A 55,851-nucleotide genomic window follows, 5' to 3' on the forward strand; every position below is an offset into this window, starting at 1 on the left:
CGGCCCGACCACCCACGGAAGTGTATCCTGAATGGGTGGTCGGGCCGGGGGAGCGGGCCGGCCAGGCCAAGCTGATCGCGGAGGCGATCAGCGCACCCGGCAATGCTCCTGCCGGATGGCTTTTCCGCACCGCGGCAAGCCTGAGGAAACTTCCCCTCAATTCGCCTGGTGAAAGAATTCCTCGCCGTCGCGCATGACGGTCAGGTCTTTCTGAGTGCTCGTCCTGAGCCGCCAGGCGCCGTCGATCTGCACCCAGGTGTCGTCGGTCAGCACGATCATTTCCATCTTGTGCGGCGCTCCGTCCGGCCCGATCCGCGTCATCCGGGTATTCACCTTCTGCCTGACCTGGGCGGTGGGGCCGGTCACTGCGGCGGCCAGCACTTCGGCTTCGGTCGTGCGGTCGGCCGCGCCGCCCTGCATCCGTTCGGCCAGCATTGCCAGGCTGGCGGCGTCATGGGTTTCGCCGCGAATGTCGGTCATCGCATAGTCCGGCGTCACGACCTTGCCGATTGCCGCGGCATCCTTGGCCTGCATCGCCGCGCGCAGCTCGGCATAGCGCGCGGTGAACAGCGCCCTGGGATCGTCCTGGGCCGGGGCGGCCGAAGCGATCGCCGCGACGGCGAATCCTGTGGCCAGCCAATGGTTGAAACGCATGCACGGTCTCCTTCGCACGCCTTCAAGCATGGCGGGCGGGCAGACGTAAGCGCGGATCGATGAACGGCAAATGGCCGCCCGTGCGGGGGCGGATCAGTGGCTGTGGTTCAGCGTGCAATCCTCTTGTCGCTGTTCGATCTGGATCGTGGCGTGGTGGATGCCGAAGCGCTGTTCCAGCGCCTGCATCACGCCGTGCAGGAAATTGTCGCCGGGGTGCCCCTGCGGCATGACCAGGTGGACGGTGAAGGCCACTTCGGTGGTGCTCATCGGCCAGATGTGCAAATCGTGCACCGCGCTCACCCCGGGCTGGGCGGCCAGCCATTCGCGCACCGCGGCCTCGTCGATGTGGCCGGGCACGGCCAGCAGCCCCATCCGCACCGCATCGCGCAGCAGGTCCCAGCTGCCCCAGGCCAGCCCGACGGTGATGACCAGGCTGGCGACCGGATCGATCCAGTTCTGGCCGGTCAGCATGATCGCCAGGCCCGCGAAGACCACGCTGGCGCTGACCACCGCATCGGCCATCAGGTGCTGGAACGCGGCGCGCAGGTTAAGGTCGCTCTTGCTGCCGCGCGCGAACAGCAGCGCCGACAGCAGGTTGATGCCGATCCCGACTGTGGCCACCGCCATCATCATCCCGCTAGCCACTTCGCGCGGTTCGAACAGATGGCGCAGCGTTTCGACCAGCACTGCGCCCAGCGCCACCCACAGCAGCGCGGCATTGGCGATCGTGGCGAGGATCGAGGTGCTTTTCAGACCCCAGGTATAGCGCGCCGAGGCCGGCCGCGCGGCCAGCACGCTGGCCCCCCAGGCCAGCAGCAGCGAGAGTACGTCGCCCAGGTTGTGCCCGGCATCGGCCAGCAGCGCGGTCGATCCCGAGACGAACCCGGCGGCAACCTCCGCCACCACGAACAGCGCGTTGAGCACGACCGCGACCGCAAAGGCGAAGCCGTGGCTGCCCGGGGCAGGGTGGTGATGGTGGCCATGGCCATGGCCATGGCTGTGCCCATGGCTATGGTCGTGGTCATGGTGATCCGCGTGATGATGATGCCCACCCATGCCCGGTCCATAGCACGGCGCGCCCGGCCTGGGGCAAGCGTTGCACAAATGCCGCAGTGCAGCAAGAATCGACAGGCTGGGCAGTGCGCTCAAAGGCGCGAAAACAGGGCCAAATCCGGCCGTTGTGCATTAATGTTGCGCGACCTGCCGGGCTGGTGAAATCTACTAACAAGATCGTCAGCTTGTAGCCTGCGACGGGGCCATGAGGGTCACAACTTTGCAACATAGGCCTGTTTAGCGGGCGGCGCGGCGCTTGTATGAGCGGCGCCAGTCAGCGCTCCACGGCGATTCGCCGCGCGCCAGCACTGCATTTTCACGGGCCCGCATTGGCCGGACCGCCACAACAGGGAAACTCTCCATCATGCGTTTCACGACCGCCCTGACCACCGCCAGCACCATCGCCGTCGGCGTTGCGCTGCTTCCCGCCGTTGCCCATGCGCAATCGGCCGGTTCGGTTGACTTCGAAAAGGAAATCGTCGTCACCGGCGCCAGCAACAAGACCCAGTCGGTCGGCGGCGTCGCGGCTCCGGATTCGGCCAAGGCCAAGGCGGTGCTGACCGCCGAGAACATCCAGCGCCAGTCGGCCGGCCAGACCGTGCTCGACACGATCAACCAGGTCCCGGGCGTCAGCTTCCAGAACAACGACGCCTATGGTTCGTCGGGCGGCACCCTGTCGATCCGCGGCTTTGACGCGACCCGCATCAGCCTGACCGTCGACGGTATCCCGCTGAACGATTCGGGCAACTACGCGGTCTATTCGAACCAGCAGATCGACCCCGAAGTGATCGACGAGGTCAACGTCAACCTCGGCACCACCGACGTCGACAGCCCGACCGCTTCGGCCGTGGGCGGCACCGTCAACATCCGCAGCAAGGTTCCGGACAAGGACTTCGGCGTGATGCTGTCGGGTTCGGCCGGCCAGTTCGACATGATGCGCATCTCCGCCAAGATCGAAACCGGCGAGCTGACCAGCAGCGGCACCCGCGCCTGGTTCCAGGCCAGCCGTTCGACCAACAACCTGCCCTACAACCAGTACGGCAAGGTCAACAAGCAGCAGTACAACGCGAAGATCTACCAGCCGCTGGGCGGGACCGATTTCATCGCGATCCGCGCGCACTACAACCAGAACCGCAACAACTTCTTCGGCTCGCTGCCGCTGCGCACCGACCTGACGCAGAGCCTGACCAACTCGGCCGTGCGCCCGGTGGGTCCGAACTCGTCGAACCGCTTCCCGCGCAATGCCGATGAGCGCTTCTACCTGATCAACTTCCCCTGCCAGGTTGACACCGCGCAGGCGGGTGTTGCCGATGCGCCTGCTCCGGCGCCGACCAACAGCGCCAGCTGCGGCACCGAATTCGACCGTCGCTATAACCCGTCGAACACCGGCAACATTGCCGCGCAGGTGCGCCTGCACCTGGCTGACGACCTAGTCTGGAACTTCGAACCCAGCTACCAGTACGTCAAGGCCAACGGCGGCGGCACGGTCACCGGCAACGAAGGTCTGCGCGACATCAACTCGGCCGGCGGCACTGCCAGCACCGTGCTGTGCGCCGCGACCCCGGTCAGCGCCACCAACACCTGCGTTCCGGGCTACATCGGCGGCACGCCGTACTTCGGCCGTGACGTGAACGGCGATGGCGACAAGCTCGACACCGTCACCGTGATGGCCCCCAGCCAGACCCAGACCCACCGCATCGCGATGACCACCGGCCTGCGCTGGAACATTGACGATGCCCACACCCTGCGCATCGGCTACACCTATGACCGCGCGCAGCACCGCCAGACCGGCGAAGTCGGCCTGCTGGCCAGCAATGGCGAGCCGCTCGACGTGTTCCCGGTCAACCAGGGCGAACTGGATGCCGGCGGCTCGCTGCTCGAAAAGCGCGACCGTCTGTCCTACGCGATCCTGCACCAGGCCTTCACCGAATATCGCGGTGAATACATGGACGGCGCGCTGGTTGTCACCGCGGGCGTGACCGGCAAGTTCTTCCGCCGCAACCTGAAGCAGAACTGCTTCACCACCTCGGCCGGCGGCTTTGTCGACTGCTTCAGCGAAGGCAGCGCCACCAACGCGACCTACGCCGCGCTGAACCCCACCGCCGTGACGCCGCAGCGCCGGATCTTCAACTACAACAAGTTCGTGCCGAACGTCGGGTTCGTCTATCACGCCACCGACCTGGTCGATGTCTTCGCGAACTACTCGCAGGGCCTCTCGGTCCCGGGCACCGACAGCCTGTACAACTCGTTCTTCTTCGCCGCGAACACCGCTGGCACCAAGCCGAAGCCGGAAACCACCGACAACTTCGACCTGGGCGTCCGCTTCCGTTCGGGCAAGATCCAGGGCGCGGCTTCGGCCTATTACAACCAGTTCCACAACCGCCTCGCCAGCGCCTATGATCCGACGCTGGACCAGAACGTGTACCGGAACCTGGGCAACGTGAAGAAGTATGGCTTCGACGGCTTCATCTACTACCAGCCGAACGACATCCTGACGGTCGGCCTCAACGGCAGCTGGACCAAGTCGAAGATCCGCGACAACATCGCGGTTGGCGAAAACCAGGACGGCACGCCGATCTATGCGCTGACCGCCGGCAAGCGCGAATCGGGCATGCCGAAGTGGACCTGGGGCTTCCTGGTGCGCGCCAACGTCGGCCCGGCCGAAATCGGCCTGACCGCGAAGCGCACCGGCCCGCGCTACATCTACGACACCAATGAAGCGACGTTCCAGGGCACGCTGATCCCCAATGGCGCCAAGACCAGCACGGGCGGTGCCCCGGCGCTGACCGCGGCCCAGCTGGCGGCCACCGGCGGCATCTATGGCGCGACCGCGCACTCGTACTGGATGCTCAACCTCGACGCCCGCCTCAAGCTGGGCTTCCTGGGCCTGAACGACGACACCTACCTGCAGCTGAACGTCTACAACCTGACCAACAGCTTCTACATCGGTGGCTTTGGTGGCGGCCTCAGCCAGATCGGGACCTACAACAAGACCTCCGGGACCGCGGCCTATGCTTCGCCGCAGTTCGTCCAGATCGGCGCCCCGCGCACGATCTCGGGTTCGGTGGTGTTCAAGTTCTGATTCAGCCGGATCGGACCTGACCGAAACGCGAAGGGGGCGCCGCAAGGCGCCCCCTTTTCGTTTTTGCGTTGTGCGAACAACCGGGCGGCTGCCCTTTGGCCTGCTCGGTCCCTTAACGGTAGACGCAGCCGTCCAGCGCTTCGTTGCGGACCACGCCGCTGCGCGCGGCGATGACGTTGCCGTGGCGGCGGGTGAAGCCCGAGGGATCGTTGACCTCGCGGCGCTTGGGGGCGGGCAGGGCGGCGGCGATCCGCGCCGCCTCGATCTTCGACAGGCGCGCGGCGGAATGGTTGAAATAGCGCTGTGTCCCGGCTTCTACACCATAAGTGCCGATCCCGGTTTCCGCGACGTTGAGGTAGACTTCCATGATCCGGCGCTTGCCCCAGATGTGTTCGATCAGGAAAGTGAACCACACTTCCAGCCCCTTGCGGGCATAGCGGGTCCAGCCGGCGCCCTGCCACAGGAACACGTTCTTGGCGGTCTGCTGGCTGATCGTCGATCCGCCGCGCAGGCGGCTGGACCGGGCGTTGCGCTCGATCGCCTTCTCGATCGCCTCGCGGTCAAACCCGGCGTGGCTGCAGAACTTCGCATCCTCGCCCGCGATTACGGCGGACACCATGTTGCGGTCGATCCGGCTGAGCGGGGTCCAGCTCTTGTCGAAGCCGTTGGGGTCCATCACCATGGTCAGCGTGACCGGGACCGGCACCCATTTGTACAGCACCGTCAGCCCGACGCTGATCGCCAGGAACCAGATGATCAGGCGGCCCAGCCACCAGCCAAGACGAAAGGCCAGCCCGGCATCGCTGCGCGGGCGGGACGGCGTGAAGAAGCGTCGCATCGGCGGATAGGTAACGCGCCGCCCGGCGCGCGTGAAGAGCCTTAATCCGGGCGTGCCGCCCCGTGCAGCTTCATCAGCAGTTCCAGCAACAGCCGCCGTTCGATTGGCGACAGCACGGCCACGGTTTCGGTTTCATGCCGGGCGATGATGGTGCGCGCTTCGGCCAGCTTGGCCTTGCCCAGCGCGGTCGGGCGCAGGGTGGTGGCGCGCCGGTCACTCGGGTGGGGGACGATCTCGATCATCCCGTTCTTGACCAGGCTGCGGGTGAACTGGTGGATCGTGGCGCGTTCGATTTCGAGGAAACGCGACAGTTCGATCTGGGTCAGGTCCGGGTTGGCTTCGGCCAGCCACAGGATCGTCACCTGCTTGGCGGTCAGCCCCAGCGGCTTGAGTTGCGGTTCCAGCTTGTTGACCAGCAGCGAATGGCCGATCCCCAGGTGCAGCCCGACGATGCTTTCCAGCCCGGCCAGCTTCAGCGAAATCTGCTTTTGGCCGCCGCGCGCCAGCCGGGGGGCGCGCGCTTCGTCCGCGGGCGGCTGGCCCGGTTCAAGGCGTTCGGTCAGAGGCTGGGGCACGGGCGCGATCCTGCGGGGGAAGGGGAAACTGCGCCTCCCTTGGCGCAATTCCCCCCGTTTCGCAAGTCGGCCTCAGGCCGCGGTCAGCAGGCGGCGGTCATTGGCGACGCGCAGCATCGCCTTCTGCAGCTTTTCAAACGCGCGCACTTCGATCTGGCGAACGCGTTCGCGGCTGACCTGGTATTCCTGGCTCAGCTCTTCCAGCGTCTTGGGATCGTCGATCAGGCGGCGCTGGGTCAGGATGTGGCGTTCACGCTCGTTCAGGCTTTCCATCGCTTCGGCCAGCAGGGCGTGGCGCAGGCCCGCTTCCTCGGCTTCGGCGACCATTTCGTCCTGCAGCGGGCCCTGGTCTTCGAGCAGGTCCTGCCACTGGCCTTCGCCCTCGTCGTTGAACGAGACGTTGAGGCTGGCATCGCCGCCCATCATCATCCGGCGGTTCATGTTGACCACTTCGGTCTCGGACACGCCCAGCTTGGTGGCGATGGCCTTGACCTGGTCGGGCCGCAGATCCGAATCCTCGTAAGCGTCGAGGTTCTTCTTCATCCGGCGCAGGTTGAAGAACAGCTTCTTCTGCGCGGCGGTGGTGCCCATCTTGACCAGCGACCAGCTGCGCAGGATGAATTCCTGCATCGACGCCTTGATCCACCACATCGCATAGGTGGCGAGGCGGAAGCCGCGATCGGGCTCGAACTTCTTCACGCCCTGCATCAGGCCGATGTTGCCTTCGCTGATCAGCTCGGACACCGGCAGGCCATAGCCGCGATAGCCCATCGCGATCTTGGCGACGAGCCGCAGGTGGCTGGTGACCAGCTGGCGGGCGGCTTCGGGATCCTGGTGTTCGGCATAGCGCTTGGCGAGCATGTATTCCTGCTCGGCCGTCAGCACCGGGAACTTCTTGATCTCGGCCAGATAGCGGTTGAGGCTCTGCTCACCGTTCAGCGACGGCAGGGTGCTGCCGCTGCGGCTCGGGAGCTTGGATTCGTTGTCCGACATCGACGTTACTGTCCTTTCATCGTCGGCCCACCCTCAAGGGACCCTATAGAGGCATCCCGGCGCGGTGGCCACATAGACACGTGTTATACCAGTATAGGTCAGCTTGACCCCCTCAATTCGACCAACAGTGCCGCCATGTCGGCGGGCAGCTTGCTTTCAAAGCGCAGGCTGGCCCCGGTGACGGGATGGAGGAAACCCAGCACTGCAGCGTGCAGCGCCTGCCGGGCGAAGTGAAGTTCGTGAAGGATCGGCCGGAGCCGCGGGGGTGTGCGTCCATAGACAGGATCGCCCAATAGCGGATGACCGATTGACGCCATATGAACGCGCACTTGGTGGGTGCGTCCGGTTTCCAGCCGGCATTCGACCAGCGCGGCGCCGGGCAGGGCCTCGACCAGGCGGTAATGGGTCACCGCGTGCTTGCCGCGCTTGTTCAGCTCGTGCAGCACGGCCATCTTCTTGCGGTCGTGGTCCGAACGCCCGATCTGGCCGCGCACCGTGCCCGCCGGGGGCACCGGCAGGCCGGCGACAATCGCGAAATAGGCGCGCTCGATCGAATGGTCGGCGAACTGCTTGGCCAGCCCCTCGTGCGCCGCGTCGCTCTTGGCGACGACCAGCAGGCCGGAGGTGTCCTTGTCGATCCGGTGGACGATGCCCGGCCGCGCCACCCCGCCGATGCCCGAAAGCTGGCCATGGCAGTGGTGCAGCAGCGCATTGACCAGCGTGCCGTCGAGGTTGCCCGCCGCCGGGTGAACGACCAGCCCGGCGGGCTTGTCGATCACGATCAGGTCGGCATCCTCGTAAACCACGTTCAGCGGGATGTCCTGCGCCTGGGCCTCGGCCGGGGCAGTAGCGGGAACGCGGATTTCGAAAGGGGTGCCTTCGGCGCATTTCAGGCTGGCCTGGCTCGCCGCCTTGCCGCCCAGCAGCACGCGGCCTTCGCCCAGCAGCGCCTTGATCCGTTCGCGTGACAGGCCGCTCGCTTCGGCCAGGGCCTTGTCGAGCCGCTGTCCGTCCGCGCCGGTCACGCCGGAAATGATGGATTCTCCCCCGTTCATTGCTAGCAACATGGGCATGGACCCCGTGCTGACAAGTGGCGCTTTGGCCACACTCCTGAAAGAAGCGACCGCGGCCCACCCGCGCGAGTGTTGCGGGCTGCTGCTGGGGCAGGGCGCGACGATTGCCGAGGCGCGTCCCGCCGCCAACATTCACCCCCAGCCGGACCGCCAGTTCGAGATCGACCCGGCCGCGCTGATCGCCGCGCACCGCGCCGCGCGCGGCGGCGGGCCGCAGGTGCTCGGCTATTACCATTCGCACCCGAGCGGGCGGGGCGAACCCAGCGAAACCGACCGCGCCATGGCCAGCGGCGATGGGCGGATCTGGGCGATTGTCGCTGGCGGCGCGGTGCAGCTGTGGCGCGATTGCCCGCACGGCTTCGAGGCGCTTCCCCTGCGAGTCGCGGCGGGTTAAAGGGTGGTCAGCCTGGAAGGATTTTGATGACCGACACTTCGATTGATCTTGCCGCCCTGCTGTGTTCGCGTCTGTGCCACGACCTGCTCAGCCCGGTCGGCGCGCTCAGCAACGGGCTCGAACTCCTCGCCGAGGAGCGGGATCCGGAAATGCGCAAGCGCTGTATGGAACTGCTTGAGCAGTCCGCCCGGATCAGCGCCGACAAGCTCAAGTTCTTCCGTCTCGCCTTTGGCGCGGCGGGCGGGTTCGGCGAACAGGTGCCGGTGCAGGAACCGCGCGCGCTGATCGATGCGCTGGTGGCGAATAACGACCGGATCAGCATCAACTGGGCGCTGGGCGTGGCCAGCCTGCCCAAGCCGGCGGTCAAGGTGTTGCTCAACCTCGCGTCGATCGCGATCGACGCGCTGGTGCGCGGCGGCACGCTGGATATCGGCGCGGAAAGCCGCGACGGGGCGAGCGAGATCGTCGTTCGCGCCGCCGGTCCGCGCATCGCCTTCGACAAGGAAGTGGGCAAGGCGCTGTCGCTGGAAATGCCCACCGACGGCCTGTCCAGCCGCACCGCGCCGGCCTGGATGATCGCCCAGATCGCCAGCGGGCAGGGCGGCGGCCTGCAGTATGCGTTGACCGAGGACGCGCTGGTGATGGGCGCGGTGCTGCCGGAGGCTTGATGGATGAACTGATCGACTTCGAGTCGCCTTCCCCCAACTGGAACGAGCGCAAGCTGCCGATCTCGATGGTCGTGCTGCACTATACCGGGATGGAAAGCGCCGAGGCGGCCCTGGCGCAGCTGTGCGATCCGGCGAGGGAAGTATCGGCGCACTACCTGATCGAGGAGGACGGCGCAGTCCACCGCCTGGTGCGCGAGGATCGCCGCGCCTGGCACGCCGGGCGCAGTTACTGGCGCGGCGTCACCGATGTGAATTCGGCCAGCGTGGGGATCGAACTGGTCAATCCGGGGCACGAATTCGGCTATCGTCCGTTCCCCGACGCGCAGATGGAAGCGCTGCTGCCGCTGCTCTCCGGCATCGTCCAGCGCCACGACATTCCCCGCGCCAACGTAGTGGCCCATTCCGACATTGCCCCGGCGCGCAAGCAGGATCCGGGCGAACTGTTCGACTGGGACCTGCTGGCCGCCCACCGCCTGGCGCTGCGCACCCCGCGCGCGCAGATGCCCAGCCCTTACGAGAACGACGGCGCCTTCTTCCTCGCGCTCGAACGCTTCGGCTATGACATTTCCGACCAGCCGGCCGCGGTGCGCGCCTTCCAGCGCCGCTGGCGCCCGCATATCATCGACGGCGTGGTCGATGGCGAATGTTCTGCGATCCTGTTCGCTTTGTTGTTGGATCGCGACACGGGAAGGACTAGATGACCCCTTGCCAGGGGGCCGGGCAGCCGCGTCACTTACGTGCCGAGGAAAGTCCGGGCTCCACGAAACAAGGGTGGCGGGTAACGCCCGCCGGACGAGTGGCTTGCCGCGAAGTCCAGGGAAAGTGCCACAGAGAGCAGACCGCCTGCCTTCGGGCAGGTAAGGGTGAAAGGGTGCGGTAAGAGCGCACCGGGTGCCTGGTAACAGGGACCGCATGGCAAACCCCACCCGGAGCAAGACCGAATAGGGGCGGCGCGCTCGCAAGAGCAGGCTGGTTTCGAGCCAGTCGCCCGGGTTGGTTGCTTGAGCCGCGCCGCAAGGTCCGGCCTAGAGGAATGGCTGCCAGCGGGGATACGGTCCCATTTGGGATACCGTCCACGCTACAAAACCCGGCTTACAGGCCCCCTGGCGATTTGTTCCTGTTCAAGCCTGTCCCGGATCGACCAGCAGCTTGATCTGCGCGCCGCCGCCCGACAGTGCCTTGAATGCGTCCGCCACGCCCGAACGGCCGACCGTGCCGGACATCAGCGGGGTCACATCGCGCGTGCCATGGGCAATGTCGTGCAGGGTGGCGGCGAATTCCTCCGGGCTGTATCCGAACACGAAGTTGAGGCTGAGCTGCTTGTTGATCGCCAGCGAGGGTTCGATCGTGTCGCTTTCCATGCACACGCCCACCACGATGATCTTGGCCGTCGGCGGGCTCTTTTCGATCAGCTGCTGGAGCATGCCCGGCACCCCGACGCATTCGAACACCACCGCATCGCGGATCGCGCGGCCCATCAGCTGCGCGGCGGAATAGGAGGCGAGGGTGGCCGGCACGTCCAGCGCTTCCCAGCGCTCGTGCGGGCTGTGCTGGCCGGGATCGAGCACCACGTCCGCGCCCAGTGCCTCGGCGGCCTGGCGGCGATGCGGGTTGAAATCGGCGGCGATCACCGGGCCGATGCCGCGCGCTTTCAGCGCCGCGATCACCGACAGGCCAACCGGGCCGCAGCCGATCACCAGCGCCACCGTCTGCGGCGTCAGCGGGGCCTGGGCCACGGCATGTTCGCCCACCGCCATCGGCTCGGTCAGCGCGGCGCGCTCGGCATCGAGGCCGTTGGGCACTTCGAGCAGCAGGGCTTCCTGCAGGACCATGCGTTCGGCAAAGCCGCCGGGAAACAGGTTGGAATAACCGACCAGCTCGCTCCCCGCCGGGCCGAAGGCGGCCGGAACCGAGACGACGCGCGTGCCGGGCTTGAGTGTGCCCGCGCAGCCCGGGCCATAGTCCAGCACTTCGGCGCAGAATTCGTGGCCGAACACCACGTCCTTCGTCGGGTCGAGCGTTTCCATGCCCCCGGCGCGGCGGGTCAGCCCGATCATGTGGTCCAGGTAGTGCAGCGCGTGCAGGTCCGATCCGCAGATACCGCAGACCAGCGTTTTCACCAGCGCCTGACCTTCGCCGGGCACGGGTTCGGCCAGTTCGTCCTCGACCAGCTGCGTGCCCCGCCGGATCACTGCCTTCATGCCATGCCTCCCATCACCCGGGGCAGGTTGGGCTGGCCGGTGTGCGCGGTCAAGCCGCCGTCCACCGCGACCGATACCCCGGTGACATAGCTGGCCGCCGGGCTGGCAAGGAAGGCTACGACCTCGGCGATTTCCTCGGGCCGGGCAAAGCGGCCCATCGGCACGCAGTCCTCCCACTGGCTGCGCAGGCCCGGCACGGCCTGCACGCCGGCCAGGATCGGGGTATCGACCGGGCCGGGGCAGACCGCGTTGACGCGGATATTGTCGCGGGCATGGTCGATCGCGGCGGTTCGGGTGAAGTTGATTACCCCGGCCTTGGCCGCGTTGTAGGCGGCAAAGCCATAGTCCCCGGCCAGCCCACTGGCCGATGCGGTGTTGACGATTGCCCCGCCGCCCTGGCGCTGCATCACCGGGATCGCCGCCTTGCAGCCGAAGAACACCCCATCAAGGTTGATTGCAAGCACCCGCTTCCAGTCTTCCACCGGCAGGTCGGCAATGGCCGACACACTGCCGATCCCGGCATTGTTGAACAGCACGTCCAGCCGCCCGAAGCGTTCAACCGCGCAGTCCACCGCGGCCCGGACCTGGGCGAAATCGGAGACGTCGGTGGGCTGGAATACGGCGCGGCCTGCGCCCAGTTCTCCGGCCAGCGCCTGTCCGCCCGCCGCGTCCAGATCGGCGATGACCACGCTGGCCCCTTCGCCGTGCAGCAGCCGCACCGCCGCCGCGCCAATCCCCGATGCGCCGCCGGTGACCAGCGCCACCTTGCCGCCAAACCGTGCCATCCTCTTGCCCTCCGATATTTATAGCATACTATAAACATGGCGACGGAAGAGTCGCAACAAGGAGTTTGGCGGGATGGGGCAGCGGGTGAATGGCGGGCAATTGCTGGCCCGGACACTGAAGGCAGCCGGGGTAAAGCGCGCCTTCGCGCTGCACGGCGGGCATCTGGAAGCGCTGCTGAAAGGCTGCGTCGAAGAAGGCATTGCACTGACCGATTTTCGCCACGAAAGCGCCGCTGGCCACGCCGCCGACGCCTATGCCCGCGCGACTGGCGAACTGGGCGTGTGCATCATCACCGCCGGGCCAGGCTTTACCAACGGGATCACCGCCATGGCCAATGCCCGGCTGGATGGATCGCCGGTGCTGTTCATCGTCGGCGCCCCGCCGCTGCGCGAGGTGGAGACGAACCCGCTGCAGGGCGGGATCGATCAGGTCGCCATGGCCCGCCCGGCGACCAAGTGGGCCTTTTCGATCCCTGCGACCGAGCGGATTGCCGACCTGACCGCGATGGCCGTGCGCAAGGCGATGACTCTGCCGAGGGGCTCGGTCCTGCTCGAAGTGCCGATCGATGTGCTGCACATGAGCGTTGATGAAACCCGCGCCCAGCCGCCGGCCGGGGTGAACGTCCGGCCCTGTCCCGCGCCCGCGCCGGCGGAAACGGCGGCACTGGCCGACTTGCTGCTGGCCGCCAGGCGCCCGGTGCTGATCGCGGGGAGCGAGGCGGCGACGCCCGCCTGCGCGGCAGCGCTGGCCGCGCTGACTAACAGATTGCCGCTGCCGGTGTTCACCAAGGGGCTGGCAACCGGCGTGCTGCCAGACGGACACCCTTGCGATGGCGGGGCCGCCAGCAATCTCGCCATGCTGCCGCTGATCGGAGTGGAAGCGCCCGACCTGGTGATCCTGCTGGGCGGCAAGCTGGGACTGCTGCTGGGCGGCCGTTCGGGCGCGATCGTGCCGCACGCCGCAAAGCTGGCGCAGATCCACGGCGATGCCGCCGAAATCGGCCGGATCCGCGACGTCGACCTGGCGATTGCGGCGGATTGCACCGAGACGGTGCGGGCGCTGGACGCCGCGCTGGCCGGGCGCGCGCCGCAGGGGCTGGCCGAATGGCGCGCGCAGGCGCTGTCTGCATCCGGCCTGTTCGCGACCATGTTCCCCGATGCCGAAACCGCGCAGGGCATCCATCCCTGGCACGCCGCCCGCGCCGTGGCTGAAGCGGCCGGGCCGGACGCGGTCTATGTGTTCGACGGAGGCGAGGCGGCCAGCTGGGGCGGAGCGGCGGCGCGGGTGAATGCCCCGGCGCGCGTGCTCAGCCACGGCTACCTCGGCTGCCTCGGGATCGGTCCCGGCTTTGCCATCGGCGCGCAGCTGGCCCACCCGGACCGGCGCGTGGTCCACCTGACCGGCGATGGCGCGCTGGGCTTTCACATCCAGGAATTCGACACCATGGTCCGCCACCGCCTGCCGGTGGTCAATGTGGTGCTGAACAACCAGGTCTGGGGCATGTCGATCCACGGTCAGCAGATCATGTTCGGCGGCAATTACAACGTGATCTCGAAGCTGGAGGGCACCTGCTATGCCGACATCGCCCGCGCCTTTGGCCTCCACAGCGAACGGGTGGCGCGCTTTGCCGATCTCGCCCCGGCGCTGGAACGGGCCTTGGCCTGCGGCGGTCCGGCTTTCATCGAAGTGATGACCGATGCCGATGTGGTCCACCCGGTCACCGTGTCGATGCTGGGTCAGGTCGAGGAAGGCAGCCGCGACGTGCTGATCCCCTATTACGAGAATATCCCGGCAGACTGAGCACCATGGCACTGTCCCAGGAACTGCGCGAGACGCGCCGCCGCAACGTGATCGACGCGGCCCACGCGCTGATCCGCGAAACCGGCGGCACCGGCTTTTCGATGGCCCAGCTGGCGCAGCGCGCCGGGGTCAGCCCGGCAACGCCCTATAACCTGCTGGGTTCCAAGGCCGAAGTGCTGCGGCGGGTGGTGGACGATGAATATGCCAGCTTCGCGGCGCGGCTGGCGGAGCTACCGCCGCTTGCCCCGCTGCCGCGCCTGCTGCGCGCGATTGACCTTGTCGCGGTGCATTACCTCGCCGAACCGCAGTTCTATCGCGGCCTCTATGGCGCGATGGTCGGGGTCGAGGGCAACCCCCTGCGCGAAACGATGCATGACCAGGGCCAGCTGCTGTGGAGCGGCATGGTCCAGGCGGGCCAGGACGCGGGCGCGCTCGCCCCGCTGCTGGGCGCGGACGAACTGACCGAGTTGCTGCTGCGGATGATGGCCGCCACGGTCGAGGCCTGGCTGGCCGAACAGTGGGACGATGCCCGCTTCACACGCGAGCTGGCGCGCTCTGTCCGCTTGCTGCTGCTGGGGCTGGTCGGCGCGGAGGACGCCGCGGAACTGAAACGGGGGATCTAGCCGCTAGCGCTCCGTCATCCCGGGCTTGACCCGGGATTCAGCTTGCCCTTCGCTTGCTGCCAGCGTGGACAAGGCAGCCGGCCCCCGGGTCAAGCCCGGGGTGACGCCTGCAAATGCTAGCTAGCCGAAACCCGGATCAGCCGGCCCGCTGGGCGAGCCAATCCTCCAGCCACTTGATCGTATAGTCGCCGTGGATGAAATCCGGTTCGTTCATCAGCGCCTGATGCAGCGGGATCGAGGTCTTGACGCCCCCGATCACCATTTCCTCCAGCGCGCGCTTCAGGCGCATGATGCAGCCTTCGCGGCTGCGGCCCGAAACGATCAGCTTGGCGATCATCGAATCGTAATAGGGCGGAATCTTGTAGCCCGCGTAGAGCCCGCTATCGACCCGCACGTGCATCCCGCCCGCTGCGTGATAGTTTTGCACCAGGCCGGGCGAGGGGGCGAACGTCCACGGATCTTCCGCATTGATGCGGCATTCGATCGCGTGGCCCTTGAACTCGATGTCTTCCTGCGCGACCGACAGCGGCTTGCCATCGGCAATGCGGATCTGTTCGCGCACCAGGTCCATGCCGGTGATCGCTTCGGTCACCGGGTGTTCGACCTGCAGGCGGGTGTTCATTTCGATGAAATAGAACTCGCCGTTTTCCCACAGGAACTCGATCGTCCCGGCGCCGCGATAGCCCATGTCGGCCATCGCCTTGGCCACGATCCCGCCCATGCGGTCGCGCTCCTCGGGGCTGATGACCGGCGAGGGGGCTTCTTCCAACACCTTCTGGTGGCGGCGCTGGAGCGAGCAGTCGCGCTCACCCAGGTGGATCGCGTTACCGTTGCCATCGCCGAACACCTGGAATTCGATGTGGCGCGGATTGCCCAGGTACTTTTCGATATAGACCGTGGCGTCGCCGAAGGCGGCCTTCGCCTCGCTCCCGGCCTGGGCAATCAGCGTTTCAAGCTCGTCCGGGCCGTTGCAGACCTTCATGCCGCGCCCGCCGCCACCGCTGGCGGCCTTGATGATCACCGGATAGCCGGCCTTTTCGGCAATTTCCCGCGCTTCGGCAAGATCGCTGACCGCGCCGTCCGATCCCGGCACCAGCGGCAGACCCAGCGCGCCGGCGGTGCGCTTTGCCTCGATCTTGTCACCCATGGTGCGGATGTGTTCGGGCTTGGGGCCGATGAAGGTGATCCCGTGGGCTTCGACGATGTCGGCGAACTGGGCGTTTTCCGAGAGGAAGCCATAGCCCGGATGGATCGCGTCGGCGTGGCTGATTTCCGCCGCCGAAATGATCGCGGCGACGTTCAGGTAGCTGTCCTTGGCCGCCGGCGGGCCGATGCAGACCGCATGGTCGGCCAGCCGGACATGCATGGCATCGGCATCGGCGGTGGAGTGCACCGCAACCGTTTCGATGCCCATTTCGTGCGCGGCGCGGTGGATGCGCAGCGCGATCTCGCCGCGGTTGGCGATCAGGATCCGCGAGATGGCCACTGGTGGCGCGCCCTTACGCGACGACGATCAGCGGCTGGTCGTATTCGACCGGCTGCGCATTGTCGACGAGGATGGCCTTGACCGTGCCGCCATTGGGCGCGGTGATCGGGTTCATCACCTTCATCGCTTCGACGATGACCAGCGTTTCGCCGGCCTTGACCTGCTGGCCAACGGTGACGAACGGCGCGGCGCCGGGTTCGGGCGAGAGATAGACCGTGCCGACCATCGGCGACTTGACCGCGTTGGGATCATCGGCGGGGGCCGGGGCAGCAGCCGGCGCGGCGGCTGGCGCGGCCAGCGGCGCGGCGACCGGCGCGGGCGCGGCCACGGCGTGGACCGGCGCGGCGGCGGTCAGCTGGCGCGCGACCTTGATCTTGCGATCGCCGTCTTCCACCTCGATTTCCGACAGGCCGGTTTCGGCCAGCAGTTCGGCCAGTTCGCGAACCAGCTTGCTGTCGATGTTCATGCCGCTGCTGCGGCTGGCGCCCTTCACGTCGCTCATGCGCGTCCTCGTTGTTGCGATTTCCCCCCGCCTATGCGCGGGGGCGCGGGCAGAGGCAAGGCCCCAATGGCGGTTTTACGCTGCGAAATGGCCAGTCACAGCAAGGCGGCGGCGTGCAGCGCGACGACATAGCTGTTTGCGCCGAAACCGCTGACAGTGCCCTTGGCTGCCATGCCGATCAGACTCTTGTGGCGGAATTCCTCGCGCAGAAGGGGATTGGACAGGTGTACTTCGATCACCGGCACCTTGATCGCGCGGATCGCGTCGTGCAGCGCCACGCTGGTATGGGTATAGGCCCCGGCGTTGAGCAGCACCGCGCGTGCACCTTCGGCCTGTGCCAGGTGCAACCAGTCGACCAGGTCGCCTTCGTGATTGCTTTGCCGACAGGTCACCGCCAGCCCCAGCTGTTCGCCCAGCGCGGCAACGCGCGCGGTGATGTCATCCAGCGTATCGGCACCATAGACCCCTGGCTCGCGCATGCCGAGCAGGTTGAGGTTCGGGCCGTTGAGCACGTGGATCTGGGCGGCTGGGCTGGACATGGCTGGTTCCCTGAATGGCGATCAGCGATCCCATAGGCCCGTGGCGCGGCGGGACAAGCCCCCGGCGTGCAAATCAGTCGGTGGAATCCGCCGGGGCATCGCCGGCATCCTCGGCCGGGGCGGGAGCTTCGGCATCTTCGGTGAAGGTCGGGGCCGGGCTGGGCGCGGCACCCAGCTTGGCGGCGGCCTTCTCGGCCCGGTCGGCTGCGGCTTCAGCGCGGGCGGCGGCGGCGTTCATCGCGGCCAGCCGTTCCGCCGAGACCGTATCGCGGCCTGAGCAGCCCGCCAGCAGCGAGACGGCCAGGCAGCTTGCGGCCAGCGCGACCTTCGTTCCAACCTTGTAACCCTGCTTCAGCGACACACCATGGCTCCCCGGCGCGCGATCCGGATCTGCGCGCCCGGGGAGGGTCATAGCGGCAAAAGATTACCTGAAACTAACCAAGCGGATCTGGCGCGGCGGCGCTACTTGTCGCTGCCCGCGATCTTGCCCCACTGGCGCGCGGCGGTGTAGCCAAGATAACCGGTGCCGAACAAGGCATAGAGCGGCTCGGGCAGGCCCGCCAGATAGGCGTTCATGCTCTGGGCGATGGCATGGGCCTTGTCCGGGCTGAACGCGCCGATCAGGCCCATCGGCAGCGCCCACAGCAGCAGCGCGTAGATCACATAGAGGAAGCTGGGGCGGGCCCGGCTGGTCCAGGGATCGTGCGAATTGGCTTCCGCGATAATTGCGGACAGCCGCGCCTGGATTGCCGCCAGTTCCTGCGAACCCTGCAATTGCAGCAGTTCCAGCTTGGCCTTGTCGCGCGCGGACTTGTCGGGAATGACCTTGTCGATGATCGCCACCAGCGGGCCGACCAGAGCGTCGAGAATCGGCATCAAATGCGCCTTTTGGTAAAAAAGAAGCAATTTAGATAACCAAAATGGCGTATGTAGGAAAATGCCTTGCCCGCCTGCCGCGCGCCCCTATCGCTTGGGGCAAAAGGGAGCAAGCCATGGACCATATTCGAATCGCGGTGGCAGATGGCATCCGCCGCATCACGCTGAACCGCCCGGAATCGCTCAACGCGCTGACGCCCGACATGCATTACGCGCTGGAGGAGGCCTTCAACGCCTTCGCCGCCGCCAATGACGAGCATGTCTGCGTGCTGACCGGCACCGGGCGGGCGTTCTGCGCCGGGACCGATCTCAAGGCGGTGGTCGCCTCGGGCGGGCACCGCGCCTATCCGCCGCACGGCTATGGCGGGATCGCGCAGCGCTTCGATTGCGTGAAGCCGATCATTGCGGCGGTGAACGGCCTGGCGCTGGGCGGCGGGTTCGAACTGGCGCTGGCCTGCGACCTCATCATCGCCAGCGACGCGGCCAGCTTCGGCCTGCCCGAACCGCTTGTCGGCGCGGTGGCGCTGGGCGGGGGGATCCACCGCCTGGCGCGGCAGATCGGGCACAAGCAGGCGCTCGGAATGATCCTGACCTCGCGCCGGGTTGCGGCAGAGGACGGGCTGCGGCTCGGCTTCGTCAACGAAGTGGTTCCGGCGGCTGACCTCGATGCGACAGCGGCGCGCTGGTGCGCGGAAATCCTCGCCGCCTCGCCGATGTCGATCCGCGCGTCGAAGGATGCGTTCTATCGCGGGCTGGATGAAGCCAGCCTGGCCGATGCCATGGCCAACCAGGGCGAATACCCCGCCTATGCCGCCTGGCGGCAAAGCGAGGACGCGCGCGAAGGTCCGCGCGCTTTCGCGGAAAAGCGCAAGCCCGTGTGGCAAGGCAAATAAGAAGAAAATGGTCGGGACGAGAGGATTCGAACCTCCGACCCCCACACCCCCAGTGTGATGCGCTACCAGGCTGCGCTACGTCCCGACCGGTTCTGCCTTGACGCCGAGGCGCTAAGGCGGGGAAGCGCGCCTATAGGCAGGGTGCGGCCCCTTTGCAAGCGTGCAGAACTTTTCTTCGGTGCGGGCTTGAAGCGGCCTGCATGTGCCCCACTTAGCCCCAGCGCCGATGGGGGGCTTGCGTTGCGAAAGCCTGCCCAAGCTGCTAGGCGCGCGCAATTCTGCCCGGTACTGTCCGGTGCACAGCCATTCTAGAGAAGGTTTCGACTGGCCATGAACAGCTCCGTGCTCCTTACCCTCGCCGCCGCTGGTTCGGCCGAAGCGCCCCCGGCGTGGATGCAGTTCCTGCCGCTGGTGGCGATGGTTTTTGTCTTCTGGTTCCTGATCCTGCGTCCGCAGATGAAGCGGCAGAAGGAACTGCAGAACAAGATCGGCGGCATCAAGAAGGGCGACCAGGTGCTGACCGGCGGCGGTTTCCTGGCCAAGGTGATCAAGGTCGACGAACACTACGCCGAACTGGAACTGGGTCAGGGCGTCAAGGTCAAGGCGCTGAAGTCCACCATCGCCGATGTCATTCCGCCCAGCGGCGGCGCCCCGGCGAACGATTGATCCAATCCCCTTTGCTGCACGGCGGATAGACCCCTATGCTCGATTTTCCTCGCTGGAAGCAGGCCTGGTTGTGGTTCATCACCGCCGCCTGCGCGCTGGCCGCGCTGCCCTCGATCTTCTCGGTTGCGGGGCTGGACTGGCCCAAGGCGCTGCCCGATCCCCGGATCAACCTGGGTCTCGACCTTGCCGGGGGCAGCCACATCCTGCTTGAAGCGAACGCCGACCAGGTGCGGCGCCAGCGACTGGAAACGATGGAGGAGGACGTCCGCGCCCGCCTGCGCCAAGCCCAGCCGCAGATCCGCATCGGTGACATTTCAACCAAGGACGGCGCGGTTTCGTTCATGGTGGCCGATCCGGCCCAGGTCGATGCCGCGCGCGAACAGCTCCAGACGCTGACCAGCGGCGCGCAGCTGACCGGCCAGCGCGACTGGGATCTGCAGGTGCTGGACGGCAACCGCATCGTCATGACCCCGACCGAGGCCGGGGTTCGCCAGGCGATCAACCAGGCGATGGAAACCGCGACCGAAGTGGTGCGCAAGCGTATCGACGCGCTGGGCACCCGCGAGCCGACCATCATCCGCCAGGGCAGCGACCGCATCGTGGTGCAGGTGCCCGGCCTGAAGGACCCGACCGCGCTCAAAAACCTGCTGGGGCAGACCGCCAAGCTGGAATTCAAGATGGTCGACCAGACCGCGCTGCCCAGCGACCTGGCCCAGGGCATTGTCCCCCCGGGTGACGAACTGGTGCCCTATGCCGATGCCCAGCGCGGCTCCGCGCCGCTCGCGGTCAAGCGCCTCGGCGGAATCAAGGGCGACCAGTTGACCAATGCTCAGGCCAGCAACGATACCCAGACCAATGCCGCCGTGGTCAACATCACGTTCGACCAGCAGGGCGGGGCCAAGTTCGCCCGGCTGACCACCGAAAATGTCGGGAAGCCGTTTGCCATCATCCTGGATGGCAAGGTGCTGTCCGCCCCGGTGATCGAGGAGCCGATCCTGGGCGGCACGGCGCGGATTTCGGGCAGCTTCACGATGGAAAGCGCGAACCAACTGGCCATTGCGCTGCGGTCGGGTGCGCTGCCGGTCGATCTGAAAGTGGTCGAGGAACGCACTGTCGGGCCGGACCTTGGCGCGGATTCGATCAAGAAGGGGATGATCGCCTTTGGCATCGGCACCCTCGCGCTGATGCTGTTCATGCTGGCCACCTATGGCCGCTTTGGCGTCTACACGAACCTTGCGCTGGTGCTGAACACACTGATGATCCTGGGGATCATGGCCGGGATCAACACCACGTTGACCCTGCCGGGGATCGCCGGCTTCGTGCTGACGATCGGCGCGGCGGTGGACGCCAACGTGCTGATCAACGAACGCATCCGCGAAGAACGCGCGCGTGGCCGCAAGGTCGTGCAGGCGGTGGAAATGGGCTACAAGGAAGCCAGCCGCGCGATCTTCGATGCCAATATCACCAATGTCATCGCCGCCGCGCTGATGTTCTTCTTCGGCTCCGGCCCGGTGAAGGGCTTTGCCGTGGTGCTGGTGATCGGCATCGCCACTTCGGTGTTCACCGCCGTCACGCTGACCCGCATGTGGGTGGCCCTGTGGCTGCGCCGCGCGCGCCCGGCCGACCTCGTGCTGTAAGGGAATTGGCGAAATGAAACTGCTCAAGCTTATCCCCGACAACACCGACATCAAGTTCCTGCGCTGGCGGGTGCCGTTCTATGTCGTCAGCCTGCTGCTGATCGCCGCGTCGATGACGCTGGTATTCACGCGCGGGCTGAACCTGGGGGTCGATTTCGTCGGCGGTCAGATGATCCGCGTCACTTTCGTCCAGACGGCAGAAGCGCCGGTCGCCGAACTGCGCGAAACGGTCGGCAAGCTGGGCTATGGCGAACCGATCATCCAACAGTTCGGCAAGCCGAACGAAATCTCGATCCGCATGAAGCTGCCGGAAGGTTCGGACCACGATGCCGGTCTGGCCGACCAGATGGCGCGCAAGATCACCGCTGCGGTCAAGGCCGACCATCCCGACGCGCGGATCGACGGGGTCGATTCGGTATCGGGCAAGGTTTCGGGCGAACTGTTCAAGACCGGGATGATGGCCCTGGGCCTCGCCATGGTGGCGATCTCGATCTACATCTGGGTGCGGTTCGAATGGCAGTTCGGAATCGGGGCGCTGTTCGCGCTGGTCCACGACGTTACGCTGACGCTGGGGATGTTCGCCATCACCCAGATGGAATTCGACCTGAACATCGTTGCCGCGCTGCTGACACTGATCGGCTATTCGCTCAACGATACGATCGTGGTCTATGACCGCATCCGTGAAAATCTGAAGAAGTATCGCCGCATGCCGGTGCCCGAGCTGCTGGACCTGTCGGTCAACGAAACGCTCAGCCGTACCATCGTCACCTCGCTGTCGGTGCTGATCACGCTGGTCGCGCTGCTGCTGCTGGGGCCGGACGTGATCTTCGGCTTTACCGCCGCGATCACGCTGGGGATCTTCGTCGGCACTTACAGTTCGGTCTACATGGCTGCGCCGATCCTGATCTGGCTGAAGGTTACCCCGGCCAGCTTCGTGCCGACCGAAAGCGCGGTTGACCGCCAGGAACGGCTTGCTCGCGAAGGCAGCTGAACCGGGCCGGGCGCGCTCAGCGTCCCGCCAGCCTTTGCCAATAGTCGACCAGCGCTGCCGCGTTGGCTTCCCAGCTGAACGGTTCCGCGCCGCGCAGCACATCGGCACGCGCGGGCGGATTCGCCAGCACTTCCCGGATCGCCTTGGCAAAAGCCGGGCCGCTGCGCTCGGCCGTGCGGCCCCAGGCGGGGTCGGTCAAAAGTTCGAGCGCGCCGGGGATCGGCGTGGTCACCACCGGGGTGCCGCAGGCCAGCGCCTCGACCCAGGCATTGGCCAGCCCCTCGCTCGCGGTCGGCAGCACGAAGACATCGGCGGCGCTGAGCTCGCGGGGCAGCTCGCCATGCGGCACCGCACCCAGGAAGTGGACCCGGTCTGTCAGCCCCAGTGCCGCCGCGCGGGCGCGCAGCATCGCCTCGTCCGGGCCGCTCCCGGCCAGCAGCAGTTCGGCTTGCGGCAGCTCTGCCAGCGCCTCGATCGCAAAGACCTGGCCTTTGCGCGGGATCAGCGCGCCGACGCAGGCGAGCAAGGGCCGGTCCTGATGCAGGCCCAGCGCGGCGCGCGCCTCGGCCTGGTCGTGTGGGCGGAATACTGAACGGTCGAGGCCGGTGCGGTGGATGGTGATCTTGCCGCGCGGGATGCCCAGCGCGGCCATGTCATCGGCGATCCCGCCCGCCACGGCGAGCAGGCCCTGCGCTTTCAGTCCGGCGTCCAGCACCTGTGCGGCTGTGCCCGGTGCCTTGCCCCAGTGGTGAATATCCGCGCCGCGCGCCTTGATCGACACCGGCAGCCCCAGTGCCGCGCCGATCCGCACCGCCGCCACGCCATCGGGATGGAAGAACTGCGCGTCGACCAGATCGAACGGCGCTTCGGCGTGCAGGCGGTGCGCCAGCGGCAGCACCGCACGGGTAACGGCAGCGGCGTTGAACCGGCCCCCGATCCCCGGCAGCAGGCGAAAGCGCGGGCGCAGCACGCTCACCCCGCCGCGCTCCTCGCGCGCGGCCACGGCGCGCAAAGGCGCGTAGCGTGGGTGAAGCGAGAGCGGGAAGGGCGGTAGTCCGATCGGGTTGACCAGGACCAGCTCCACATCGCCGCGCCGCATCACCGCCTGCATCTGGCGTTCAACGAACACGCCGAAATTGGGCGTGTGATCGTTGGGGTACAGCGTGCTGAGCGACAGCACGCGCAAGCGCCGCGTCACAGCTTGCGCACCAGCATTTCCGCACCCGCCAGCCAGGCCGGGTTGTCGATCACCACCTGGCGCGTGCCCTGGCCCGGGGGCAGCAGGGCAACGCGGGTCTCGTCGCGGTCGATCATCCGGCCAAAGGCGAAGCGCCCGCCCGGGCGCGGGGCAAGGACATCGCGGTTGAGCAGCCGGGCATAGTGTTCCGGGCCGACCTGGCGGCACCACACCTGGTCCCCGGCGCGGTATTCGCCCGCGCTGGCTTCCACCGCCAGCGCCACCAATGCGCCATCGCCGCCCAGCGCCGTGGGCAGGATCGCATCGCGCGGCTCGGCCAGGGCTTCGCAGCCGGCCTCGGTCATCCGCGCGACGTAGCGCGGCTGCTCCTCGACCTCGCCCTTGACCAGCAGTTCCGGTTCGACGTCGAGCGCGTGGGCGATGCGGTTCATCCAGGTCAGCGACAGCTGGCGCATCCCCGTTTCCAGCCGGCCGATGGTCTGCGCCGTGGTTGGCGGATCGCAGCGTTCGGCCACGTCGGCCAGAGTCCAACCCTTCTGGCGGCGGATGTCACGGATGCGGTTGATCATGGCTCAGCTCTAATAACCAATATGGTTTTTCCGCTTTCCTACAATGCGGCGTATTTGGCAAGCCGTCATGGCGAATCGACTGGCGAAAAAGGGGAATGCGATGAAGCCGATCCTGCGGGACGTGGAACTGGCCAGCACCGGGCCGACCCGGCGCGCGCCCCGGCGCGGGCGGCGCAGCGTGACGGTGAACCTGGCGGAAAGCCCGCTCGGCTGGCTGCACGCGCGCGGGCACCTGTCCGATCGGCAACTGGCGGCGGGGGAATGCCTGCGCCGCGACTGGGAACTGGCCCAGCTGGCCCCCGGCGTGACCATGCGCTGGGACGAAGTGCGCAGTTCTGGCGGGGGAGAGCGGCGGCTCAACCCGACCGAACGGCAGTTGGCCGCACGCCAGCGCTTTGACGGGGCGGTCGCGGCAGCAGGCCCCGGACTGGCGGATGTGCTATGGCGGGTGGTCTGCGCGGGCGAGGGACTGCCGGATGCCGAACGCGCGCTGCAATGGCCGGCGCGCAGCGGCAAGCTGGTCCTGCGGCTGGCGCTGGACCGGGTCGCGGCGTTCTATCGCATTCCCGGCTGACCTTTCATCGGTCCAGCGGAGCCATTCGTCGATTAGCCCGCCCGCTGCCTGCCAGCCGCGCCACTAGGGCAGCAAGCAGACAATGGAGGCAGGCATGATCGATCGGCGGCAATTCATGGCATCGGGCAGCGCGGCGGCCCTGGCGCTGGCGGCAGAGCCGGTGCTGGCCAAGGGCAAGTCGATGGGCGGCGATGCGCGGCTCAATGCCGTGCTCGACGCGGTGTTCCAGGACGGCATCGCCCGCTCGCCCGAAGCCGCGACCTCGCTCGGGCTGGACAAAGGCAAGCTGGCGCACCTGCGCGGGCAGCTGTCGCCCGCCACCGCTGCCGAACGCCAGGCCGATCTGGCGCGCGACCGGCGCTGGCGCGCCCGGGTCGAAGCGGTCAATCCCGCCGGGCTGACCGCTGCCGGCAAGCGCAACCGCGCGCTGGCGCTGTACATGATGGACCAGCGGATCACCGCCCCGGCGCGGTTCGAGCTTGATTCCGTGCAGCGCCCCTATCGGATTTTCCAGCAGGGCGGGGCCTATTTCCGGGTGCCGGATTTCCTCAATTCGCAGCACCCCGTCACCACGGTGGACGATGCCGAGGCCTACCTGTCGCGCCTGTCCGCCTTTGCCGGGCGGCTGGACGAGGACACCGCCGAACAGCGGGCCCAGTCGGAGCGCGGGTTTACCGCGCCGGGCTGGTCGCTCGACCTGACGCTGGGGCAGATGGCCAAGCTGCGCGGCCCGGCTGCGGCGGACAGCGGGCTGGTCAAATCGCTGGCCGACCGGGCGCGGGCCAAGGGCCTGCCGGGTGACTGGGCGGCGCGCGCGGCGAAGATCGTCGAAAGCGCGGTTTATCCCGCGCTCGACCGCCAGATCGCGCTGCTGACCGAGCTGCGCCGCACCACCCCGGCAGGCGATGGCGCCTGGCGCCTGCCGCGCGGCGAGGAAATCTACGCCGCTGCGCTGCAGCAGGCGACGACCACCAGCATGACCCCCGAACAGGTCCACCAGGCCGGGCTGGACCAGGTGGCCGATATCAGCGCCCAGCTGGACGAGATCCTGAAGGGCGCGGGGCTGACCCAGGGCGGGGTGGGTGAACGGCTGACCGCGCTGAACCAGCGACCCGAACAGCTCTATGCCAACACCGCTGCCGGGCGGAAGGAGCTGATCGACAGCCTCAACGCCGGGATGGCCGCGATGTGGGAACGGCTGCCCAAGGCGTTCGCCGATATTCCGCGCCAGCCGCTGGAAATTCGCGCGGTGCCGGCGGAAATCCAGGACGGGGCCAGCAACGGCTATTACAACCGCGCCTCGCTGGATGGCAGCCGCCCGGCGATATACTGGATCAACCTCAAGGACGTGGGCGACTGGCCGAAGTATTCGCTGCCGGCGCTTACCTATCACGAAGGGGTGCCGGGGCATCACCTGCAGGGTTCCTATTCCCAGCTGTCGGGCGATCTGCCGATGCTGCTGCGCAACATGTTCCTGTCTGCCTATGGCGAGGGCTGGGCGCTTTATGCCGAACAGGTGGCCGAGGAACTGGGCGCCTATCAGGGGATCGAGCGCGCGGGCTATCTGCAAAGCTTCCTGTTCCGCGCATCGCGGCTGGTGATCGACACCGGGCTGCACCACAAGCGCTGGAGCCGCGAGCAGGCGACCGACTACATGGTCCAGGTCACCGGCTTTGCCCGCCCGCGCTGCCAGCGCGAGGTGGAACGGTATTGCACCCAGATCGGCCAGGCCTGTTCCTACAAGATCGGGCACATGACCTGGGCCAGCCAGCGCAAGAAGGCCGAAGCCGCGCTTGGCAGCAAGTTCAGCCTGCCGTGGTTCCACGAGGTGCTGAAGGACGGCGTGATGCCGCTGTCGATGCTGGAAGCGCGGATCGACGAGCGGATCAGGGAGCGGCTGGCGCAGGGGTAATTACCCCTCGACCAGCTCCGCCAGTTCCAGCCAGCGTTCCTCGGCCGCGTCCTTTTCGGCGCGGGCGGCCTCGATTGCCTTGCTCAGCGCGGCGAATTTCGCCGGGTCGCGGGTGTAGAGGTTCGCGTCTGACAGCGCAGCCTCGTCGCGGGCGATCTGGGCGAGCAATTCCTCGATCCGGCTGGGCAGCAGATCGTAGTCGCGCTGGTCCTTGTAGGACAGCTTGGCCTTTTTGGGCGGCGGCGGGGGCAGCGGCGCGGCCACGTCGGCAGCGGCCTTCGCGGCTTTCGGCGCGTTGGCGGTGCGGCGCTGCTGGCGCTGCTTTTCCCAGTCGGCATAGCCGCCCGCGACGACATCGACCTTGCCGCTGCCGTCCAGCCCCAGCGTGACGGTAACCGTGCGGTCAAGGAAGTCGCGGTCGTGGCTGACGATCAGGACGGTGCCGTCGTAATCGGCGATCACTTCCTGCAGCAGGTCGAGCGTTTCGAGATCGAGATCGTTGGTCGGCTCGTCCAGCACCAGCAGGTTCGATTTGCGGGCAAATTCGCGCGCCAGCAGCAGGCGGCTGCGCTCCCCGCCCGACAGAGTGCCGACGCGGGCTTCGACCAGGCCGGGGTCAAACAGGAAGTCCTTGAGATAACCCTGGATGTGCTTGCGCACCCCGCGCACGTCGATCCAGTCGCCGCCTTCGGCCAGCACGTCGCGGATGCGCTTTTCCGGCGCCATCAGGCTGCGCTGCTGGTCGATCATCACCCCTTGCAGCGTCTTGGCGAGCGTAACGGTGCCGCTATCGGGCGCGAGTTCGCCGGTCAGCAGCTTGAGCAGGGTGGTCTTGCCCGCGCCGTTCGCGCCGACCAGGCCGATCCGGTCGCCCCGGGTGATGCGCAGCGAGAAGTCCTTGATGATCGTGCGGTCACCGAAGTGCTTGGTGACCTTGTCGGCGACGATCACCGCCTTGCTCTTGGCATCGTCGGTGGCGATGGCGAGCTTTGCCGCGCCTTGCGGGGTCAGCATGGCGGCGCGCTGGGCGCGCATCTCCCACAGTTTTTCCAGCCGGCCCTGGTTGCGCTTGCGCCGCGCGGTGACGCCGCGTTCCAGCCAGTGCGCCTCAAGCTTCAGCTTGGCGTCGAGCTTGTCGGCAGCGCGGGCTTCCTCGGCGTAGATCTGTTCCATCCAGGCTTCGTAGCCACCAAAGCCCACTTCCTTGCGGCGCAGCGAACCGCGGTCGAGCCACAGCGTTGCCTTGGTCAGCCGGGTCAGGAAGGTGCGGTCGTGGCTGATGACCACGAAAGCGCCCTTGTAGCGGTTCAGCCAGTCTTCCAGCCAGTCGATCGCGGCCAGGTCGAGGTGGTTGGTCGGTTCGTCCAGCAGCAGCAGATCAGGCTCGCTGGCGAGTGCACGGCACAGCGCGGCGCGGCGGCGTTCGCCCCCGCTGGCGCTGTTGGCATCACGCGACAGGTCGATGCCAAGCTGGCCGGCGATGGCCTCCACCTCGTGCCGGGGTGGGGCGTCCGGGCCGGACAGGGTGAAATCCAGCAGCGTATCGAACCCGGTGAAGAACGGGTCCTGTTCCAGCATGACCACGCGGGTGCCCGGCTGGATCGAGCGCTTGCCCTTGTCCGCCTCGATCTCGCCGCCGATCAGCTTGAGCAGGGTGGTCTTGCCCGCGCCGTTGCGCCCGATCAGCGCCAGCCGGTCACGCGGGGCGATGTGCAGGTCAAGGTCGCGGAAGAGCCAGCCAGAGCCTTGTTGCAGGCCCAGGCCTTCCCAGGAAAGTATCGGTGCGGCAGCCATGGTGGCAGGCCCCTAGCGGAACTGCGCGGCGAATGCGAGGGGAAGGGGGATGGGGGTTTGACACGCCGCCCCGCTTGGGGAAGGGAACGCCCATGCGCACAGTCTGGATCAATGGCGAATTCGTTCCCGAAACCGAAGCCAAGGTGTCGATCTTCGATCGCGGGCTGAATTTCGGGCAGGCGGTCTATGAAGTATCCCCGGTGCTGGACGGCCATTTCTGCAACTGGCCCCATCACCAGGCGCGGCTGGTGCGCTCGCTGGCGACGGTCGGGATCAGCGACGATACGCAGTGGCCGGAAATTCTGCGCGAATTGATCGCGCGCAATAACCTCGTCGAAGGGCGGGTCTACCTCCAGATCACCGGCGGCGCGCCGGCTGACCGCGATTTCCTCTCTCCATCGCCGCCCGCGCCGCCGACCCGCTTTGCCTTTACCCAGGCCGCGCAGATGGTGGACAGCCCGCTGGCCACGCGCGGGCTGCGGGTGATGCTGCACCCGGAAGGCCGCTGGACGGTGCGCAGCGCCAAGACCACCCAGCTGTTATACGCCGTCATGGCCAAGGAAACCGCGCGCGCGGCCGGGGTGGACGATGCCTGGTTCGTCGAAGATGGCCTGATCACCGAACAGACCAGCGCCAATGCCCACATCATCGACGCGCGCGGCGTGCTGGTCTCGCACCCGGTGGACTACGGCGTGCTGCCCGGAGTGACGCGGATCTGCACCTTGCAGATCGCCCGCGAGATGGGCCTTACGGTCGAGGAGCGACCCTTTACCCCTGACGAATTGTTCGCCGCGCGCGAGGCGTTTGTCTCCGCCGCCGGATCGCTGGTGCTGCCGGTGGTCGAAGTGGACGGCAAGCCGATCGGCAATGGCGGCCCCGGCACGCTGACCGCCGAGATCCGCGCCCGCTACATTGCCTTGCTCAAAGCCCAATGAACCATTCACCGCTTGTTCAAGGCCGCATGGCTAGGTCTGCCGGTATGTTTCGCAAATGCGCCATCCTGACCGCCGCGCTGCTGGCCCTGCCGATCACCGCGGCCCACGCTGGCCCGGCGGGTGAGCAATCGCAGGCCCGGCGGGAACTGCGCGCGGGCAAGATCCTGTCGGTCCGCGACATCGAAGCCACGGTGCTGCCGGCGATGAAGGGCTGGGAATACTTGGGCTTCGAATATGACCCCACGGCGCTGGCCTATCGGCTCAAGTTCCTGCGGCAGGGCAACGTGATGTTCATCGATGTCGATGCGAGAACCGGGGCTATCCTGCGCCAGACGCGTTGAGCCTTGCGGCGGACCGGCCTATAGCACTCGCAACAGACCCATTTCCCAGCACAAGGGACACCTGACATGCGCATCCTGATCGTCGAGGACGAACCGACCCTTGGCAAGCAGCTCAAGTCCACGCTGGAAGCCACCGGCTATGCCGTGGACCTGTCCACCGATGGCGAGGACGGCCATTTCATGGGCTCGACCGAGGATTACGACGCGGTGATCCTGGACCTTGGCCTGCCCGAGATTGACGGGCTGACCGTGCTGGGCATGTGGCGCAAGGAAGGCCGCAAGTTCCCCGTGCTGGTGCTGACCGCGCGTGACAGCTGGTCGGACAAGGTCGCCGGGCTGGATGCCGGGGCCGACGATTACCTGGCCAAGCCGTTCCAGACCGAGGAACTGATCGCCCGTCTGCGCGCGCTGATCCGCCGCGCTTCGGGCAATACCAGCAGCGAGCTGATCGCGGGCGACGTGCGACTGGACACCCGTTCGGGCCGCGTCACGCTGAACGGCGAGCCGGTGAAGCTGACCGCGCAGGAATACAAGCTCTTGTCCTACCTGCTGCATCACAAGGGCAAGGTCGTCAGCCGGACCGAGCTGATCGAACACATCTACGACCAGGATTTCGACCGGGATTCGAACACGATCGAAGTGTTCGTTACCCGGATCCGCAAGAAGCTGGGCGCCGATGTGATCACCACGATCCGCGGGTTGGGCTACAGCCTCGACGATCCGGCGCAGGCGCGCGGCTGACCCACGGATGAGCGAGACGGACCAGCCGCCTCGCAGCGAGACGGGGCCTGCGCACACCGGTTCGCTGGCGCGGCGCATGATGCTGATCGCGGCGGGCTGGATCACGGTCCTGCTGCTGGGCGGCGGGCTGGCGCTGGATCGCACGCTGGTCAGCCTGGTTACGCGCAATTTCGACAACCAGTTGGGCTACATGCTGACCGCGATGATCGGTTCGGCCGAAGTCGGTCCCGATGGCGAAGTGTTCTTCAACCGCCCGCTCGGCGACCAGCGCTTCCTCGAACCGAACAGCGGCCTCTACTGGCAGATCAGCGGCGATGGGCACGAGGATTTCCCCTCGCGCTCGCTGTGGGATCGCAGCCTGAAGGTCCACGGCGGCCACGTCGACAACGCGCCGCACACCTATGACAGCAACCAGTTCGCGGGCGAACCGCTGCGGATCATGGAACGCTCGATCAAGCTGCCGGGCAGCGATACGCGCTGGTGGTTCACCGTGGCCGAAAGCCGCAAGGAACTGGATGAACAGATCCGGCGGATCCGTTCGATCCTGGCCTGGTCGTTCGTGGTGCTGGGGCTGGGGCTGTTCCTGATGGCCATGGCGCAGACCTGGTATGGCCTTGGCCCGCTGCGCCGCGTGCGGCTGGCGATCCAGCGGATGCGCGCCGCCGGGGCCAACCGGGTGACCGAGCCGCTGCCGCTGGAAGTCCAGCCGCTGGTGCAGGAGCTCAACGCGCTGCTGGCCCATTCGCAGCGCCAGGCCGAAGAAGCCCGGACCCATGCCGGCAACCTGGCCCATGCGCTGAAGACCCCGCTGACGGTGGTGATGAACGCCGCCACCGCCAAGGCCCCGGACCTTTCGGAAACCGTGATCCGCGAAGCGGCGGTGATGCGCCGCCAGGTCGATCACCACCTGGCCCGCGCCCGCGCCGTCGGCCGCCGCGCGGTGGGCCAGGCGCGCGCCAGCGTGGGCGAAAGCGTGGAAGCGGTGCTGCGCGCAGTGACCCGCCTGTACGAGCGCACCCGCTTCGACCTTGACGGCAACCGCGATGCGATGATCGCGATCGAGCGGCAGGACCTTGACGAGATCCTCGGCAACCTGATCGAGAACGCGGCCAAGTATGGCGGCGGGTCGGTATTCGTCACGATGGACCCGACCGCCGAGACGGAGTGGTGCGAAGTCTGGGTCGAGGATGACGGCATGGGTATTCCCGAGGCGGAGCGCACCCGCATCTTCGATCGCGGCGCGCGGCTCGATACGGGCAAGCCGGGCACGGGGCTGGGTCTGGCGATCGTGCGCGACGTGGCGGAAATCTATGGTGGATCGGTCACGCTCGATGAAAGCGAGGACCTGGGCGGCCTCTTGGTCAAGCTGCGCTTGCCGCGGGCACGGGGGAACAAGTGATGCGCAAGGTGATGGCGGCGCTGGCGGGTCTGGCGCTGGGCGGGTGCAACATGGTCGTGTCCGAAAAGCCGTGGTTCGCCGCCGCCGATGCGTTGCAGCCGGGGCTGAAGGACGGGCTGTGGGTCAACCTCAAGGATGCGAAGTGCCGGTTCGATCCGGCCGAAGCGATCCAGGACTGGCCCGATTGCGCCCAGCCGATGCTGGTGCAGGGCGGATACTATCGCGGGCCAGGGCCGGGGCAGGACGATCCCGGGCAATTGCCGGACGTGGAAAAGTGGGAAAAGCTGGGGCATGTGCTGGCGGCGGGCGAACCGGCGATCGACCAGATCGACCTCTCATCCGCGGACGAGCCGGACGCGGCGAAGCCGACCAAGGGCTACCTCTACCTCGCCACCCGGATCACTGCCCGTGACGCGCAGGACCGCGTGGTCGAGGTGGTGCGCTGGCCGGTAGCCTGCGGGCCGCTGCCCAAGCGCAAGAACAAGGGCGCGGCGCGCGGTGCCGACTATGTCACGGCCACGCCATTCCCGGGTCTGGCGGTGAAGGATTCGATCTGCACCGCCAGCGACATCGCCGCGCTGCGCCGCGCTGCCGCCTTGAGCGAAAAGGTTGCCGTGCCCAATGGCACGCCGCCGATCACCAGCCGCTGGGTGCTCGATACGGCGCCCTGAGCGGGCGCGCGGCGCGGCGGTTTATTTCCCGCCCTGCGCCTGTTCGTGGTGGCGGATCACTTCATCGATAATGAAGCGGATGAACTTTTCCCCGAAGTCCGGATCAAGCTGGGCATCGGCGGCCAACCGGCGCAGCCGCTCGATCTGCCGTTCCTCGCGCCCCGGATCGGACGGGGGCAGGGTCTTTTCCGCCTTGTAGGCGCCCACCGCCTTGGTGATGCGGAAGCGTTCGGCCAGCATGTGGATCAGCGCCGCATCGATATTGTCGATCGAGGCGCGGAAATTGGCGAGGACGGGGTCGACAGAGGTTCCAGACATGGATGCTGCGCTAGCACGGCATTTCGAGCAATTCCATTGCTCCGTTTCAGGTTGATTCGAGCTTGCCTTCGCCCTGTCATGGGAGCAAGGGCACCCCGATGAGCGCCGATGTGATCCCCCTGCGCCCGCGCGCGGCCGAACCCTCGCTGCAACCGATGCTGTCGCTGACGGCGGACGGGATGAATTCGGTCAACGCCGTGATCCTCGACCGGATGCAAAGCCGCATTCCGCTGATTCCCGCCCTGGCCGGCCACCTGATCGCCGGCGGCGGCAAGCGGATGCGCCCGATGCTGACTCTCGCCGGGGCGGCGCTGTGCGGCTACGAAGGCTCGCGTCATTACAAGCTCGCCGCTGCGGTCGAATTCATCCACACCGCCACCTTGCTGCACGACGATGTGGTCGATGGCAGCGAACTGCGCCGGGGCAAGGCCACCGCCAATATCATCTTCGGCAATCCCGCGACCGTGCTGGTCGGCGATTTCCTGTTCACCCGCAGCTTCGAATTGATGGTCGAGGATGGCAGCCTGAAAGTGCTGAAGATCCTCTCGAACGCTAGTTCGGTGATCTCGGAAGGCGAGGTTGACCAGTTGACCGCCGCGCGCCAGATCGAAACGAGCGAGGATCGCTATCTCTCGATCATCGGCGCGAAGACCGCCGCGCTGTTCGCCGCCGCCACCCGCATCGCCGCCGTCGTCGCTGAAAAGAGCGAGGCGGAGGAACGCGCGCTGGAAGATTACGGCCGCAACCTGGGCATCGCCTTCCAGCTGGTCGACGATGCGATGGATTACGATTCCGAAGCCAGCGAAATGGGCAAGGGCAAGGGCGACGATTTCCGCGAAGGCAAGATGACCCTGCCGGTGATCCTCGCCTATGCCCGCGGCAGCGAGGACGAACGCGCGTTCTGGCGCGATGCCATCGCCGGGCACCGCACCAGCGATGCCGATCTGGCCCATGCCGTGGAACTGATCGCCCGCCAGGATACCGTCAGCGCCACGCGCGAGCGTGCCCGCCACTATGCCAGCCGCGCGATCGACGCGATCGCCATGTTCCCGGCCAGCGAAGCCAAGGCGGCCATGACCGAAGCGGCCGAATTCGCGGTTCATCGCCGCTTCTGATCCAGCCTTAGCTTCCCGTCGCCCACCGGCCACGTTCCGGCGTGAGCCGCGCCGTGCGTGCGGCGAATGGCGGTGCGGATTCACTGCGATTTAACCACGTAAATCCCACAGTAGCCGTGCTTGGGGGCCATCGTTTCGAACTACGACGAGGGCCATGAACATGATCGAATATCGCAATTCCCGCCCCGCAACAGTGATCGGCCCGATGGGCCGGTTGCTGACCGCCGACACTCTGCCACCAACCGATACGAGCCGCTGGGTCGCCAGCCGCAAGGCCCAGGTGGTGGTGGCGGTGGAAAGCGGCCTGCTGACGCTGGAACAGGTGCTGGCGCGCTACAATCTCAGTCACGAGGAATTCGCCAGCTGGCAGCGCGCGATGGACCGCGCCGGGGTATCCGGCCTGCGCGTCGCATCGGTCCGCCGCGAACGGGCGGCGCGGCGCCGGTCTGGTCCGGCGCACTTGCGGCTGATTCCGGGCTGACCGGACCGCCAGCGCGGGGCGGCTTGCAGCGCGCGCGCTTTCGCCTAATCAGGCGGGCGTGAGTGACCTGCCGATCCATGCCGTCCTGCCCCAGTTGCTGGCCGCCCTGCACGCGGGCAGCGGTGCCGTGCTGATCGCCTCGCCGGGCGCGGGCAAGACCACCTCGGTCGCGCCAGCGTTGCTGGACCAGCCGTGGTGCAGCGGCAGCGTGATCCTGCTCAGCCCGCGCCGGGTCGCGGCGCGCGCGGCGGCGGAACGCATGGCCGAACTGCTGGGCGAAGCACCGGGCGAAACCATCGGCTACCTGACCCGGCTCGACAGCAAGCGTTCGGCCCGCACCCGCGTGCTGGTGATGACCGAGGCGATCTTCGTTTCGACCATCACCAGCGATCCGGAACTGGCGGGCGTGTCCGCCGTCCTGTTCGACGAAGCGCACGAACGCCATCTCGATTCCGATCTTGGCCTCGCGCTCGCGATTGAAAGCCAGCAGGTGCTGCGCCCCGACCTGCGGCTGGTGGTGATGAGCGCGACGATCGACGGTGCGCGCTTTGCCAGCCTGCTCGGCGATGCCCCGGTGGTTGAAAGCGAAGGCAAGGCCCATCCGCTGGCGATCCGCTGGCTGGGCGCGCGCCCGGACCTCAGGACCGAGGACGCGATGACGAGCGCGGTGCTGACCGCCTGGCGCGAGGAGAGCGGCGACGTGCTCGCCTTCCTGCCCGGCGTGGGCGAGATCGAACGCGTGCGCGAACGGCTGGCGGAAAAGCTGCCCCAGGCGCTGCTCCTGCCCTTGCACGGCCAATGCGAACCCGCCGCCCAGCGCGCCGCGATCCGGCGCGATCCGCAAGGGCGGCGGCGGATCGTGCTGGCCACGGCGATTGCCGAAACCTCGCTCACCCTGGATGGCGTGTCGGTGGTGGTCGATGCCGGGCTGTCGCGCGGGGCCGAGTTCGACAAGGCCGCCGGTGTAACCCGGCTGGTCACCCACCGCGCCAGCCAGGCCGCCGCCGCGCAGCGCGCTGGCCGGGCCGCGCGGCAGGGGCCGGGCGTGGCCTACCGCTTGTGGGAAGAAGCCGCGCATCCGGGCCGCGCGCCATTCGATCCGCCGGAAATCCTGACGTCTGATCTTGCCCCGCTTCTGCTGACCCTGGCCGGCTGGGGCGCGGGCGATCCCGCTGCCCTGCCGTGGCTCGATCAGCCGCCACCTGCAGCATTGGCTGCAGCAAAGGCGCTGCTGCAATCGCTCGGCGCGCTCGACCAGGCGGGGCGGATCACGCAGCACGGGCGGGCGATGGCCAGCCTGCCGATGGAGCCGCGCCAGGCGCATATGCTGCTTTATGCTGCGCAGCATGGGGCCGAGCGCGATGCGGCGCGGCTGGCGCTGCTGCTCCAGGAACGCGGGCTTGGCGGGCGGGGTGAAGACCTGGCCGCGCGGCTCGACCGCTGGAATGCTGACCGTTCGGCGCGCGCCGATGCCTCGCGCAAATTGGCCGAGCGTTGGGCCAAGGCGGCGCGCGGGCTGGTCCAGGGGGCAGGGGGCGAGGCGCCGCCGCTGGGCGTGCTGCTGGCCGAAGGATTTCCCGACAACCTGGCCCGCCGCCGCTCTGCCACGGGCGAGGAATGGCTGGCTGCTGGCGGGCGGGGGCTGCGGCTCGATCCTGCATCCTCCCTGGCGCGCGCGCAGTGGCTGGCAGTCGGTGAAGCGCAGGGCGAGGCCAGGGGCGCACGGATCACCGGGGCGATCGCGCTCGACGAAGCCGAAGTCACCCGCTGGCTCGCCCACCGGATCGAGCGCCGCAGCACGTTGCGCTGGGTGGCGGACGAACACCGGGTTGAAGCCTTGCTGGAAAGCCGGCTGGGCGCGGTCACCCTGGCGCGCGGCCCCGATCCCTCGCCCGATCCCGATGCGCTGCGCCTGTTCCTGTGCGAACGCGTCCGCACCGAGGGGCTGGACCTGCTGCCGCTGTCCGGCGCCAGCCGCAGCCTGCTGCGCCGCGCCCGCTTTGCCGGGGTGGAGGTGCTGTTCGAAGAGAGCCTGCTCGCCGATCTCGAACAGTGGCTCGCTCCGCTGCTGGATCGGCGGCTGGATGCCGCGGCGCCCGGCAAGCTGCACGAGGCGCTGCGCGCGCGGCTGGACTATGCCGGGCAGCAGCAGCTTGAACGGCTGGCCCCGGGGCAGTTCACCAGCCCGGCGGGCAGCAGCCACGCCATTGACTATGACGATCCCGGCGGGCCTTCGGTGGAAGTGCGGGTCCAGGCGCTGTTCGGGCTCGACCGCCACCCCATGTTCGGCCAGCCGCCGCAGCCGCTGCTGCTCAAGCTGACCTCGCCGGGCGGCAAGCCGGTGCAGACCACCCGCGACCTGCCGGGTTTCTGGCGCGGATCGTGGAAGGACGTGCAGCGCGACATGAAGGGGCGCTATCCCAAGCACCGCTGGCCCGATGCGCCGTGGCAGGAGGACCCCAGCCTCAAGACAAAGAATGCGTTCGAAGCATCCCGTCGCTCTTGATTTCCGGCGCGATTCGGCAGAAAGCGCCGCCATGCCCGCACGTATCTATCAGCGCCCGAAGAACGCCATGCAGTCCGGCAAGGCTCTGCTTGGCCAGTGGATCCTCGAATTCGCGCCGGCGGAGGCGCGCAAGGCCGACCCGCTGATGGGTTGGACCGGATCGGGTGACACGCAAAGCCAGGTGGTGCTGAAGTTCGATTCCGCCGACGCGGCCAAGGCCTATGCCGAAAAGTACGGCATCCCGGCCGAAATGCACGCCACTCCGCCGCGCCGTCTCAAGCTGCAAAGCTACGCCGACAACTTTCGCTGAGCGAACCGCCGCGCCTGCTGCCTGACCTGTAGGGAGGGGTTGAGGCGGGCGCGTCGATTGCCTGGGTCGCGCTGTGAAGCAACCGGCGACGCCCGCCTCGCCCATCCCAGGGGAGGGAAGGGCTGGATGAACCGCCAGAACGGCGAGTCGAGACAATGATTAACCCGATTCGCCTCGAACGGACTTGCGCAAACGCGACATGCCCGCCATATGCCCGCCCGGGAGTCGGTCGGACGCTTGCGTCCGCCAACCTGGTCAGGTCCGGAAGGAAGCAGCCACAACGGGTTGCGGCGGGTCGGCCGGCTCCTTTTCCCCATTCGACAAGCGCGCGCTGAAACCCTACCTAGGGACCATGGACGATTCCCCCGACATCTTCGGTGCAGAGCCGGAAGACGAGGCCCCTTCGGCTGCCGAGCTTGAGGCGGCGGGCCAGTCTTCGATGTTCGGTGGTCCGGCCCCCGCAACACCGCCGGTGGCTTCGGCCGCGCCTGCGCAGCAGCCGGTGGTCGCCGCTGCTCCGGCGCAGCCTTACCGCGTGCTGGCGCGCAAGTACCGTTCTCAGACCTTTGCCGAGTTGATCGGGCAGGACGCGATGGTCCAGACCCTGGCCAACGCGATCAAGCGTGACCGGCTGGCCCATGCCTTCCTGATGACCGGCATTCGCGGGGTCGGCAAGACCAGCACCGCGCGGCTGATCGCCAAGGCGCTGAACTGCATCGGCCCGGACGGGCAGGGCGGGCCGACGATCGATCCGTGCGGTCAGTGCGAACCCTGCGTGGCGATTGCCGAAGGCCGGCATATCGACGTGATCGAGATGGACGCCGCCAGCCATACCGGCGTCGACGACGTGCGCGAGATCATCGAGGCGGTGCGCTATGCGGCCGTTTCCGCGCGTTACAAGATCTACATTATCGACGAAGTCCACATGCTGTCGCGCAACGCGTTCAACGCGCTGCTCAAGACGCTGGAGGAACCGCCGCCGCACGTGAAGTTCCTGTTCGCCACGACCGAGGTGGACAAGCTGCCGGTCACGGTCCTGTCGCGCTGCCAGCGCTTCGACCTGCGGCGCATTCCGGCGGAGCTGCTGGCGCAGCATTTCGCCGCGATCTGCGACAAGGAAGGCGTCACCGCCGATGCGGAAGCGCTGGCGATGATCGCGGCCGCCGCCGAAGGTTCGGTGCGCGACGGATTGTCGATCCTCGACCAGGCGATTGCCCATGCGGACCTGGGCGGCGATGGCCGGGTTTCTGCCGCGCAGGTGCGCGAGATGCTGGGCCTGGCCGACAAGTCGGTCCAGCGCCGCCTTTACGCCGCGCTGCTGGCCGGGGACGGGGCGCAGCTGCTCGACCTGATCGACCAGCAATTCGCGCTGGGCGTGGAACCGCTGGCGCTGCTGCGCGGGGCCATGGACCTGACCCACCGCGTCACCGTTGCCCAACTTGGCAAGGGCGATGACAGCGCCATCGCGCCCGAGGAAAAGGCCGCGATCGAGGAGTGGGCCGGGGCGCTGACCCCAGGCCAGCTGCACCGCCTGTGGCAATTGCTGCTGAAAGGCCATGACGAGGTGCGCACCGCGCCCGATCCGCTGGTCGCGGCGAAAATGGCGCTGCTGCGCGTGCTGCATGCCGCCGACATGCCCGATCCGGGCGCGCTGGTGAAAAAGCTGGAAGACCTGGCTGCCCAGGGCGGCGCGACCTTTGCCGCGCCAGCGGGCGCACCGCCTGCCGGGCAAGGTGCGCCTGCCGCCGCCGCGCCGCCGCCGGCGCTCGCCGGGCAGGACTGGAAGGCGCTGGTCGAACGGGTTGACCAGTCCGGCCAGCTGCGCGTTGCCCAGGTCATGCATGACTGGGTGCGGGTGATCGACCTGAAGCCCGGCGAGCTGCTTTACACGCTGGCGCCGGGCTTTTCCGGCGATGTCGGCGCAGACCTGCGCGATGCGCTGCTGCGCGCGACGGGCGAACGCTGGCAGGTGACGCGGGGCGAAGGCGATGCCCGCCCGACCTTGCGCGAACTGGCCGAGCAGGCCCGCGAGGCCGACCGCGAGGCACTGCTGCGCTCGCCGCTGGTCGAAGCTACCATGGCCGCCTTTCCGGGGGCCGAAATCGTTGATGAAAAAGCCGAAGCCCGCGTTGTCGGGCAACAAGGCCAGAACTGGAGAAACCGCGCGTGAAGTCGATGGAAGAGATGATCAAGGCCGCCCAGGCTGCCGCCGAGACCATCCAGAAGCAGATGACCGAAAGCCAGTCGAAGCTCGACGGGATCGAGGTCGAGGGCAAGGCGGGTGGCGGCCTGGTGACCATTCGCGCTTCGGCCAAGGGGCGGATCATCGGCGTGGCGATCGACGACAGCCTGCTGGTTCCGGCTGACAAGGGCATCCTCGAAGACCTGGTCGCCGCTGCCTTCAACGATGCCCGCGCCAAGGCGGACGAAGTGGCCGGGCAGGAAATGGCCCGTATGCAACAGGGCATGGGCCTGCCGCCGGGCTTCAAGCTGCCGGGCATGTAAGCCGGAGCGGGGGGAACCGGGCCATCTGGCCCGGTCCGCCCAGCTGTGTTTCTACCGGGCTCGCTCGATCACGACGCCGCCCTTGATCACCCCGTCGACGCTTTCCAGCTCGCGCACATTGGCCAGCGGATCTCCGTCCACCGCGACCAGATCGGCATAGCGCCCCACCGCGATCTGCCCGACATCGCTTTCCTTGCCCAGTGCCTGCGCCGCGTTCAGCGTCGCGGCGCGGATCGCGTCGAGCGGGGTCATGCCATAGGTCACCATGGTGTTGAACTGCCGGCCGACCAGGCCGTGCGGCATCACCCCGGCATCGCTGCCGAATACCATCCGCACCCCGGCCTTGTGGGCCTTGCGGAAGTTGTCGCGCTGGAGCTGGCCGATTTCCCGGTCCTTGCGCAGGTTGTCTTCCAGCACGCCGTTCTTCTTGCCTTCGGCCTGGGTGTAATCGGTGTTGTAGATGTCCATCGCGAACCACACCGGACGGGCGCGGGCCGCGGCCAGCTTGATCCCTTCATCGTCGACCAGGCTGGCGTGTTCGATCGTGTCGATGCCCGAACGGATCGCTGTCTTGATCCCCGCCGCGCCGTGGGCATGGGCCGCCACGCGCAGCCCCCACATGTGCGCTTCATCGGCAATCGCGGTCAGTTCCGCCTCGGTCAGCTGCTGCTGGCCCGGCTCGGTATTGTGCGAGAATACGCCGCCGGTGGCGCAGACCTTGATTACGCTCGCGCCGTACTTGCGCTGGCGGCGCACCTGGTGGCGCAGCTCGTCGGGCGTATCGCCCACGCCTTCGGCCTTGCCCGGCTTTTCCATGCTGGGCGGCAGGCCGGTGGTGTCGCAGTGCCCGCCGGTGCTGCCCAGCGCATAGCCCGCGCCGACGATGCGCGGGCCGATCACATAGCCCTGATCGATCGCCTGCATCAGGCCGATGTCGTTGCGGTTGGCCGAACCGACGTTTCGCACCGTGGTAAAGCCCGCGTCCAGCATCGCCCGGCCGTTGCTGACGGCGGTCATCGCAAAGAAGCTGTCGGTGTATTCAAGGCCGCGCCAGCCGCCGATGTCGGCCGGGCTGTCGAGGTGCACGTGCATGTCGATCAGTCCCGGCACCAGGGTCCTGGCGCCCATGTCGGTGTGGCGCACACCGGCTCCCCACCGCACCGTGCGGGCATCGGCAATCGCGCTGATCCGCCCGTCCGCGCCGACGAAGATCGCCGGATGCTCGACATATTTGCCGCTTGTCACATCAAGATAGCGCGCCGCGGTGATCACCGTCTGGGGTGCGGGGCCCGCTGCATCGGCCCAGGCAGGGTGGGCGGCGGCAGTGCAGGCCAGCAGGCTGGCAAGCGCGGCGATCTTGTACTTGTGCATCTGGTCGAATCCCCTGGATCGGCAAAGCGCCATGGTGCGGAGCCAAGGCCCGCTTGGCAATGTCTGGCGCATGATCGGCCACCGCAGGCTTCCCATCCACAGCCCTGCGGTATGCCCCCATTGCACCGGACCGGGGGCAACCCCATATCCCGGAACAAGGGCGGGATTCACCCGCATCGGCCTATGTCTTGCAGGCCGGAATGGACGGATTTGAAATGACGACTTTGCTACCCCTGCTGCCGCTTCGCGACATTGTCGTGTTCCCCGGCATGGTTGTTCCCCTGTTCGTCGGCCGCGAAAAGTCGGTCGCCGCGCTCGAAGCCGCGATGGCCAGCGACAAGGGCGAGGGCGACAAGGACATCTTCCTGCTCGCCCAGCTCGATCCGGGCTGCGACGATCCCGAGCGCGACGACCTCTACGATATTGGCGTTGTCGCCACCGTGCTCCAGCTGCTCAAGCTGCCCGATGGCACCGTGCGCGTGCTGGTCGAGGCGAAGCAGCGCGGCCAGCTGGGCGCGCTGCGGCTGGAACAGGCCAGCACCGGCGAAATGATGGTGGCGCAGGTCGAACGGCTCGATCCGGTCACCGTGTCGGGCACCGAAGTGTCTGCGATGATGCGCAGCGTGGTCGATACTTTCGCCGAATATGCCAAGCTCAACAAGAAGCTGCCGCAGGACGCCGGCGAGAACCTGGGCGAGATCGTCGATGCCGCCGTGCTGGCTGACAACGTGGCCGCGCACATCCAGGCCAAGGTGTCCGACAAGCAGGCGATGCTGAGCGAGGCCGACCCGCTCAAGCGGCTGGAAATGGCCCATTCCTTCATGGAAGGCGAGCTGGGCGTGCTGCAGGTGGAGCGCAAGATCCGTGGCCGCGTGAAGCGCCAGATGGAAAAGACCCAGCGCGAATACTACCTCAACGAACAGCTCAAGGCGATCCAGAGCGAACTGGGCGGCGACGGCGATGAAGCCAACGAGCTGCAGGAACTGCAGGACAAGATCGACAAGCTGAAGCTGTCGAAGGAAGCCCGCACCAAGGCCAATGCCGAGCTCAAGAAGCTCAAGACCATGCAGCCGATGAGCGCGGAAGCCACCGTGATCCGCAACTACCTCGACGTGCTGCTGGGCCTGCCATGGGGCAAGAAGAGCAAGCTCAAGAAGGACATTCACGCGGCGCAGGCGGTGCTGGATGCGGACCACTATGCGCTCGACAAGGTCAAGGACCGGATCGTCGAATACCTCGCGGTCCAGGCCCGCACCAACAAGCTGAAGGGGCCGATCCTGTGCCTCGTCGGCCCGCCGGGCGTGGGCAAGACCTCGCTCGGCAAGTCGATCGCCAAGGCGACCGGGCGCCAGTTCATCCGCCAGTCGCTGGGCGGGGTGCGCGACGAAGCGGAAATCCGCGGGCATCGCCGCACCTACATCGGCTCGCTGCCGGGCAAGATCGTGTCGAACCTGAAGAAGGCCGGGACCAGCAATCCGCTGTTCCTGCTCGATGAGATCGACAAGCTGGGCCAGGACTTCCGCGGCGATCCGGCCTCGGCGCTGCTTGAAGTGCTGGATCCCGAACAGAACAGCAAGTTCCAGGACCACTATCTGGAGCTGGACTACGACCTGTCCGACGTGATGTTCGTCTGCACGGCCAACAGCCTCAACCTGCCGCAGCCGCTGCTCGACCGGATGGAGATCATCCGGCTCGAAGGCTATACCGAGGACGAGAAGGTCGAGATTGCCGAACGCCACCTGATCGCCAAGCAAGTCGAGGCGCACGGGCTGAAGGCCGGGGAATTCACCCTGACCAGCGAGGGCCTGCGCGATCTGATCCGCTATTATACCCGCGAAGCCGGGGTCCGCACGCTGGAGCGCGAAATCGCGCGGCTGGTGCGCAAGAGCCTGCGCCAGATCCTGGAAGGCAAGACCAAGACCGTCACCATCACGCCCGAGAACCTGGGCGAGTTTGCCGGGGTGCAGAAATTCCGCCACGGCGTGTCGGAAGAGGAGCACCAGGTCGGCGCGGTCACGGGCCTCGCCTGGACATCGGTTGGCGGCGAACTGCTGACCATCGAAAGCGTCACCGTGCCGGGCAAGGGCGGGATCAAGACCACCGGCAAGCTGGGCGAAGTGATGAATGAGAGCGTCCAGGCGGCGTTCAGCTTCGTCCGCGCCCGTTCGCCGGCCTATGGGATCAAGCCCAGCCTGATTTCGCGCAAGGACATCCACATTCACTTGCCCGAAGGGGCGGTGCCCAAGGATGGCCCCAGCGCCGGGATCGGCATGGTCACCTCGATCGTTTCGTGCCTCACGGGCATCGCGGTGCGCAAGGACGTGGCGATGACCGGCGAGGTCACGCTGCGCGGACGGGTGCTGGCGATCGGCGGGCTCAAGGAAAAGCTGCTTGCCGCGCTGCGCGGGGGCATCAAGACCGTCCTGATCCCCGAGGAGAATCGCAAGGACCTGGCCGAAATCCCCGCCAACATCCGCGAGGGGCTGGAAATCATCCCGGTTTCCCATGTCGACGAGGTGCTCGAACGGGCGTTGGTGACCATGCCCGAGCCGATCGAATGGACCGAGGCGGACGATCTGGCCAGCCAGCCCGGCGCGGGCGCTGCGGCGGGCGGCGGGGCATCCCCCACGGCGCACTGATTCTTGCTGCAACGCAGCGATTTAGGGGTGATTCCCGAGTCGCTGCGCTGCATCATTGCCCGCCCCGGGCACGGCAAGCGTCAACCCGCCCGAATTTGGCGTCGAAAAGTGGATAATCGCGGGATTTTTCGCTGGATTGGCTTTGACAGTGCGCCGAAAAATCGCTCAATTCCGCCATCTCTTGAGGCGATTCAAAAGATACAACCCAAGTTTCGAAAGGTAGGGGGATTCCCGCATGAACAAGAACGAACTGATTAGCGCCGTTGCGGATTCGAGCGGCCTGACCAAGAGCGACGCCACCAAGGCTGTCGAAGGCGTGTTCGATGCCATCACCGGCGCTCTGAAGAGCGGCGACGAAGTGCGTCTCGTTGGCTTCGGCACCTTCTCGGTGGCCAAGCGCAAGGCGTCGACCGGCCGCAACCCGCGCACCGGCGAACCGATGAAGATCAAGGCTTCGGCCCAGCCGAAGTTCAAGGCCGGCAAGGGCCTGAAGGACGCCGTCAACTAAGACGCGCCTCTGACGCAGGCCGCATCGCCTCGCGGTCTGACCGAATTCCTCGCGCCGCGCTTGTCCCAGGACAGGCGCGGCGCTTGGCTTTTGGGTTTGGAGGTGGTTCAGCCGGCGGGCTTGGCTTTCACGACGGTCGGCTTGCTCTGGAATGAAACCAGCTTCGAGAACACCCAGGCTACCGCCATCGCCGCCGCCACGGCCAGCGCCTGCACCCAGGCGTCGCGGCCGAGTGCTTCCGACACCCAGACCAGCACGGTCAGGTGGACGCAGTAGAGCGGCAGCGAGAAGGTGCCGAGCCATTCCATCGGCGCTTTCAGCGCCTGCGGCGGGTTGCTCATCGCCACCAGCCACATCACCGCGGGCAGGAACAGCATTACAAACACCAGGTCGCCATTGGCCGTGGTCAGCGGCAGGCTGGGCACCGCGGCGATCCCGATCACCGGCACCACCATTGCCAGCCACCACGGCAGGCCGGGGGTGCGAAGGCCGTCCTTGTACTTGCGCCCGATCCACACCCCCAGGACATAGGAAAAGCCGACGCGCGGCAGGCCCATCCACCAGGTCTTCCAGGTCGGGGCATCGACCCCCATCGTGTCGGAGCGGTGCAGTTGCACGGTGTGGATCAGCCAGGCGCCCAGCGCCAGCGCCAGCACCAGCATGGCGCGGGTCGGCACTTTCTTCAGCGCCAGGGCGTGAATGAAATTGGCCAGCAATTCATAGAACAGCGTCCATTGCGGCCCGTTGAAGCGATAGAACGGTCCGCTGCCGGCCAGGCTGGGGATCATCGCCAGGTCCAGTGCCAGCCACAGCAGCAGGGTCAGCGGGTCGGCCATGCCGATGGAAAAGGCGCGCAGCGCCGCAACCCCCGCGCCAACCGCGACCAGCGGCCACAGCCGCACGAACCGCGCCTTGGTGAATTCGAAGGCGCCGATTCCGGCATTGAGCTTCTTTTCCGTCGAAACCGCCAGCACGAACCCGCTGAGCAGGAAGAACATGTCGACGAACAGGTAGCCGCGCACGAACAACCCGTTCACCCGGTAGACGATGTCGAGGTGGTAAAGCATGATCATGAAGGCCGCGATCCCGCGCAGCCCGTCGAGCTGGAACAGCCGCGCCGGATGCGCTGGTGCCGTGCCTGCTGCCTGTGTCATGCCAAATTCCCCCGTGTCCCGCTGCCCGCCGCCCTTACACCGCAAGTAGGGGGGCTTGGCAAGGACGACTGGGCATTGCCAGACAGGGCCGGGCCGCACCACTGGACGCATCGGGCGCGATGCACTATATCGTCGGGCGATGAACCGCTTGCTTCTTGCCCTTCTGGCCCTGCTGACAGGGCTGGCCGCGCAGGTTTCCCCTGCCCAGGCGCGGATGAGCGGTGCGTCCGACACCGAAATCGGTACGGTCGAAGGGCTGCGCAGCACGGCCCGGCCGGCGTTGCCCGCGCAGTCGATTGCCGCCCCCGTCGTCCGCCAGGAACGCCGCGAACAGGAAGCTTCGCGCAGCCGGCCGGTGCGGGCGCGCGTCTACATCCCCTCGGTCCTGTTCGGGCCCGACCGCGCAATCGAATAGCGCCCCGGCGTCAGCCGTCTTGACCAGCCTGCGCGGGACACCCGGCGCGGGCTTTTGCCCCATACAGTCATCACTATATCAGGAATCTGCCCATGTTCGGCGCCATCGCCAAGGCCTTTTTCGGTTCGTCCAACGACCGCTACGTCAAGTCGCTCGACAAGATCGTCAAGCAGATCAACGCTTTCGAACCCACCATGGAGGCGTTGTCGGACGAGGAGCTGACCGCGCAAACCGCCAAGTTCCGCGCCCAGCTGGAAGCCGGCAAGACGCTGGACGATATCCTGCCCGAAGCTTTCGCCACTGTGCGCGAGGCGGGCAAGCGCGTGCTGGGCATGCGGCACTTTGACGTGCAGATGATCGGCGGGATCGTGCTCCACCGCGGCGAAATCGCGGAAATGCGCACGGGTGAGGGCAAGACCCTGGTCGCGACGCTGGCCACCTACCTCAACGCGATCGAGGGCAAGGGCGTCCACGTCGTCACGGTCAACGATTACCTCGCCCGGCGCGACGCCGAATGGATGGGGCAGATCTACCGCTTCCTGGGTCTGACCGTGGGCGTGATCGTGCCCAACCTGTCGGAAGATGAACGCCGCGAGGCCTATAACTCCGACATCACCTATGCCACCAACAACGAGCTGGGCTTCGATTACCTGCGCGACAACATGAAGCAGGAACGCGGGCAGATGGTCCACCGCCCGTTCAACTATGCGATCGTCGACGAAGTGGACTCGATCCTGATCGACGAGGCCCGCACCCCGCTGATCATTTCCGGCCCGACCGACGACAAGAGCGACCTCTACATCGCGGTCGACGCCGTGGTGAAGCGCCTGTCGGAAGAGCACTACGAAAAGGACGAGAAGACCAAGAACATCACCCTGACGGAGGACGGGGTGGAATGGGCCGAACGCGAGCTGGAAGCAGCCGGGCTGCTGGTCGGCTCGAACCTCTATGACGTGGAGAACACCCAGGTCGTCCACCACCTCGACCAGAGCCTCAAGGCGAATGTCATGTTCAAGCGGGACATCGACTACATCGTCAAGGAAGGGAAGGTCATCATCATCGACGAGTTCACCGGCCGCATGATGGATGGCCGGCGCTGGTCGAACGGGCTGCACCAGGCGGTCGAGGCCAAGGAAGGCGTGCAGATCGAGCCGGAAAACCAGACCATGGCCTCGATCACTTTCCAGAACTATTTCCGCATGTATCCCAAGCTGGGCGGCATGACCGGCACCGCCGCGACCGAGGCGGCCGAATTCTTCGACATCTACAAGATGAACGTCGTCACCATCCCCACCAACGTGCCGGTGCAGCGGATCGACGAGGAAGACGAATTCTACAAGAACACCCAGGACAAGTTCCAGGCGATCGCCAAGCTGATCGCGGAAAAGAGCAAGTCGGGCCAGCCGGTGCTGGTCGGCACGGTGTCGATCGAAAAGTCCGAAATGCTGTCGGACTTCCTCAAGGCCGAAGGGGTCAGGCACAACGTGCTGAACGCCCGCTTCCACGAGATGGAAGCCCACATCGTCGCCCAGGCCGGGCGGCTGGGGGCGGTGACCATCGCCACCAACATGGCCGGGCGCGGGACCGACATCAAGCTGGGCGGCAATGCCGAATTCCGCTTCGAGGATGAGCTCAAGGACATGCCGGAAGGGGCCGAGCGTGATGCCGCGATGGCCCGGATCGAGGCCGAGATCGAGGCCGAAAAGGCCGAAGTGCTGGCCGCTGGCGGGCTGTGCGTGATCGGCACCGAACGCCACGAAAGCCGCCGTATCGACAACCAGCTGCGCGGCCGTTCGGGCCGCCAGGGCGACCCGGGGCTGTCGAAGTTCTACCTGTGCCTGGAAGACGACCTGCTGCGCATTTTCGGCCCGGATACGCTGTTCAGCCGGATGATGAACAGCAACCTGGCCGATGGCGAGGCGATCGGGTCCAAGTGGCTGTCGAAAGCGATCGAGACCGCGCAGAAGAAGGTCGAGGCGCGCAACTACGACATCCGCAAGCAGGTGGTCGAATACGACGACGTGATGAACGACCAGCGCAAGGTGATCTACGCCCAGCGCGAGGAGATCATGGACGCCGAAGCGCTCGACGATGTGGTGCTCGACATGCGCCACGACACGATCAACGCGATCGTCGGCGATGCCTGCCCGCCGGGCTCCTATCCCGAGCAGTGGGACATCGCCGCGCTCAAGGCGCGGGTGGCTGAAGTCGCGGGGATCGATGCCCCGATCGAGGAATGGCTCCAGGGCGACGGGATCGAGCCCGAGGACATCGAGCAGCGGATTGCCGAACTGGCCGACGCCAAGATGGCGGCCAAGATCGGCGATGACGCCGCGATCTGGCGCCAGGTCGAAAAGCAGGTGCTGCTCGAACGGCTCGACCATTACTGGAAGGAACACCTCGCCACGCTGGATGCGCTGCGCCAGGTGGTGTTCCTGCGCGCCTATGCGCAGAAGACGCCGATCAACGAATACAAGCAGGAAGCCTTCGGCCTGTTCGAACGCATGCTGGAAGCGATCCGCGAGGACGTGACCCGGATCCTGTGCAACAGCGAACTGCGCATGCCCGATCCGGTGCAGCTGCCCGACCTGCCGGACTTCCTGACCACCCACATCGATCCCTTCACCGGGGAAAACGACGCAGCCGGGCAGCGCATGGCCGGGGCCGACGCGATGCTGGGCGCGCTGGGCGCTGGCGCGGCGGCGGGCATTCCGGCGGGGCCGGCCGGCACCGATCCCTATGCCGACATGGGCCTGTCGCGCAACGCGCCGTGCCCCTGCGGTTCGGGTGAGAAGTACAAGCACTGCCACGGTGCGGTGGGGTAAGCTGAGCGGTGGATTGGCTCCCCGCCGGGTTCTTCGCCACCGCGCTGCTCTATGCGTCGGTGGGGTTCGGCGGGGGCTCCACCTATAACGCGCTGCTGGCGCTGGCCGGGTTCGATTACCGGCTGCTGCCGCTGGTCGCACTGACCTGCAACGTGGTGGTAGTCACCGGCGGCACGATCCGCTTTGCGCGCGCCGGGGCGGTGCCGTGGCGTGGGGCGCTGGCGCTCTCGCTGGTCGCCGCGCCGCTGGCCTTCCTGGGCGGGCTGACCCCGCTGCGCGAGGCGACCTTCCTGTTCATCCTCGGCCTCAGCCTGGTCGCGGCGGGGCTGGCGCTGTTGCTGCCCCGCGCGAGCGAGGGGGCCGAACCGCCAGCGCGGCTGGCCCGCTACATGGCCGTCATCGCCGCGCCGCTCGGCTATCTGGCCGGACTGGTCGGGATCGGCGGCGGGATATTCCTTGCCCCGGTGCTGCACCTGGCGCGGTGGGATGCGGCGCGGCGGATCGCGGCGACGACCAGCGTGTTCATCCTGATCAATTCGCTGGCCGGGATCGCCGGGCAACTGGCCAAGAACGGCCCCGAGCGCTTTGCCGAAGCGCTGTCGGGCGCGCTGCCGCTGCTGGTGGCGGTCGTGCTGGGCGGGCAACTGGGCAGCCTGCTGGCGCTGCGCCTGCTGCCCGAACGGGTGATTCGCTGGCTGACCGCGGCGCTGACCATCTGGGCCGGCAGCCGCCTGCTGATCGGTTGACGCTTAGGGACAGCGTATTAGTCTGCAATCCTAACATCTGAGAGGATTGCCGATGACCATGGCCGGACCGCTGCCCGCCACCAACAATGACCGAATCGTCTGGGACACGTATCTGGCGGCCTACCGCCTGCCGGTGCTGACCGTTGCGGACGAGGTTGGTACGCTGGCCGCACTGTCTGCCCACGCGCTCGATACGGCCGCGCTCGCGGCGCAGCTATCGGTCAATGCCCGCGCGCTGGCCATCCACCTCTCGCTGCTCGCAGCGATGGGCTTCGTCGAGCGGCGCGAGGGACTGTGGCGCGCCACCGCCGAGGCGCGGCGCTGGCTCCACCCCGAAGCGGAAGGCTATTGCGGCCCGTTGATCCATGGCTTTCGCCAGTCGCAGCCGCTGCACGAACAGCTGCTTGCCACCCTGCGCACCGGCGAGAAGGCCGAGGGCCACGCCTCCGCCGCGGCTGAGTGGGAACGCGGTGATTTACCGCCCGAACTGGCGGTGCGGATCACTGCCTTCATGAATGCCCACAGCCAGGCCTCCGCGCGCGGTGTCGCGATGCTGCCGCTGTTCGCCGAGGTCCGCTCGCTGCTCGATGTCGGCGGCGGCTCGGGAATCTTCGCGATCCAGCTGGCCAGGGCCTGGCCGCGGCTGCGCGCCACCGTAATGGAGATTGCCAGCGTTTGCGCGGCGGCTGACAGCTACATCGCCGAGGCCGGGGTGGAGGGTCGCGTAGCAACGCAGGCGGTCAACATGTTCACTGAAGCGTGGCCGCAGGGCCACGATGCGCTGTTCTTTTCCAACGTGTTCCACGACTGGTCCGAACCGACCTGCCAGATCCTCGCCGACAAGGCCTTCGCCGCGCTGCCCAGCGGCGGCAGGATTCTGCTGCACGAAATGTTGCTTGATGACGACCACTGCGGCCCGCTGGCCACTGCGGCCTTCTCGGTGCTGATGCTGCTTGGCACGCGCGGGCGGCAGTACAGCTTTGCCGAATTGCGCGGGATGCTGGAGCAGGCCGGGTTCACCCAGGTCGAAACCTGCGAGACCGGCGGCGGCTACTACTCGCTGGTCAGCGCCGTCAAACCCTGACCCAAAAAGCAAAAGCCCCGCCGGTGAGGGCGGGGCTTTGCAATGCCCGAGGCGGGGATGGCTCCCCGAGTAGGATTCGAACCTACGGCCAAGTGATTAACAGTCACCTACTCTACCGCTGAGCTATCGGGGAATGTTCCCCCGCCTGCGGGCAGGGGTGCGCCTATACCAGCGTCGGAATATTTGGCAAGCGGGTCTGCCAGCAAAATTTCGTTCAGAAGTGGAATTGCTCGGCAAAGATGCGTTCTTCGAGCGTCTTGCCGGGGTCGAACAGCAAGGTCAGGCGGTCCTGCCGCGCCACCTTGACCTTCACTGCCAGGATGTCGCGCAGTTCCTTCTGGTCGGCCACGGTCGCCACCGGGCGCTTTTCGGGTTCGAGCACGCGAAAATCGATCTCGTAGTGATCGGGAATGATCGCGCCGCGCCAGCGCCGGGGCCGGAACGGGCTGATCGGGGTCAGCGCCAGCATGTTCGATCCCATCGGCAGGATCGGGCCGTTGGCCGACAGGTTGTAGGCGGTGGAACCCGCCGGGGTCGACACCAGGATGCCGTCGCAGAACAGTTCGGGCAGCCGGACCTTGCCGTTGACCGACACTTCCAGCTTCGCGGTCTGGCGGGTTTCGCGCAGCAGCGACACTTCGTTGATCGCGCAGAAGCTTTCCTGCTTGCCGCTGCCGGTGGTGGCGATCATTTCCAGCGGGGTGACATCGAGCGGGCGGGCGCGGGCGACGCGTTCGGCCAGCGGGCGGCTCGACTTGGGGCGGTTCATCATGAAGCCCACGGTGCCATAATTCAGGCCGTAAGCCGGGATCACCCGGCCATGATCCAGCATGTGGTGCAGGCAGTGCAGCATGTGCCCATCACCGCCCAGCACCACGGCCACGTCCGCCTCTTCCAGCGGCACGAACTGGTGCTGTTCCTGCAGGAACTGCGCCGCCTCCTCCGCGCGGGGCGTGTCCGAGGGCATCAGGGCAAGGCGCTGGCGTTGGCTCATGGTGCGCGGTGTATGCATGCCCGCCTGCTTTGGCAATGAGTGCGGGCCGGTTCACTTTGGCGGGAACACTTTTGCAGGAACCTTGTGCTATGGCCTCAGGCGATGAGCGCGCTTCACCCTGACGAGCTTGATGCCGGCCGCGATGCCGTGACCGGCCTGCCCGGGGCCGATGCGGCGCGGGCGCGGCTGGGCGAATGGCTGGCGCGGGGCGAACAGGTCCATGCGCTGCTGATCGGCCTGCGCCGGTTCGATGCGGTCAACCTGGCTTACGGCGCCAGCAGCGGCGATGTGGCGCTGGGCGAACTGGCGCAGCGAATCAAGCATTTCGCCGCCGACGAGCTGGACGGACCGTGGCTGGCTGCGCGGGGCGGGGGCGGGCAGTTCCTGCTGCTCAGCGCCGATCCGTGCAGCCGCGAACGCTGGCAGCTGTTCGGCGCCGAATTGCTGGACCGGCTGGCCCGGCCGATCGCCACAGCCAGCGGCACGGTGCGGCCCAGCCCGCGCGCGGCGCTGCTGCGCGGCCTGGCCGAGGAAAGCGTCGATTCGCTGCTCGACCGGCTGGCCCACGCGCTCGACCGGGTGATGGCCCAGCCGGCCCGCCGCCTGCTGTGGGGCGATGGCGAGGCGACCCGCGCCGGGCGCCGCGCCGCCCTGCTTGAGGCGGACCTGCTCCAGGCGCTCGACCGGGGCGAGATCGAGGTGCTCTATCAGCCGCAGTTCTCCTGCCTCGACGACCGGCTGAGCGGGGCCGAGGCACTGGCCCGCTGGGATCACCCGCAATTGGGCCGGATCGGCGCGGGCGGCCTGTTCGCGATCGCCGAGCGGGCCGACCACGTTGCGCAATTGAGCCGCGAGATCCAGCGCCGCGCATTGGAAGGCGCGCGCGACTGGCCGATGGACCTGCGCCTCTCGCTCAACGTCACGCCCAACGATCTGATCGCGGAAAACTTTGCCGCCGAATTTGCCGCGCTGGTCAAGGACAGCGGCTTTGCGCCGTGGCGGGTGACGCTGGAAGTGACCGAACAGGTCCTGCTGGCCGATGTCAGCCACGCCGCGCGCGCGCTGGGCCAGCTGGCGGGGCAGGGGATGCGCATCGCGCTTGACGATTTCGGGGCGGGGTTCTGCAACTTCCGCTACTTGAAGCTGCTGCCGCTGCATTACCTCAAGCTGGACCGCAGCATGATCGACGGCGTGGCGGGCGACGCCCGCGACTTGGCGGTGCTCCGCGCGATCCTGGCCATGGCCGGGGCGCTGGATCTGAAGGTCATTGCCGAAGGCGTCGAAACTGAAGCCCAGCGCGTGCTGGCGGCGCACGAAGGCTGCGCCTTTTACCAGGGCTTCCTGCGCGCGCAGCCGATGAGTGCCGCCGAATTCACCGCCCTGGCGCGCAGCTAGCGTGCCTTGCGGGCGATCTGGCTCAGCCCCTTGGTCAGCTGGAACAGCCCGTTGAGCCGCGCTTCGGCGCTGCCCCAGGCGCGCTGCACCACGATCTTGCTGTCGGGCCGCAGCTTGATCGTGCCCGCCAGCCGTTCGGCATAGGCGACCAGCCCGGCCGGATCGGCGAACTGGTCGCCGTGGAAGGCGACCAGCGTGCCCTTCGGCCCGACGTCGATCTTGGCGATGTTCGCCTCGATCGCCTGGCGCTTGATCTGGATGAGCTTGATCAGGTTGGCGGTCGGGGCGGGCAGCGGGCCGAAGCGGTCGATCATTTCGGCCGAGAGCGATTCGACTTCGCCCGCGTCCTCGGCATCGTTGAGGCGGCGGTAGAGCGCCATGCGCACCGCGAGATCCGGCACATAGTCTTCCGGGATCATGATTGGTGCATCGACCGTGATCTGCGGGCTGAGCGCGTGACGTTCCTTGGCAATGCCCATGTCGCCCGCCTTGGCCGCCAGAATCGCGTCCTCAAGCATCGACTGGTACAGCTCGAACCCGACCTCGCGGATATGCCCGCTCTGCTCGTCGCCGAGCAGGTTGCCCGCGCCGCGAATGTCGAGATCGTGGCTGGCGAGCTGGAACCCCGCGCCGAGCGAATCGAGATCGCCGAGCACCTTCAGCCGCTTTTCCGCCACTTCGGACAGCTGGGTATCCGCCGGGGTGGTGAGATAGGCATAGGCGCGCAGCTTCGACCGGCCCACCCGCCCGCGCAACTGGTAGAGCTGGGCGAGGCCGAAGCGGTCGGCGCGGTGGATGATGATCGTGTTGGCGCTCGGAATATCCAGCCCGCTTTCGACGATGGTGGTGGAGAGGAGCACTTCGTACTTCTTCTCGTAGAAGGCGCTCATCCGCTCTTCCACTTCGCCCGCCGCCATCTGGCCGTGGGCGGAGATATAGCGGACTTCGGGCACGGTCTTGTGCAGCCAGTCCTCGACCTCGGCCATGTCGGCGATGCGGGGGACGACGATGAAGCTCTGCCCGCCGCGGTGGTGTTCGCGCAGCAAGGCCTCGCGCATCACCATGTCGTCCCATTCCATCACATAGGTGCGCACCGCGAGGCGGTCGACCGGGGCGGTCTGGATAGTGGACAGCTCGCGCAGGCCTGACATGGCCATCTGCAAGGTGCGCGGGATCGGCGTTGCGGTGAGCGTCAGGACGTGGACATTGTGGCGCAGCTGCTTGAGCGCTTCCTTGTGGTTGACGCCGAAACGCTGTTCCTCGTCCACGATCACCAGCCCGAGCCGTTTGAACTGCAGGCTCTTGGCGAGCAATGCATGGGTGCCGACCACGACATCGACCGTGCCGTCGGCAAGGCCAGCCTTGGTCGCCTTGGCTTCCTTGTCGCCGACCAGCCGCGACAGGCGGCCGACGTTGAGGGGGAAGCCGGAAAAGCGCTCGGTAAAGCCGGTGAAGTGCTGGCGCGCCAGCAGGGTGGTGGGGGCGATCACCGCCACTTGCTGTCCGGCCATGGCCGCGACGAAAGCGGCGCGCAGCGCGACCTCGGTCTTGCCGAAGCCGACGTCGCCACAGACCAGCCGGTCCATCGGCTTGCCTTCGCCCAGATCGCCCAGCACGTCCTCGATCGCGGCTTCCTGGTCCTCGGTTTCCTGCCAGGGGAACTTTTCGACGAACTGGTCGTAGCTGGACGGGTCGACCTGCAGCGCCGGAGCGGTGCGCAGCGCGCGCAGCGCGGCGGTGCGCAGCAATTCGTACGCGATCTCGCGGATGCGTTCTTTCAGCCGCGCCTTGCGCTTCTGCCAGCCTTCGCCGCCGAGCCGGTCAAGCGCGACGAATTCCGCGTCCGAGCCATAGCGCGACAGGACGTCGATATTCTCGACCGGCACATAGAGCTTGTCGCCGCCGGCATATTCGAGCGCCACGCAGTCGTGCGGACTATCGCCCACCGGGATGGATTGCAGCCCGACATAGCGGCCGATCCCGTGCTCCATGTGGACCACCAGGTCGCCCGGGGTCAGCGCGCTGAGTTCGGCAAGGAACGCGTCCGCGCCCTTGCGGCGCTTCTTGCGGCGGACCAGCCGGTCGCCCAGCATGTCCTGTTCGGTGACCAGTTCCAGCTCGTCGCTGGAGAAGCCGGTTTCCAGCGGCAGGACCAGCGCCACCGGCGCGCCCTTGGCCGCCAGACCCATCGCTTCCTGCCAGCTTTCGGCCAGGACCGGGGCGGGGCGCGCCGCTTCGCCCAGGATCGCGGCGATGCGCGCGCGGCTGCCCTGGCTGTAGGCGGCGATCAGGGTCTTGCGCCCGCGCTTGGCCTGCCCGGCGAGATACTGCGCGGCGGCTTCGTAAACGTTGTCGCCGCGCGCGCGCTCGGGCGCGAAGTCGCGGCTGCCGGCAAAGCCGAAGTCGACCACCCCGGCGCTGTCCGGCTGGGCGAAGATGTCGGTGCGGTGGATCGGGCGGCCCTGCAAGGCCGCGTCGAGCTCCGCGCGGGCCAGGTAGAGCGCATCGGGCGCCAGCGGGCGGTACGACCCGGCCGCCTTGCCCGACGTGTCGGAACGCGCGGCGTAGTAATCGGCAATGTCGGCCAGCCGTTCGTCCGCCGCGCCTTGCGCCGCGCTGTCAATCAGCACCAGGTCGGCCGCGCCGAGGTGGTCGAACAGCGTGGCCATCCGGTCCTCGAACAGCGGCAGCCAATGTTCCATCCCGGCCAGCCGCCGTCCGTCGCTGACCGCCTGGTACAGCGGATCGCCGGTCGCATTGGCGCCAAACTGTTCGCGGTAGCGGCCGCGAAAGCGCTTGATCGATTCCTCGTCGAGCAAGGCCTCGCTGGCGGGCAGCAGCAGGTGTTCGGGGATCGCCCCGATCGAACGCTGGGTGTTGGGATCGAACAGGCGCAGCGTTTCCAGCTCGTCCCCGAAGAAGTCGAGCCGCAGGCCGTGATCCAGCCCGGACGGATAGATGTCGAACAGCGAACCGCGCACCGCGTATTCGCCGGCATCGGCCACCGTATCGGTGCGCGAA

General features: G+C 67.2%; 51 protein-coding genes, 2 tRNA genes and 2 other RNA genes (1 of these 55 only partly in view). 32 read left to right on the forward strand and 23 right to left on the reverse strand.

From position 1 onward, the window contains the following. Positions 1–156: 156 nt before the first annotated feature. On the reverse strand, positions 157–654 hold the full coding sequence (locus tag ACE3N9_RS11880) for a DUF4440 domain-containing protein (RefSeq protein ID WP_374283944.1): 498 nt from the start codon (positions 652–654) through the stop codon (positions 157–159). A gap of 93 nt (positions 655–747) precedes the next feature. Further along, on the reverse strand, positions 748–1,710 hold the full coding sequence (locus tag ACE3N9_RS11885) for a cation diffusion facilitator family transporter (RefSeq protein ID WP_374283946.1): 963 nt from the start codon (positions 1,708–1,710) through the stop codon (positions 748–750). A gap of 361 nt (positions 1,711–2,071) precedes the next feature. Here ACE3N9_RS11885 and ACE3N9_RS11890 point away from each other — a divergent pair, with 361 nt between their 5' ends. After that, positions 2,072–4,789, forward strand: coding sequence for a TonB-dependent receptor (locus tag ACE3N9_RS11890; RefSeq protein WP_374283948.1), 2,718 nt, complete (start codon positions 2,072–2,074; stop codon positions 4,787–4,789). 112 nt (positions 4,790–4,901) lie between these two features. On the opposite strand, the gene mtgA is transcribed toward ACE3N9_RS11890, so the two are convergent. The 4 genes from mtgA to ACE3N9_RS11910 form a co-directional block, all read right to left on the reverse strand. Beyond that, positions 4,902–5,627 carry a monofunctional biosynthetic peptidoglycan transglycosylase gene (gene mtgA, locus ACE3N9_RS11895; protein ID WP_374283949.1) on the reverse strand — a complete coding sequence of 242 codons (726 nt, stop codon included), beginning with the start codon at positions 5,625–5,627 and terminating at the stop codon, positions 4,902–4,904. 41 nt (positions 5,628–5,668) lie between these two features. Next, complete coding sequence (locus ACE3N9_RS11900; RefSeq protein WP_374283950.1) at positions 5,669–6,202, reverse strand: MarR family winged helix-turn-helix transcriptional regulator; 534 nt, start codon at positions 6,200–6,202, stop codon at positions 5,669–5,671. Between the two features lie 72 nt (positions 6,203–6,274). Next, positions 6,275–7,195: an RNA polymerase sigma factor RpoH gene (rpoH, locus tag ACE3N9_RS11905; RefSeq protein ID WP_374283951.1), complete on the reverse strand. Its 921-nt coding sequence runs from the start codon at positions 7,193–7,195 to the stop codon at positions 6,275–6,277. A gap of 98 nt (positions 7,196–7,293) precedes the next feature. Then, entirely contained in the window at positions 7,294–8,250 is a 957-nt protein-coding gene (locus ACE3N9_RS11910) for an RluA family pseudouridine synthase (RefSeq protein ID WP_374283952.1), read from the reverse strand. A 16-nt stretch (positions 8,251–8,266) separates the two neighbouring features. Here ACE3N9_RS11910 and ACE3N9_RS11915 point away from each other — a divergent pair, with 16 nt between their 5' ends. The 4 genes from ACE3N9_RS11915 (at position 8,267) to rnpB (ending at position 10,441) form a co-directional block, all read left to right on the forward strand. Next, complete coding sequence (locus ACE3N9_RS11915; RefSeq protein ID WP_374284041.1) at positions 8,267–8,662, forward strand: Mov34/MPN/PAD-1 family protein; 396 nt, start codon at positions 8,267–8,269, stop codon at positions 8,660–8,662. Positions 8,663–8,688: 26 nt separating this feature from the next. Beyond that, the gene (locus tag ACE3N9_RS11920; protein ID WP_374283953.1) at positions 8,689–9,330 is read left to right on the forward strand and encodes a histidine phosphotransferase family protein; all 642 of its coding nucleotides are present in this window, start codon (positions 8,689–8,691) and stop codon (positions 9,328–9,330) included. Continuing rightward, positions 9,330–10,031 (forward strand): N-acetylmuramoyl-L-alanine amidase, encoded by a 702-nt coding sequence (locus ACE3N9_RS11925; RefSeq protein ID WP_374283954.1) that lies wholly within the window; start codon positions 9,330–9,332, stop codon positions 10,029–10,031. The genes ACE3N9_RS11920 and ACE3N9_RS11925 overlap by 1 nt, the downstream gene beginning before the upstream one ends. Positions 10,032–10,038: 7 nt before the next feature. Then, an RNA gene (rnpB, locus tag ACE3N9_RS11930) (RNase P RNA component class A) lies at positions 10,039–10,441 on the forward strand. Between the two features lie 10 nt (positions 10,442–10,451). Here rnpB and ACE3N9_RS11935 read toward each other — a convergent pair. Together ACE3N9_RS11935 and ACE3N9_RS11940 are read right to left on the reverse strand one after the other, a co-directional pair. Continuing rightward, entirely contained in the window at positions 10,452–11,531 is a 1,080-nt protein-coding gene (locus tag ACE3N9_RS11935; RefSeq protein ID WP_374283955.1) for a zinc-binding dehydrogenase, read from the reverse strand. Further along, entirely contained in the window at positions 11,528–12,316 is a 789-nt protein-coding gene (locus ACE3N9_RS11940; RefSeq protein ID WP_374283956.1) for an SDR family NAD(P)-dependent oxidoreductase, read from the reverse strand. The genes ACE3N9_RS11935 and ACE3N9_RS11940 overlap by 4 nt, the downstream gene beginning before the upstream one ends. A 73-nt stretch (positions 12,317–12,389) precedes the next feature. Between ACE3N9_RS11940 and ACE3N9_RS11945 the strand changes: the two genes are divergently transcribed. Next, entirely contained in the window at positions 12,390–14,117 is a 1,728-nt protein-coding gene (locus ACE3N9_RS11945) for a thiamine pyrophosphate-binding protein (protein ID WP_374283957.1), read from the forward strand. Between the two features lie 5 nt (positions 14,118–14,122). Continuing rightward, positions 14,123–14,740 (forward strand): TetR/AcrR family transcriptional regulator, encoded by a 618-nt coding sequence (locus ACE3N9_RS11950; protein ID WP_374283958.1) that lies wholly within the window; start codon positions 14,123–14,125, stop codon positions 14,738–14,740. 136 nt (positions 14,741–14,876) lie between these two features. Here ACE3N9_RS11950 and accC read toward each other — a convergent pair whose 3' ends face one another. The 5 genes from accC to ACE3N9_RS11975 all read right to left on the reverse strand — a co-directional run bounded on the left by accC (position 14,877) and on the right by ACE3N9_RS11975 (position 18,143). Beyond that, positions 14,877–16,226, reverse strand: coding sequence for an acetyl-CoA carboxylase biotin carboxylase subunit (accC, locus tag ACE3N9_RS11955; RefSeq protein WP_374283959.1), 1,350 nt, complete (start codon positions 16,224–16,226; stop codon positions 14,877–14,879). A 13-nt stretch (positions 16,227–16,239) separates the two neighbouring features. Beyond that, positions 16,240–16,728 carry an acetyl-CoA carboxylase biotin carboxyl carrier protein gene (gene accB, locus ACE3N9_RS11960; RefSeq protein WP_374283960.1) on the reverse strand — a complete coding sequence of 163 codons (489 nt, stop codon included), beginning with the start codon at positions 16,726–16,728 and terminating at the stop codon, positions 16,240–16,242. Positions 16,729–16,823: 95 nt separating this feature from the next. After that, positions 16,824–17,267, reverse strand: a complete 444-nt coding sequence (gene aroQ, locus ACE3N9_RS11965) for a type II 3-dehydroquinate dehydratase (RefSeq protein ID WP_374283961.1) — start codon at positions 17,265–17,267, stop codon at positions 16,824–16,826. A 73-nt stretch (positions 17,268–17,340) separates the two neighbouring features. Further along, positions 17,341–17,628 (reverse strand): hypothetical protein, encoded by a 288-nt coding sequence (locus ACE3N9_RS11970; protein WP_374283962.1) that lies wholly within the window; start codon positions 17,626–17,628, stop codon positions 17,341–17,343. Positions 17,629–17,729: 101 nt separating this feature from the next. Further along, positions 17,730–18,143 carry a holin family protein gene (locus tag ACE3N9_RS11975; RefSeq protein ID WP_374283963.1) on the reverse strand — a complete coding sequence of 138 codons (414 nt, stop codon included), beginning with the start codon at positions 18,141–18,143 and terminating at the stop codon, positions 17,730–17,732. Between the two features lie 116 nt (positions 18,144–18,259). Between ACE3N9_RS11975 and ACE3N9_RS11980 the strand changes: the two genes are divergently transcribed. Next, entirely contained in the window at positions 18,260–19,036 is a 777-nt protein-coding gene (locus tag ACE3N9_RS11980; protein WP_374283964.1) for an enoyl-CoA hydratase-related protein, read from the forward strand. 8 nt (positions 19,037–19,044) lie between these two features. Here the strand turns inward: ACE3N9_RS11980 and ACE3N9_RS11985 are convergent. Further along, a tRNA-Pro gene (locus ACE3N9_RS11985) sits at positions 19,045–19,121 on the reverse strand. 245 nt (positions 19,122–19,366) lie between these two features. On the opposite strand from ACE3N9_RS11985, the gene yajC reads away from it, so the two are divergent. From yajC to secF, 3 genes are read left to right on the forward strand one after another with little or no spacing between them, the layout of a single operon-like run. Further along, positions 19,367–19,702: a preprotein translocase subunit YajC gene (gene yajC, locus ACE3N9_RS11990; protein ID WP_374283966.1), complete on the forward strand. Its 336-nt coding sequence runs from the start codon at positions 19,367–19,369 to the stop codon at positions 19,700–19,702. 35 nt (positions 19,703–19,737) lie between these two features. After that, positions 19,738–21,339: a protein translocase subunit SecD gene (gene secD / locus ACE3N9_RS11995; protein WP_374283967.1), complete on the forward strand. Its 1,602-nt coding sequence runs from the start codon at positions 19,738–19,740 to the stop codon at positions 21,337–21,339. Positions 21,340–21,352: 13 nt separating this feature from the next. Then, positions 21,353–22,330 (forward strand): protein translocase subunit SecF, encoded by a 978-nt coding sequence (gene secF, locus ACE3N9_RS12000; RefSeq protein WP_374283968.1) that lies wholly within the window; start codon positions 21,353–21,355, stop codon positions 22,328–22,330. A 16-nt stretch (positions 22,331–22,346) separates the two neighbouring features. Here the strand turns inward: secF and ACE3N9_RS12005 are convergent, their stop codons facing one another. Beyond that, a complete protein-coding gene (locus ACE3N9_RS12005) occupies positions 22,347–23,528 on the reverse strand; it encodes a glycosyltransferase (RefSeq protein ID WP_374283969.1) in 1,182 nt (393 codons plus the stop codon). Next, complete coding sequence (locus ACE3N9_RS12010) at positions 23,525–24,097, reverse strand: helix-turn-helix domain-containing protein (RefSeq protein ID WP_374283970.1); 573 nt, start codon at positions 24,095–24,097, stop codon at positions 23,525–23,527. Before ACE3N9_RS12010 ends, ACE3N9_RS12005 begins: the two co-directional genes overlap by 4 nt. 100 nt (positions 24,098–24,197) lie before the next feature. On the opposite strand from ACE3N9_RS12010, the gene ACE3N9_RS12015 reads away from it, so the two are divergent. Beyond that, positions 24,198–24,671, forward strand: a complete 474-nt coding sequence (locus tag ACE3N9_RS12015; protein WP_374283971.1) for a DUF6456 domain-containing protein — start codon at positions 24,198–24,200, stop codon at positions 24,669–24,671. 97 nt (positions 24,672–24,768) lie between these two features. Next, positions 24,769–26,583, forward strand: coding sequence for a DUF885 family protein (locus ACE3N9_RS12020; protein ID WP_374284042.1), 1,815 nt, complete (start codon positions 24,769–24,771; stop codon positions 26,581–26,583). Here ACE3N9_RS12020 and ACE3N9_RS12025 read toward each other — a convergent pair whose 3' ends face one another. Continuing rightward, the gene (locus tag ACE3N9_RS12025; RefSeq protein ID WP_374283972.1) at positions 26,584–28,377 is read right to left on the reverse strand and encodes an ABC-F family ATP-binding cassette domain-containing protein; all 1,794 of its coding nucleotides are present in this window, start codon (positions 28,375–28,377) and stop codon (positions 26,584–26,586) included. A 92-nt stretch (positions 28,378–28,469) separates the two neighbouring features. Between ACE3N9_RS12025 and ACE3N9_RS12030 the strand changes: the two genes are divergently transcribed. The 5 genes from ACE3N9_RS12030 (at position 28,470) to ACE3N9_RS12050 (ending at position 32,464) form a co-directional block, all read left to right on the forward strand. Beyond that, the gene (locus ACE3N9_RS12030; RefSeq protein WP_374283974.1) at positions 28,470–29,312 is read left to right on the forward strand and encodes an aminotransferase class IV; all 843 of its coding nucleotides are present in this window, start codon (positions 28,470–28,472) and stop codon (positions 29,310–29,312) included. A gap of 26 nt (positions 29,313–29,338) precedes the next feature. Further along, positions 29,339–29,653: a hypothetical protein gene (locus ACE3N9_RS12035; protein ID WP_374283975.1), complete on the forward strand. Its 315-nt coding sequence runs from the start codon at positions 29,339–29,341 to the stop codon at positions 29,651–29,653. 66 nt (positions 29,654–29,719) lie between these two features. Further along, positions 29,720–30,394, forward strand: coding sequence for a response regulator transcription factor (locus ACE3N9_RS12040; RefSeq protein ID WP_374283976.1), 675 nt, complete (start codon positions 29,720–29,722; stop codon positions 30,392–30,394). Positions 30,395–30,401: 7 nt separating this feature from the next. Then, on the forward strand, positions 30,402–31,793 hold the full coding sequence (locus ACE3N9_RS12045; RefSeq protein WP_374283978.1) for an ATP-binding protein: 1,392 nt from the start codon (positions 30,402–30,404) through the stop codon (positions 31,791–31,793). Beyond that, entirely contained in the window at positions 31,793–32,464 is a 672-nt protein-coding gene (locus ACE3N9_RS12050; RefSeq protein WP_374283979.1) for a hypothetical protein, read from the forward strand. The genes ACE3N9_RS12045 and ACE3N9_RS12050 overlap by 1 nt, the downstream gene beginning before the upstream one ends. Before the next feature lie 21 nt (positions 32,465–32,485). On the opposite strand, the gene ACE3N9_RS12055 is transcribed toward ACE3N9_RS12050, so the two are convergent. Beyond that, positions 32,486–32,782 (reverse strand): chorismate mutase, encoded by a 297-nt coding sequence (locus ACE3N9_RS12055; protein ID WP_374283980.1) that lies wholly within the window; start codon positions 32,780–32,782, stop codon positions 32,486–32,488. 98 nt (positions 32,783–32,880) lie between these two features. Here ACE3N9_RS12055 and ACE3N9_RS12060 point away from each other — a divergent pair, with 98 nt between their 5' ends. The 7 genes from ACE3N9_RS12060 (at position 32,881) to ACE3N9_RS12090 (ending at position 39,699) form a co-directional block, all read left to right on the forward strand. Further along, the gene (locus ACE3N9_RS12060; protein ID WP_374283981.1) at positions 32,881–33,897 is read left to right on the forward strand and encodes a polyprenyl synthetase family protein; all 1,017 of its coding nucleotides are present in this window, start codon (positions 32,881–32,883) and stop codon (positions 33,895–33,897) included. A 160-nt stretch (positions 33,898–34,057) separates the two neighbouring features. Beyond that, positions 34,058–34,378: a DUF1153 domain-containing protein gene (locus tag ACE3N9_RS12065; RefSeq protein ID WP_374284043.1), complete on the forward strand. Its 321-nt coding sequence runs from the start codon at positions 34,058–34,060 to the stop codon at positions 34,376–34,378. A 58-nt stretch (positions 34,379–34,436) separates the two neighbouring features. Next, positions 34,437–36,884, forward strand: a complete 2,448-nt coding sequence (hrpB, locus tag ACE3N9_RS12070; RefSeq protein ID WP_374283982.1) for an ATP-dependent helicase HrpB — start codon at positions 34,437–34,439, stop codon at positions 36,882–36,884. A gap of 31 nt (positions 36,885–36,915) precedes the next feature. After that, entirely contained in the window at positions 36,916–37,194 is a 279-nt protein-coding gene (locus ACE3N9_RS12075) for an ETC complex I subunit (RefSeq protein ID WP_374283984.1), read from the forward strand. 218 nt (positions 37,195–37,412) lie between these two features. Beyond that, positions 37,413–37,507: signal recognition particle sRNA small type (gene ffs / locus ACE3N9_RS12080), an RNA gene on the forward strand. Between the two features lie 39 nt (positions 37,508–37,546). Next, positions 37,547–39,364 (forward strand): DNA polymerase III subunit gamma/tau, encoded by a 1,818-nt coding sequence (locus ACE3N9_RS12085; protein ID WP_374283985.1) that lies wholly within the window; start codon positions 37,547–37,549, stop codon positions 39,362–39,364. Beyond that, a complete protein-coding gene (locus ACE3N9_RS12090) occupies positions 39,361–39,699 on the forward strand; it encodes a YbaB/EbfC family nucleoid-associated protein (protein ID WP_374283986.1) in 339 nt (112 codons plus the stop codon). Before ACE3N9_RS12085 ends, ACE3N9_RS12090 begins: the two co-directional genes overlap by 4 nt. Positions 39,700–39,750: 51 nt before the next feature. Here the strand turns inward: ACE3N9_RS12090 and ACE3N9_RS12095 are convergent, their stop codons facing one another. After that, positions 39,751–41,070 (reverse strand): amidohydrolase family protein, encoded by a 1,320-nt coding sequence (locus ACE3N9_RS12095; RefSeq protein ID WP_374283988.1) that lies wholly within the window; start codon positions 41,068–41,070, stop codon positions 39,751–39,753. A 215-nt stretch (positions 41,071–41,285) separates the two neighbouring features. Between ACE3N9_RS12095 and lon the strand changes: the two genes are divergently transcribed. Then, complete coding sequence (lon, locus tag ACE3N9_RS12100) at positions 41,286–43,709, forward strand: endopeptidase La (protein WP_374284044.1); 2,424 nt, start codon at positions 41,286–41,288, stop codon at positions 43,707–43,709. A 235-nt stretch (positions 43,710–43,944) separates the two neighbouring features. Beyond that, complete coding sequence (locus ACE3N9_RS12105; protein WP_374283989.1) at positions 43,945–44,217, forward strand: HU family DNA-binding protein; 273 nt, start codon at positions 43,945–43,947, stop codon at positions 44,215–44,217. Between the two features lie 107 nt (positions 44,218–44,324). Here ACE3N9_RS12105 and ACE3N9_RS12110 read toward each other — a convergent pair whose 3' ends face one another. After that, the gene (locus tag ACE3N9_RS12110) at positions 44,325–45,371 is read right to left on the reverse strand and encodes an acyltransferase family protein (protein WP_374283990.1); all 1,047 of its coding nucleotides are present in this window, start codon (positions 45,369–45,371) and stop codon (positions 44,325–44,327) included. 139 nt (positions 45,372–45,510) lie between these two features. Between ACE3N9_RS12110 and ACE3N9_RS12115 the strand changes: the two genes are divergently transcribed. From ACE3N9_RS12115 to ACE3N9_RS12130, 4 genes are all read left to right on the forward strand, one after another. Then, positions 45,511–45,786 carry a hypothetical protein gene (locus tag ACE3N9_RS12115; RefSeq protein WP_374283991.1) on the forward strand — a complete coding sequence of 92 codons (276 nt, stop codon included), beginning with the start codon at positions 45,511–45,513 and terminating at the stop codon, positions 45,784–45,786. Positions 45,787–45,878: 92 nt separating this feature from the next. Next, positions 45,879–48,611, forward strand: a complete 2,733-nt coding sequence (secA, locus tag ACE3N9_RS12120; protein WP_374283992.1) for a preprotein translocase subunit SecA — start codon at positions 45,879–45,881, stop codon at positions 48,609–48,611. A gap of 8 nt (positions 48,612–48,619) precedes the next feature. Next, a complete protein-coding gene (locus ACE3N9_RS12125; protein ID WP_374283993.1) occupies positions 48,620–49,357 on the forward strand; it encodes a sulfite exporter TauE/SafE family protein in 738 nt (245 codons plus the stop codon). A gap of 52 nt (positions 49,358–49,409) precedes the next feature. Then, positions 49,410–50,441 (forward strand): methyltransferase, encoded by a 1,032-nt coding sequence (locus ACE3N9_RS12130; protein WP_374283994.1) that lies wholly within the window; start codon positions 49,410–49,412, stop codon positions 50,439–50,441. Between the two features lie 58 nt (positions 50,442–50,499). On the opposite strand, the gene ACE3N9_RS12135 is transcribed toward ACE3N9_RS12130, so the two are convergent. After that, a tRNA-Asn gene (locus ACE3N9_RS12135) sits at positions 50,500–50,574 on the reverse strand. A gap of 81 nt (positions 50,575–50,655) precedes the next feature. Next, positions 50,656–51,435, reverse strand: a complete 780-nt coding sequence (locus ACE3N9_RS12140) for an NAD kinase (protein WP_374283995.1) — start codon at positions 51,433–51,435, stop codon at positions 50,656–50,658. 102 nt (positions 51,436–51,537) lie between these two features. On the opposite strand from ACE3N9_RS12140, the gene ACE3N9_RS12145 reads away from it, so the two are divergent. Then, positions 51,538–52,830: an EAL domain-containing protein gene (locus ACE3N9_RS12145; protein WP_374283996.1), complete on the forward strand. Its 1,293-nt coding sequence runs from the start codon at positions 51,538–51,540 to the stop codon at positions 52,828–52,830. Here the strand turns inward: ACE3N9_RS12145 and mfd are convergent. Continuing rightward, positions 52,827–55,851, reverse strand: partial view of a transcription-repair coupling factor gene (gene mfd, locus ACE3N9_RS12150; RefSeq protein ID WP_374283997.1) — the 3' portion only. 464 nt of this gene lie beyond the right edge of the window; only the last 3,025 of its 3,489 coding nucleotides appear in the window; its start codon lies beyond the right edge, outside the window; the stop codon is at positions 52,827–52,829. The genes ACE3N9_RS12145 and mfd overlap by 4 nt on opposite strands.

This window comes from Novosphingobium sp., from assembly GCF_041905565.1.
Lineage (GTDB): Bacteria > Pseudomonadota > Alphaproteobacteria > Sphingomonadales > Sphingomonadaceae > Novosphingobium.

Bases quoted from the DNA above. Each gene is read 5' to 3' on its own strand.
- ACE3N9_RS11880 (WP_374283944.1), bottom strand. From the start codon at position 654: ATGCGTTTCAACCATTGGCTGGCCACAGGATTCGCCGTCGCGGCGATC.
- ACE3N9_RS11885 (WP_374283946.1), bottom strand. From the start codon at position 1,710: ATGGGTGGGCATCATCATCACGCGGATCACCATGACCACGACCATAGC.
- ACE3N9_RS11890 (WP_374283948.1), top strand. From the start codon at position 2,072: ATGCGTTTCACGACCGCCCTGACCACCGCCAGCACCATCGCCGTCGGC.
- mtgA (WP_374283949.1), bottom strand. From the start codon at position 5,627: ATGCGACGCTTCTTCACGCCGTCCCGCCCGCGCAGCGATGCCGGGCTG.
- rpoH (WP_374283951.1), bottom strand. From the start codon at position 7,195: ATGTCGGACAACGAATCCAAGCTCCCGAGCCGCAGCGGCAGCACCCTG.
- ACE3N9_RS11910 (WP_374283952.1), bottom strand. From the start codon at position 8,250: ATGAACGGGGGAGAATCCATCATTTCCGGCGTGACCGGCGCGGACGGA.
- ACE3N9_RS11915 (WP_374284041.1), top strand. From the start codon at position 8,267: ATGGACCCCGTGCTGACAAGTGGCGCTTTGGCCACACTCCTGAAAGAA.
- ACE3N9_RS11920 (WP_374283953.1), top strand. From the start codon at position 8,689: ATGACCGACACTTCGATTGATCTTGCCGCCCTGCTGTGTTCGCGTCTG.
- ACE3N9_RS11925 (WP_374283954.1), top strand. From the start codon at position 9,330: ATGGATGAACTGATCGACTTCGAGTCGCCTTCCCCCAACTGGAACGAG.
- ACE3N9_RS11935 (WP_374283955.1), bottom strand. From the start codon at position 11,531: ATGAAGGCAGTGATCCGGCGGGGCACGCAGCTGGTCGAGGACGAACTG.
- ACE3N9_RS11940 (WP_374283956.1), bottom strand. From the start codon at position 12,316: ATGGCACGGTTTGGCGGCAAGGTGGCGCTGGTCACCGGCGGCGCATCG.
- ACE3N9_RS11945 (WP_374283957.1), top strand. From the start codon at position 12,390: ATGGGGCAGCGGGTGAATGGCGGGCAATTGCTGGCCCGGACACTGAAG.
- ACE3N9_RS11950 (WP_374283958.1), top strand. From the start codon at position 14,123: ATGGCACTGTCCCAGGAACTGCGCGAGACGCGCCGCCGCAACGTGATC.
- accB (WP_374283960.1), bottom strand. From the start codon at position 16,728: ATGAGCGACGTGAAGGGCGCCAGCCGCAGCAGCGGCATGAACATCGAC.
- aroQ (WP_374283961.1), bottom strand. From the start codon at position 17,267: ATGTCCAGCCCAGCCGCCCAGATCCACGTGCTCAACGGCCCGAACCTC.
- ACE3N9_RS11975 (WP_374283963.1), bottom strand. From the start codon at position 18,143: ATGCCGATTCTCGACGCTCTGGTCGGCCCGCTGGTGGCGATCATCGAC.
- ACE3N9_RS11980 (WP_374283964.1), top strand. From the start codon at position 18,260: ATGGACCATATTCGAATCGCGGTGGCAGATGGCATCCGCCGCATCACG.
- yajC (WP_374283966.1), top strand. From the start codon at position 19,367: ATGAACAGCTCCGTGCTCCTTACCCTCGCCGCCGCTGGTTCGGCCGAA.
- secD (WP_374283967.1), top strand. From the start codon at position 19,738: ATGCTCGATTTTCCTCGCTGGAAGCAGGCCTGGTTGTGGTTCATCACC.
- secF (WP_374283968.1), top strand. From the start codon at position 21,353: ATGAAACTGCTCAAGCTTATCCCCGACAACACCGACATCAAGTTCCTG.
- ACE3N9_RS12010 (WP_374283970.1), bottom strand. From the start codon at position 24,097: ATGATCAACCGCATCCGTGACATCCGCCGCCAGAAGGGTTGGACTCTG.
- ACE3N9_RS12015 (WP_374283971.1), top strand. From the start codon at position 24,198: ATGAAGCCGATCCTGCGGGACGTGGAACTGGCCAGCACCGGGCCGACC.
- ACE3N9_RS12025 (WP_374283972.1), bottom strand. From the start codon at position 28,377: ATGGCTGCCGCACCGATACTTTCCTGGGAAGGCCTGGGCCTGCAACAA.
- ACE3N9_RS12030 (WP_374283974.1), top strand. From the start codon at position 28,470: ATGCGCACAGTCTGGATCAATGGCGAATTCGTTCCCGAAACCGAAGCC.
- ACE3N9_RS12035 (WP_374283975.1), top strand. From the start codon at position 29,339: ATGGCTAGGTCTGCCGGTATGTTTCGCAAATGCGCCATCCTGACCGCC.
- ACE3N9_RS12040 (WP_374283976.1), top strand. From the start codon at position 29,720: ATGCGCATCCTGATCGTCGAGGACGAACCGACCCTTGGCAAGCAGCTC.
- ACE3N9_RS12045 (WP_374283978.1), top strand. From the start codon at position 30,402: ATGAGCGAGACGGACCAGCCGCCTCGCAGCGAGACGGGGCCTGCGCAC.
- ACE3N9_RS12050 (WP_374283979.1), top strand. From the start codon at position 31,793: ATGCGCAAGGTGATGGCGGCGCTGGCGGGTCTGGCGCTGGGCGGGTGC.
- ACE3N9_RS12055 (WP_374283980.1), bottom strand. From the start codon at position 32,782: ATGTCTGGAACCTCTGTCGACCCCGTCCTCGCCAATTTCCGCGCCTCG.
- ACE3N9_RS12060 (WP_374283981.1), top strand. From the start codon at position 32,881: ATGAGCGCCGATGTGATCCCCCTGCGCCCGCGCGCGGCCGAACCCTCG.
- ACE3N9_RS12065 (WP_374284043.1), top strand. From the start codon at position 34,058: ATGATCGAATATCGCAATTCCCGCCCCGCAACAGTGATCGGCCCGATG.
- ACE3N9_RS12075 (WP_374283984.1), top strand. From the start codon at position 36,916: ATGCCCGCACGTATCTATCAGCGCCCGAAGAACGCCATGCAGTCCGGC.
- ACE3N9_RS12085 (WP_374283985.1), top strand. From the start codon at position 37,547: ATGGACGATTCCCCCGACATCTTCGGTGCAGAGCCGGAAGACGAGGCC.
- ACE3N9_RS12095 (WP_374283988.1), bottom strand. From the start codon at position 41,070: ATGCACAAGTACAAGATCGCCGCGCTTGCCAGCCTGCTGGCCTGCACT.
- lon (WP_374284044.1), top strand. From the start codon at position 41,286: ATGACGACTTTGCTACCCCTGCTGCCGCTTCGCGACATTGTCGTGTTC.
- ACE3N9_RS12105 (WP_374283989.1), top strand. From the start codon at position 43,945: ATGAACAAGAACGAACTGATTAGCGCCGTTGCGGATTCGAGCGGCCTG.
- ACE3N9_RS12110 (WP_374283990.1), bottom strand. From the start codon at position 45,371: ATGACACAGGCAGCAGGCACGGCACCAGCGCATCCGGCGCGGCTGTTC.
- ACE3N9_RS12115 (WP_374283991.1), top strand. From the start codon at position 45,511: ATGAACCGCTTGCTTCTTGCCCTTCTGGCCCTGCTGACAGGGCTGGCC.
- secA (WP_374283992.1), top strand. From the start codon at position 45,879: ATGTTCGGCGCCATCGCCAAGGCCTTTTTCGGTTCGTCCAACGACCGC.
- ACE3N9_RS12130 (WP_374283994.1), top strand. From the start codon at position 49,410: ATGACCATGGCCGGACCGCTGCCCGCCACCAACAATGACCGAATCGTC.
- ACE3N9_RS12140 (WP_374283995.1), bottom strand. From the start codon at position 51,435: ATGAGCCAACGCCAGCGCCTTGCCCTGATGCCCTCGGACACGCCCCGC.
- ACE3N9_RS12145 (WP_374283996.1), top strand. From the start codon at position 51,538: ATGAGCGCGCTTCACCCTGACGAGCTTGATGCCGGCCGCGATGCCGTG.